The sequence below is a fragment of the Nocardia sp. NPDC051463 genome (assembly GCF_040681975.1).
Classification (GTDB): Bacteria; Actinomycetota; Actinomycetes; order Mycobacteriales; family Mycobacteriaceae; genus Nocardia.
On the sequence record NZ_JBFBAB010000043.1, the window covers coordinates 1,579 to 44,624 of the forward strand.

Sequence of the window (43,046 nt, forward strand, 5' to 3'; positions counted from 1 at the left end):
GGCAGACGCGATCAGATTGGAGTATTAGCAACACATTTCAAGAATTGGCACTTTCGGTCGACACGGACCGGAAGTGCCATTTTTTTTGAGACGGCGTAGTGTGACCCTGAAATGAGCACCCGGCGCCGGACCTTCAGCCCCGACAGCTACCGGACTCAGGTCCGAGGTTCCGACGCTGGGTGCGCTTCCAACCACACACAACGCGCCCAGGGGTACAGCCAATGCCCACAGAACTACAAGCCCTCTTATTCATAGTCGCCGCGGTCGCGGCCGTGCTGCTGCTCATCTTCTACGTCCTGCCACGAGCGCTCGCCAGCGATGCCGCCACTCCCGACGGCGCAGTGCCCTTCGCGCAGATCGCCGAGTGTGTCGCCGCCGAAGGATCTCTGCGTACCGACTCGTGGGATCTCGAACCATCCCACCGCGCACCCACTGATCCGTACACGCCCGAGCAGGCGCACATGGCGATGCAGCAGCATCGTGACTGCGCTACCGACCGCTGCGCCGCAAAGCATTCGGCGTTCTGGACGCTGGCCGACGAGAAGTGCATCGTTCCAGACGCGAGGGCCGTCCGGTGAGCACCACGCAAACGGAGAGCTCCGTCGACTGTCTCGAACACAACGAGGGGACCTGGACGCCCGCCGACCCGCATGGGGAGTACGCCCAGGCCGTCACCCGCCAGTTCGAGAACGATCCGGCGGTACTCGAAGCCGTCCTGGACGGCCTGACCAGTTTGATCTCCGAGGTCGACGAATGAGCGACCAACTACCCGCCGACTACGAGCGCATCATGGACCGCTGCGACGTCCCCCCAACCCAGATGGACATCGAACGCGCCCACGGCATCAAGGTGATCCACGTCGACAAAAAGGCGGTTCCCTGCACCCCCGCGGACTGCCCACGCCTGAAAGCCGCACTGGAGTTCATCAAGCTCGCGGGGGGCCTCCAATGACCGGGCGGGACTGCGACGTCGTACCCGAGTGGTGGAAGACACCGCGAGAAGAGATGCAGTCGGCGAACCTCGCCTTCGCCCGCGATCTGGTCGCACACCACAAAGCCCTCCACCCGCCGCATGTGTGTTCGCGACTAGCGGCCGCGGCCGCATTCATCGCTCTCGCCGACCGGCGCAGCGCGGAGGAGACCCCATGAACGTGCGAGTGGCACCAGACCGCGAACTCCGGTGGGTCCTGCGATCACTGGACTGCACCAGCATTCCGGCGTTCACGGACGGCCCTGACGAAGCGCGGGCGGTCCTCGCCGCCCACGGCACGCACACCCCCAGCTGCCAGCAGCGCGCCGCCGCCCTCACCTACGCGGACCGGTGAGGGAATCCGTATTCGAGAACTCCGACTACATGGGCCTGATCAGGCGCCCTGATGGGACGTTCTCGCTGCTCGGAAACGACGGCTTCGAAGAGGAGATCAACCTCGCCGCACTCCAAGAGCTGGGCATCGCAGACCTGGACGAGCTGTGCGACTACCAGGTCGTTGACGTCAACCCGCTGGATGTGCGCGACACCGAGCCACAACCGAACACCGAGACCTGAAAGGAGGTGAACACCATGGCAGATGTGCACGGAACACCGGGACCCGACGGCCCCGCCCTGACCGTCAACTGGACTGAGGACCCGTCCAGGGACGCGGCCGATACTCGACCCTGCTGGGGCGGCCATACGGCAGCCAGGACTGAGCACGTCAGTTAGACCATGGATTTACCCCCGAGGTACCCGGCTGGTGCAAGCAGCCGGGTACCGGTAATAAGCATCCCGCGCGTTGGGCCAGATGCCCACTGACAACCAACTCGAGCCGCGCGGGCAGGGGCCCGGAGCTGGGTTGTAGACCAGCTCCGGGAGCACGCCCCACACACGAAAGACGGCCCAACCTCCATATGAGGTTGGGCCGTTCGTCTCCCGATGGAGGATCCCATGAAGATCGCTATCAGAACCGCCCTTGCCGCTTGCGCTATCGGTGCAGCACTGGCCGGCGCAGCCCCGGCCGTGGCGCAACCGGTCACCCCCGCCGGGTGGTGCCCGTTCGGGCACGTCGACCCCAACAACTCCAACAGTGCGTGCAGGGGCAGTGACTCCGCGACATGGCCACGCGTGCCCGCGGACCCGCACGGCAACCCGCTGATGAAATGCAACGAGTTCCACGATGGGGAACACGTCAGCACCGTCGACAAGGACGGAACTTTGGCGAGATGGATCTGTCAACACGTGTCGCCCGTGTTCGATAGCCCATACTGGGAATGGACCGAGGTTGTCTACGAGTAGAAGGGCGGGACCGATGACCGAGCTACCGCTTACGCCGAGGTTGGTTCGACTGCTGGCCGCCGCCGAGGACATCGCCCGCCAGCGCGGCAAAGAGATCGTCGGCGTCGATCACCTACAGCTCGCGATCCTGGCGGACGCTGATGCGGTACCTACGCAAGTCATGGCGCGTTTGGGGTGGGAACCAGCCGAGCTCACCACAGCGCTCGAAGCGCTGATCGGCACGCCCAGCTACAGCGATCCGCCGTATCGGGCGAAGCGTCTGGATGGGCGAGTATTCACCGGCGACGCGCGCGCCAGCTAGCCCCCCGGCACGACAAAGAACGCCCCGATCCTGCGTGTTGCAGGGTCGGGGCGTTTGTCGGTGGTGACGGTGTTCAAGGTGCTCGAGGTCGATGGGGGACATCGTCACCGTGATGGCGGAGGGTGGCGCGCCGGGCCGGTACCCGTACAGCTACCGCGCTGAGCAGCTCCTCCTCGCCGCCGAATAAACACGCCGAGCAACTTCGTCCTAGCGTGTCGTGGTCGGACCGTGCACCATGATCGGCACGTGCGACGGCTCCTGTCGGGGGGAAGTCGCCCTACGGGCCGATCAATGGTCGCGCGCCCACCACATCATCAGGGGACTAAGCATGAGAAAACTCGCTGTTGGCATCGTATTCGCCGCGCTGGCTGTGACATTCGCGCCGTCGGCCAGTGCCGTCGACCCCAACAGTCCAGAAGGGGCCTTGCAGGGAATCCTCGAAGGATTCGGGGGCGCGTTCGGTAGTTCCAAACCCCGCGCGCCCCGCGCGCAAAGCTACATCTACCCCGATTTCCAGTCGTGCAATCGGGAAGCGAACCGGCTGCGCAGGCCCGGCGTCATTGCGGAATGCCAGCCGCTCGGCGGATATAGCGGCCAATACCAGCTGATCTACATGCCCTGACCCAGCTAGGACCTCAGCGGGAGCAACTCGCGTTGATCCGCCGCGATCCGTTGGGCCCGATCCTCATGGGCGACAACCACAGTCCGATCATCAGCGCGGATGAACTGTGTTCGCTCCCTTGGGGTGTCCGGTTCGGGGGCACCCACTATGTGGGCGATCGCCTGCAGGACAGCAGCGACGTTCAGCGCGGCTTGAGTATGTAGCGATCCGCTGAGTGTCGCCGTGAGGCCGACGGTTACTGGTGTCGTCACGTCGGCGTGAGCGGTTCGCACGGCGCCAGCGGTCAATGTTGCCGTGACCACCCGCGCACCGTTGACGGTCTTCACGCCGGCCGCCGTACGGACCGCGGCCGCAGCGCGGGCGATGGTGACGATGGTGGCGTTCGCAGCAGCGAATGCGCCCATGCCCGCGGTCAGTGTCGCGGTTACCGCTGTGGTGGCTTGCATTGGCCGTACAGCTATACCAGCGGCGGTCAAGGTCGCGGTAACGGGCGTCGAGGTGCCGACCGGCGTGACTCGCAGTGCCGACGCCGACAACGTCGCTGTCGCAGCGGTTGGCGCGGCGAGACTCGTGGATAGCGCCGCGGAGGCCGAGAGTGTGGCCGTCGCGGCAAGCGCTGCCGCGGCAGGCGTGTTGCGATCCGCCACTGCGGTCAGCGTCGCAGCCACTGCAGTAGGCGCCTGGATCGCCGCACCTGCGAAGCTGTCGACCGCAGTTGTTGCAGTGATGGTGGTGGATGCCGCGGCAGTGAGAGACAGTCCCGCGTCCGCGGTGAGTGTTGCAGTGGCAGTAGTGGAGGCTGCTGCCGTGGTGGCGACCGCGACCGTCGCAGTACTGGTTGCGGTCACAGTTGTCGCCACGGCCGCGTTCGCCCCGCGAACGGCCGCCGCAGTGAGAGTCGCGGTTGCGGTTGTCGACGCGTCCGCGGAAACGCCGCGCGTGGCTGCAGCTGTGAGCGTCGCGGTAACCGGGAGGGCGGCTTGGACTGTCAGCGCGGCGGGGCCGAGGGTGGGTGCGTATGCCGAGACCGGCCGCGACCTACCGATCCGGGGCATGGGTCACTCCTCGATTAGGACCCAACAGGTCATCCCGATCGCTACCGCGGTGGTGGCGCGGATACGCAGGATGTCGTTGGCGACGACACCACCTTCGCGGTCGAGGGGGTCCTGTGACTCATAGCTCTGCGCCAATTCGTTTCGGCCGGCGAGGAGGCGCGACGCGGTGACCGTGCCCTCCGCGGTGGAGGTGTAGCCGGATGCGCTGGTGCCCAAGCTGATTGCGCTCGCCGCGGTACCCGGATCGTCGTATTTGATGACATCACCACTGGCGAAAGCGGTTACGGTCGCCGCAACGGTGCCGGTGGTGATCAGCTCGACCTTCACCAGGCTCGTAGGTACAGCGTCGAACGAATAGCCCCATGCGATGACGGCGACGTTAGTCGTTGGTTTGACCTGAAGCATCGTTTTGATGCTGGTGCCTGTGGTTACCGGCGCGAGAGCAGCGGTCAATGCCGCCGTTGCGCCGTTGTAGAGCTTGTAACGCCTGCGCGCCATAGCGCCTCCTTAATAGGTGTTGGGCCGGTTGACGGCTTGCATCGACATCGGCACATTGATTGGCGCGTAGTCGCCGAAAACGCAGTCGCCGAAACCCATTACGCCGGTGCTGGATCCATCGCTGGCACGCTGCATGATCAAGGCGCCATAGCGGGCGGACTGGTTGGCCACTGCCCCGGAGTCGTTCCAGGAGTTGACGACTACGCCGTTGTAGGCGGCGTAGTAGACGTTGTTGATGACGAAGAACTCCACGCGCCCACCAACAGCCATGGCCGATCCGCCGTTGGCGTTGGCGTATGCGGATTGGGTGATGATCCCGGCCGCCGCCCATGAGGTCATCGTGGCGATGGAGATTTGCGCGTTCTTGATGAACGCGACCGGCACTGTGCCGGAAGTTGCGCTGTTCGGAGACCGTAGGACCAGGCATGACGGCGAGCCCCCAGACGTGCCAGGGTGCAGTTGGTCGATGGTGACAGCGATGTACTGATCCGGACCACTGGTAGGGCGGGCGATGAACTCGGCCGGGAAGAACCCCGAGGTGCTGTTTGTGGTGATCATCCCACTCGAGGTCAAGGGGTTCGTGCTGCCGTTGCGGCGCACCCACTGGCCACTCAGTGTGCTTGGGAAGCTGTCGTTCTCCCGCATCCACTCGAGCACGTCAGTTACCAGCAGCCTGCTCAGCCAGGGCCTGCATATCCGCGGCTATCGCCGGGATCAGGTCCGGCCACGCCGTGGCGATCGTCGCCACAAGCGCTGCGTGTTCGGCCTCGAGCCTCGCTATCTCGTCAGCGAGGAACGCTCTCCGCTCCAACATGGTTGCGGCTTGACGGAGGCGCGCCTGTACATAATCGGGATCTGGTGCGGTCACAACACATCCCGGTTACGCGGCCAGCGGAGCCAGGGAGAACCCCAGGCTGGTGAGGGTGAGGGTGTCGCCGTTAACGACAGCCTTGGATGCAGACAGGGTCGCCGACCACAGGAAGTTGCCGCTGGTCGAGGCGTCCCACACGCTGATGTGGGTGATCGTCTCGGTCGTGGTCATCGACCAGTTCGGGTTGGTGCCGGTGAGTGCGATCGCACCGGACGCCGCCGCGGCGAACGTCGCCTGCGAACGGGTGGTGACCGCGCCGGCGTTGGAGGTGCCCGCGCTACCCGGGTCACCGGTGTGGAGCTTGACGTAGGTCCCCGCAGGCTGAGTCCAGGCGGTACCGCCGCGCAAGTGGTCGAGGATCTTGTTAGCAAGATTCGCGGTGTGCAGTCCGACAGTGATGACAATCACCTTCTAACGTGTTGGCTGCCAATCGAATAGACGGCAGCGTGGGAATTTGCTATGCGAGTGTGCGCACGACGGCGAAGGAGACGACCCGTGCCGGTACATCACCGAAGCGGAAGATGCAAGTCCGCTCGGCGTCAAAAACCTTCAAAAACGTTCAAAACCCGTCAAAACCACACAAAAGACAGACGCCGATCAGTCCTCTGAGGTTGCGACTTCGGCGGTGTCGCTGGTTCCGTCCGCGTGGGTGATGGTCGCCTCGGCGACGAACTCGATCCCGAATGCTGCTGTCATGGGGTCACCTGTTCTGTACGTGAATGGACATGCGCCGGACATCGGTCCGCGAGGTGTTGGTGGTGATCGTGCAAGTCACGATGTAGGTGGTGCCTGCGGTGCCACCGGAGAGCCACACGATCACCGAGCGCCCCGCGTCGCCGACCAGATCGGAGTCCTTCGTCAGACCGGCCGTGACTGTGACGATGTGGGTTTGGATGGTTTCTCCGGGCTCGAGCCACGGCGCGGTGGCTTTGTCGGAGCCCCAATCGAACTTGAAGTCAAGTGCCGAGGCGGGATCTTTGGTCTTGATCGGGTACAGCATCAGTCGTCCTGCGGGCGCTGTGCGGCGACGGTGTAGCCGAGCATCATCAGCGCGAAAAGGTGCGCACCGTCAACGTATTCGGGCTGGCCGTCGTAGTCGGCGTGCAGCACGAAAGATCCAGCGCGGCGGATTACCGAGCCACCGACGGCCGCACCGGACTCGGTAGAAGCCACCACGACCGCCTCGGCGGCCTGGTACTGGCTCGCAGGACTGATCCAGATGCACACGTGCTCGTGCGCCTGCCCGCCGATCTGCGCCGGCGGGTCGAGGTGCCACACCCGCCCCGGGCCAGAATGTCCGCCGACCCGGTCACGCACGAATGTCGCTGAGCCCATTCAGGCCTCCTCGTTGAAGTATTCGATGACTGTCACGACGCCGTCGGCGCCGGCCGCGCCCGCACCACCACCGCCGCACGGGAATCCGCCAGCGCTGCCGGCGTTTCCGCCACCGCCGGACTGGTTCCATTGCCAGAAAATCGGGGAGCTGGTGTTGCCTGGGACGCGCCCTGATCCGCCGCCGGTCGATCCGGAGCCCGCACCACCACCGCCGGCAGCGAGTAGCCGCACCACCCCCGCGGTGACTGTTTGGCCTGGCTGCCCGGCGGTGCCGCCGTTACCACCGCGGGCGAAGGTGAGACCTCCTGCGCCGCCACCGGTTCCGCCGGTGCCGGGTGGTGCGGTGTAGATGGTGCCGAAGGACGATGCGCCACCGTTGCCGCCGCTGCTGCCGCCCGCTCCGACGATGATCGAGACGGAGTCTGGTAACTCGGCCGGCGACATGCGGCGCCCGGAATTGATCACCAGCGCCCCGCCACCACCGCCGACGGCGGAGCTGCCCGCCCCTCCTGCTGCGCGCACCAGGACGTCGAGCGCGCGCAGCCCAACAGGTTTGGTCCAGGTCGAGTTGCTGGTGTAGACGTGCATGACCGCACGGACCGGCATTACGCCATCCGCTCGATTACGAAGATGACACCGTCACCGCCATCGCCACCGAAGGTCGCGCCGCCGGTATCGCAAGCGCTGCCACCACCGCCGCCGGCAGGGAACGCGCCATCGCCGCCGCCCGCGTGACCCGAACCGCCACCACCCCCGCCGCCGCCACCTGTTGCGACAATCGCTGATGGGGCGCTACCGGGGTCACCTGGGCTGCCAGGTGATCCGCCGGGCGAGACACCTCCACCGCCGCCAGGGGATCCGCCGCCGCGTGATTGGCAGTAGCCGCGCCCACCACCGCCGCCGCCACCGTGGAGGTCGTATGCGCTGGTGGAATGTCCCGCGCCTGTACCGGCGCCGTCTGGGCCGATGCCAGCGTCACCGTTTCCGCCGGGGACCATGCCGATACCGCCCGTGGCGGTTGGTGGGTTGTTTCCCCAGGTGCCACCTTGCCCACCGCCTCCGAGGAGCCACGATGACCCGCCCGAACCGACCTCAGGGCCGAAGTGCGAGTGTCCGCCACCGGTGCCGCTGCCGGAGTCGGAAGCCGCACCGGCACCGCCAGCGCCGATGACGATCTGGATCGCTTTGAAAGAGCCGTCAACGTTCGTCGGCAGCAATGAGGCAGGGATGCTGACGTGCGTTTCGCCGCCACCGCCACCGCCGCCACCGCTGCGAGTGCCGCTGGTGAAGAAGTCGTAGCTTCCGCTTCCGCCGCCGCCGCCCGCGCCGATGATGATCACGTCCACTGACACGACGTTCTCGTTCGGTGTGTAGGTGTTGTTCGACTCGAACCTGATCGCCAGCCCCTGCAGGATCAGCTGTTCCACCGCCTGCCGCAGGTCCGTGATGGACTGGGTGTGGTCGTTGATGATCGGCATGGCGGCGATGTAATCGTTGTCAGCCAACCCGAAAATCGCGTCAGCGATGGTGGCGAACCCGCTGAGGATCCCGGCCAACGCGGCACCGATGAAGCTCAAGATCATCCCGATCAGGCCACCGCCGAGACCGCTGAACTGGTCGGACTGGAACTGGTTCTGCAACGTGTTGGTGACGCTGGACTGTGTATGGGTCGACTTCGCAGGAATTGATCCGTTGGCGGTGACACCCCACTGTCCGGGATTCAGACCAGATGGTCCCGCAGGATTAGTCATCGGCGCGTGAACGCTCTCAGATCGGTGCGGAGCTGCGCGAGGTTGAATCCTTCGGGACTCACTCCGGCAGTGAGGAACTCACTCGAGAAGTAGACGAGCGCCTCATCGCAGTAGCGCCGGTAGAACCCCGGAGTCATCTCCTGCACCTTTCCCCAGGTGATGACGCGAAAGTTGCCGTTCTTACCTCTGCCAGTCACGGCCACGTAATGGCCGCCTGCGATCTTCTGGATGCCGTGGCGCAACGCCCACGGCTTGCCCGCGGTGAATTCGTCCATGGCGTAGTCGGGGAACCGAAGGCCCACACCGACCGCGCCGAAGATGTAGGCGGCTGCGGCGAGTTGGTCGGGGTCGCCGACGGTCAATGCCACGTAGGCACCGACCTTGTGTCGGCGGCCGGTCGCGTCCAGTACGCCGATACGACGCCGATACGACGCCGCGGCCTGCATGTCGGTGCCCTGATCTGTACTGGGATCGTCAGGGTCGTAGCCGGTCGCCGCGGTGTAGTCCGACAGCACCGACCCCGCCGAAAAGGTTGCATCACTACCTGCTTCACGGCACCACAGCATCGTTTCGTGCGCAGCGCCCGCCCAAACACAATCGCCAACTTGATCGTTGGCGAGCATCCCGAAATCGGCGATCAGGTTCTCGTGCCCGAACTCGTCGGGGATCATCGGCAGCACTGCTGGCATGTCGAGGTAGGCGCCGAGCTTCATGTACACGGAGTTGATGCGCGCGGGCAGCTTTCCCAGCTTCACTCGACACTCCTCCCCGTCGCACTCATGAGCCACCACAGGCTGGGTCGGCAATTGGATTAGCCGCCCGTCGCTGATCGGCAGTAACGGCCCAAAGTCGATAGTCGAGAATCGCCTTTGTCGTTCGTTCCCGAGAGTCGGGTTGGGGGTTCGAAATAGAGTCGGCGACGACGCCCATCATCGCGTCGAGGTGTCGCTGGTTCTCCGTCGATATCGACGACCGAGCAACAAGGGACTCCCTGAACTCGCGGTTGCACTGCGCCTGCGCGACAGCCTGCATTCCGGCGTATGCCGTGCTCGCACAGGCCAATGCGCCGACGATCATCAGTACGTATGCCTGCTGCCGGTCGGTGCGTGGAAGCGTTGGGGCAGTGATGGTCTTCGCACCCAATCGGTATTCCCGCCATCCGGCGCAGAGCCCGGCAGCGAAGCCGATCCCTATGCACGCTGCCCCGAACAGCAACTGCAAAATCACGCTAGTCATTGGGATCCGCCTTCTTTTTAGGCTCCCTTTTACGTGATGCCACCTGGTATCGCATGGCGCCCAGGAGCCCGATCAGCGCGCCCATAATCCCATTGGCACCTGTATTACTTTGGTAAGACGTAAGAACTAGTGGCGCAACAATGTTCAGCGCCCAAACGGCTGTCACCACGTAAACCAGGACGGTTAATGTCCTCGTCGACACTCCATCCTCGGGATTCGCGGCCATACCCACCTCCTCGTAAGCACCACCCGGAAAGCCGAGCACTTTCCGGGCCAAATCCGAGTAGGTGCGCTACTCCTCCACTAGGTCGTCGCCCGGCCGCGGCCAAGGCGCGACCCGCTTCCGTGCCGCCTCCGCTGCGGGGATGCCGAGCACGGCCGCGACGATGCCGGTGATGATGTCCGCTCCGGACTCATCGACCACGCCGCGCGCGACGAGAACGCCGACAAGCACGGCGAGTAGCGGGTAAAGGATGGTGCGGATTGGCTCGCTCCGAAGAGCCGACAGGACCGCGTTCACTTCGCACCTTCGATCTGAGCGAGCGTCGCTTGCGCGCCCTCGTCGCCCTTTGCGGCCTCGCGCTTCACGAGATCGACCGCCCACGCGACGCCGTCCAGTGCGGCGTCTTCGACGTGCGCTTCGTGGATGCGAGCGTCGATGTTGAGGATGAACCCGGCGAGCGTGTCGACGTCGTTGTCGTTGTCGCGGTACTTCGACCGCGAGGGGAACCGCTTGCTGAGCTCGTCGTCCGCGAGGGACATGACCGCCTCCTTCATCGTGGTTGTCGAGTACTTGTCGACCGCGGCAGCGAAGCGTTCCCACGGGAACCCGTCGCCGACGTCGGTGTGTGTGCCGATCCCGAGCCCGGATGTGATCGCCCAGTGGTCGGCGATGCCGGACTCTCCGCGGCCGAGTTGCTCAGGGGTGATGACACGCGGCGGGATACCGTACTTGCGGCAGTCCTGCACAGCGAGATAGGCGGCGATATCGATCGCGCGCCCCATGTTCTGGAGCCACTGCGTCGACCCCCATGCCGCACGGGATCCTGCGAAGCACACGTTGATCGCCCTGTTGTTGGCTTCGAGCACAGACCATGAGGCGTCGTCGGTATCGACGACATCCACGACGTTCCCGTCGTTGTCGACGGTGTAGTGGTAGCTGACACCGTTGTTGGGGTTGTTCAGGTAGTTCGCCAGCGACTCGGCAGTGCCGTTGCCCTCCTGCGTGTGCAGCAGGAACCAGATCGGACGGGCACCGCCGCGACTGTTTGCCGACCTGCCTATGCGGTTGACCTCGTTGTATTCGGGTTTGTTCACAGTGCTCCCTGTGGCAGCCTTCGACCACTGCCCGTAGTCGGGTTTGAGTACGTCGTTGACATCGACTCCGATGCCGCCGACGCGGCGTTTGTCGATCTCGGATTGGTGCAGGTGCGCGGCAGGGTGAACAAACCCCTTTGGCGTGCCCCAGTTGTGCTGCCAAAACCATTGCGCGACATCGTCTTCCAGGGCCCAGTCGATGCACCTCGAGTTGCAGTAGACGCCTGTGCGTTCCAGCCCGACGACTGATGCCCACCCGCGCAGGAACGGTGCGACCAGCTGGTTCCACTCGCCGAGGGTCGGGTTGTCATCGACCGGTGCATACAGCGGCCGGTCCAGCGGCCCGCCGGCTTCGAGGTGGTAGCGCAACGCGATCTGAGCGTGGTGCACGCCAGCGTCCATGCCCCCGCGCCAGTCTGCGGTGACACCTTTGCCGTATTGATAGTTGGAGACGATCTCCAGCCCTGCGGCGCGTAGCTGGTCGCAGTAGGCGCGCCGCAACGGCTTCGCGCCGAAATCCGCGCCGGGACGCGACACGGAGAAGTAGCCGATGACACCGGCGTATCCAGCGTCCTTGATGGCTTGCGGGGCGAGCAGCGCGGCAGAGAAGTCCAGCAACTGCTTCACTTCGCTTCACCCTCAGCCTGCTTCTTGAGCTGAGCGAGACGTTCGAACGCAGCGGGGAGCTGTTCGCGCTGCATCTCCGCCGCAGCAGCCCGCTGCTCCGGAGTCATGTTGTTGATCCGGTCCAGCATTTTCGGGTCCAGCTTCCCGAGTAGCGCTTCCGCGGTGTCCCGCCACTTCTCGTTCGCGAGATCCGGATCGGCGTGGACCGCCGCCCACTGCTCGTACTGCTCCGCGTCAACGACCGCGGGAACGTTGAGGTAGCCGGCCTCGGGGTGATCGCCAGGGATCAGCCACTTCGTTTGCAGCTCAGGATCATGCCTGAAGCCGAAGTCCCACAGCAGCTGCGACATCAGCGGCCGCACCATCGGATGAATGGGCACGTCGCCCATCTGCTGATTCGGGGATGGAAATGAATTGAGCGCCCACGCGAAGTGCTGGCGGGGGTCGTTCATGTCCGCGGCTGATTGTTGCAACGGCGCTGCAAGGCCGGTCAATTCGCTGGCATCCATGTCGCCTCCTTTCGAGGTGTCAGGACAGGAGGTGTACGCCGATGTTCTGCAGCACCGACAGCGCGAAGGAGATCTGCCTGGTCTGACGTTCGGCGAGGGTCATAGCGGCTTGCGCGAGCCCGATTTGCGCCTTGTATTCGTGGGGCTGATCGGCGCCGTAATCCCAGCTGAGCGTCAGTTCTTCGACTTGATCGACGCGGATAGTGGACGTGGCCTGTTCGAACGTGCTCCCGATCCGGTCTCCCGGCATGAACATCAGCCCGGGCAGGAATCGACCGCCGGAGCCCATGGACATCACGTGCGCGGACTGTGACCTCGTGGCGAGGAACGCACCACGCAACGCGACGATCGCGCCGAGGGACCACGCGTTGTTCTCAGCCCCCTGGCCGAACACCTCCCAGAGGTGGACCCAGCCGAGATTGTGTGCGCGGGTGTGGTTTTGCCATTCCAGCCAAGCGAAAATGGTTCCGACGAGGAACGGCATCACGACGTCGGCGACGATCGATCCCAACCCGGAGAATCCGGCGAGGAGGAAGTACCCGATCAGGGCGCCGATGCTCTCGATGGTTAGTCGCGCGAGTTGGTCGACGAGAGGGTTGTCGCCGCCGACGATCGCCCGAACCGCGGTGGCGGGACCCCATGTCCATTCGGAGGTTTCGACGTTGCTGTATTTGCTGTCGCGGATGACTATCCACGTTCGGGTGGGGTCTCCCGGCCCGAGGTAGTCGGCGTCGAAATAGCTCGCGGGCCAAGATTCCGGGTCGCCGACGAGAGTCTGCACATCCTCGACAAAGCCGCTGGCGAAGGACTGCAGCGTCCGAGCGAATCCGCCCGCCAGGCCGCCGCCAGTGGCGGTGCCGTCCGGCGAGTAGTAGCCGCTGGTATCGACCACTTCGAGGACAAGTGCACCGTTGGCGACCTCGGGTACGCCTGGGACATCAGAAGTTTCGCCGTCGACGGTCAGGATTCGCCGGTAGCGCATGGTCAATTGGGCGTCGTCGAGAGCGTTCTGGATGACCTGGTCCATGCGGTTCATGCGGGTCGCGATGAGCGTCCACACGCTCGAGTCGTCCAGGTCGATGGGGTTGGCCTTGATCAGTACCTGCCAGGATCCCCAGTCGAATAGTCCACCCCACCCGCCGACCGCGAAGGGGTCATCCGGCAAGGTCCACAGGTTGCCCTCGACCCGGATGAGGTTCAGCAGAATCATCATGCTGATGCACCACTTGGCGGGCCCGAAAAGCGGTAGTACGCGGGGGAATTGGAAGACGGGGATCGGCAGGATCGGGTTTGGCGCCCCCAGCAGGAACTGCAGGTACTGCAGGTCGTCAACGAATGTGACGTCGAGGTACCAGAGGCCGTTCTTCTTGACGGCTTTGAAGAACTTCAACAGCCCTGACCAGCGGACTTTCCCGCCGTAGTGGTCGACGGTGATGACGACGTTCTTCTTGGCGTCGGGGTCATCGGGAATCGAGATGAGCCACTTCGCGAGGTAGTGATCGAGGCGTAGTCGCAGCGTGCCGGTGGTGCCGAACTGGTTGCGTTTGAACGGCCACTCGCCAGCGATGGAGTCCTTGGCAGACCCCATCAACACCAGGCCAGGTGATCCGTCCGGCTTATTAGTCCACAACCGCGGCAGCGGCCGGGCGCGGCGCATGGCGTCGATGGCGTCGCAACGTGCCTGCGCGCCGGCGTTTATCTCCTCATAGGTCAGAACTGTCACAGTGACGCTCCGACCGGTCGGGAGAACCAGCGGTCACACACGAGCGTTGCCGTTGCTCCCGCGGGTGCACCGGTCACCGATATCGGCACATCGGTCGGCGGGGTGTGCCGAGCCACCGGGTAGATGAGCTCACGTCCGTTAGAGCGCATCCATGGCCCGAACCCGCCGTCATGGGTGATCATGAACGGCTTGTCTTGGTTAGTGTCGAGCCGGACATCCTCGCCCGCAAGCAGCGGTGTCACCTTGTAGGTGCGGTTGGTGTCGGCGCCGGCCGGGCGCTGAAAGTCCAGTTCCTGACCCCACGACCCATCCCAGATCTCCCACTCCGTAGCGGGCGCGTTCAGCGTCCAGCGCGGGAAGATGGGGACGTCACCAGGGTTTCCGGGGTGTTCCATCGTCGGCGGATCGCCCACAGTCCACTCTGCAGTCACCGGGTCGGCGAACCAATGCGGCTGTTCGCACGCGGCCGACACCGACAAGGTGTTCGCTTCGTAGAGGTACCCGTCTTTGCCTTCCCACGCGCCCGCGGTGAACGGCTCCGGTGCTTCGAGCAGGCGCATCTCTAGACGTCGCGTGCCCCAGTCGCTTACGGCTTCGAAACACCAGGTGTCGTCGGGGTTGCCGAGGTCGGCGCGTACCTGGTCGGCGACATACATTGCCTCTTCGGGGCTGTTGCCGAACATCACGAGACCGAACAACGGGTCGCGGCGCTTGTAGCTGAACCCCTGGTATTTCTGCTGCGCCCCACCGGATTTGATCCAGTAGGTGAGCGCGGGGGTGTCGTAGAACTGTTTCGGCTTCGGGAGAAGCAGAACCCCCTGTGCGCCTTCGTTCGGGCCCGCGACATCCCACCGGCGGCCGGTCCTCCCGATAAGCGTCAGCGCGAGATAGTTGCTCATGGCAGCGCCGCGGAAAGGCCGATGGACTGCTTACTTTGATGCCGGTCTACCGCGTCGATGAAGTCCTGCGGGTTCATTACGTTGGTGTCTCCGTGGAAGTGCATCGAGTGGTCGCGAGTGCTGCGGACGTCACCTCCGCGGACACCGAAACCGGGGGGCAGTGTGGGGGTTTGCGGGGAGCCTGAGTTGATCGCTTGCAGCCAGTCGCTGTTGGCCGCGGCCGACGCCGCATTCACCACGAACTCCCCATGCGAAAGGCGGGCCGGGATCGAATCCGACGTACTGGATCCGGCGCCGAACACCCAACCGCCGGCGGCATACCCTGCGGTGGTCGGCCAGATCTTCGCTGCGCCGCCGTACCGCTTGTCGACGTAGTTCAACGCGGCAGCGATGTTCGGTTCCGGGTCCTTTTGTGTGCCGGGGAATCGAGCGTCGGCGTAGGCGTCGAAGGTCGGTTTGATCACCTGCAGCAAGCCGATACTGGGGGTGCCGTTGACGGCGTTGATGTCGGTGTTGTTGATCGCGTCGGGGTTGCCGCCGGATTCGATGCCGATTTGCGACAGCGTCCGGTCGGTCAATCCAGCGTCGCGGCCGGTGGCCTGCAGGACAGTCATAACCGTGCTGCGCCACTGTTCGGCGCCGCCACCGGGCACATAGGTGTGCTTGGTGGACGCCGGGGCCTCCGGGGTTGCGGGCGCAGCCGTTTCGGGCGCGACACCGGATTCCGGTGCCGCGGTGGTGTTCTCCTGGCCCTTTTTGCTGTAGTAGTCGATCGTGGTGGTCAGCGCCTTGTTGTAGACGTTGTTCGACGACAGCACCGAGTTCTGCATCCCGAAGAATCCGAGGACGCCGTCAGCGAGGATCGTTCCTGCCTTGCTGAAGATCCCCTGTAGCGAGTACTCCTGCGGCAGCCCGTCGTCGGACTGCAAGGCGTCCTTGCTGGTGTCGGCCGATGACGGGCCGACGTAGGTGCCGGTGGGACTATAGTTCGACGGGTCGGCCTGCGGGCTTGTCCCTCCTGGGGCGTTCGGCGCAGAGGGCGCTGTGATCGGCGCGCCGATCGCCCAATGCACGTGGTTGCGGTGCTGCCCCATCGTGGCCGCGCCGTAGGTGGACACCCCATCGCCGACGTCTTTGCCGTTCTTGATGTTGTGCCCGAACGGGGCGTGGATCAGCTCGAGCGACTGCGGGTAGTTCGAGGCGATGAACGACGCCAGGGCTTGCATCTCCGGGGTGTCGTCCGACCCGTTGCTGAAATCGGCAGCCTTGCCGACAGAGTGGTAACCGTTGTCGGTGTTGCGCAGACCTGAGGTGAGCTTCATTCCCGGGAACTTGCTGCCGACGACCGCGGCCATCGAATCGACGATGCCGCCGCTGGCGAACCCGGGCAGCTGGTTGTTGTTGATCGCCTCCAGTAGCGGCAGCGCGCGCGCAGTCGATGCGGCGTTGACGACGAATTCGCCGTTGGACAGGCGCGCCACGATCGAATCGGACGTGCCCGAACCTGCACCGGTGATCACACCGCCGTCGGCGTGGCCGGGCAGCCCGGGGATCAGGTCGAGCGCCTTATCGACTACCGCGCCCGCGATGCCGCCGAGTCCACCGGATTTGAAGACTTCTACGAGGCTCTTCCAGAGAGATTTGATCGCCTCGACGATTGTGGAGAATTTGTCTTTGAGCTGGTCGAGGCCGATCTTCATGCCATCCCATGCGCCCTTGATGTGCTCCCACGCCCAATCCATGGTTTCGGCCATGTTCTGGATGGCGGGGACCGCGAGCTGCACAACAAAGTTCACGAACGAGGTGAAGACCTTCAGCAGATCGACCAAATAGGGCGCGATCTGGACGAGGATCTCAGCGAGGATCGGCAGAATCTGCGCGCCGAGCTCAGCGAGAGGCGGCAGCAGCGGCGCCAACGCAATGGCCATGTCCGCCCACGCCTGGACCAACTCGGGCAGGACCGGCATGATCGCCGTCAGGGCCTGCCCCAATGCCTCACCAAGGATTTGCGCTACCTGAGCGAAAACGGGTGTGAGCTTCGCGAACGCATCGATCAGGATCGGAATGACCGGCTGCAGGCCGTTGGCGAGTTGGGTCACCACCGGCGCAAGCGCCTGCGCCAGGGCCGAAATGTTCTGCGCGATAGCGCCTGCGAGGATCCCCACTATCTGCGCCAGGGGTCCGACGAGCGGCGCGACCGCGGCGAGCACATCAGCGAAAGCCTTCGCGATCACCGGCAGGTAGGGAGCCAGAGCATTGACGGCATCAGCCAAGGCGTTGCCCACGATTGACGCGATCTGCGAGATCGGGGGAATCAATGGGATCAGGGCCCGCCCGATCGAGTCGAGCAGGCGACCGACAACAGGCAGCACCGGCGCGAGCCCAGTCGACAACGCGCTGATCAGTGCCGTCAGGGTTGGCATCAGGTTCGTGAGGGTGTCGAGGAACACGCCGCCGATCTGGCCAAGTGGGCCCGCGATCTTGTCGAGGGTGGTGCCCAGTGCGGCGAAGAACGGACCCAGATGCGGGCCGACGGCCGCACCGAGCTGGATGAACGCCGAGGTCAGCCCGGTGACGAACGGCGCCATACCCTGCATGGCTTGGTTGACTCCGTCGATGAACGCCTGCATGGTGCCGTTGTTCACCAAGCCCGTAAACAGCGCGTCCAAGCTGGACAAGGTGTCCTTGAACGCCCCGTTCATGCCGGTCGCGAGCTGGGACAGGCCGTTCTTCAGTTCGGGGAGTTGACTGTTCGCGAACTGGGTGACGCTGTCACCGAGACCAGCGAACAGGTTCTCCTGGACAGCGAGGCGCAGATCCTTCCACGCCGGCCCCAATGCCTGCATTTGCAGCACGAAATCGCGAGCCGACGGGGCGAGCTTCGCGAGAGCTTCCGCGAACTTGTCGGTTCCCCCGGCCGCGGCAAGACCCGACTTAGCGGCGTCTTCCTGCGCGCGTGCGAGATCCCGGACAGCTTGGGCCGTTTGGATCTGCGCCTGCGCAACCCCGTACTGGGCTTGCTCCAGTTGCCGCTTGGCTGCGACGACCTGATCGGAGCCTTCGATGCCTTTCGCGTTGGCTTCGTTGGCGTCTCGCCCGGTCTGGGCGTTGCGGACGCGGACGTTGGTGATGTTCTGCCCGGCCTGCTCTACCTCGAACTGCGCCGACTCGACATCCAACCCGCTCGCTTTGCCTTGGGCGGCTTGCCGTTTCACCTTTTGCAGGTTCACTACCGCGCGCCGGTAGGCGAGTTCGGCGCCCTTCTCCGACAGCTGCCCGTTCTTCACGGCCAGGTTCAGGTTGTCGACAGCGTCTTTCGCGTCCTCCCGGGCTTGGGTGAGGGACTTTTGTGCGTCCTCGACCCGTTGCAGCGAGTCCATCTCGTTGTGTTGGGCGTCGATAACCCGCTGCTGAGCGTCAGCGACCTGATCGAGGTCGCGTGCGTGATCCTGTGCGGCCTGCCCGGCCCCGGCGGTAGCGTCCTTCATCGCAGAGAAGGCACCGATGATCCCTGACCCGCCGATCGCGCCAACCCCGCCGAGCGCCCCGAACACCGCCAGCAGCCCACCTGCGGCGCCTGCCGCGCCGAGCAGGATCGGCACCAGCGCGGTGATACCCGCGGCGAGGCCGGTGAACTTCACCGCGGACATCGCCGTGAGGGAACGGTGGGCGCTGTCAGCTTGTCGACCGACACCGCCGAGTCCAGAGGTGTTCGCGCGGATATTCGCCGTCCGGTCCCGCGCCAACCGGTTCAGCAACTCCTCGACAGCAGCGAATGCCGACTGATCCAATGCTGGAACGATGTTCGCGAACACCGTAGGCCGATACGTGGCCAGCACCGCCTCAAACTCGCGGCGGTCGAAGTCCGGGCGGATGTTGACATCGATGGTCGCGTTGATGCGCTGCAACCCAGACTGGAGTTCGGCAGAGAATCCGGTGAGATCCGGGTTGATCTCGACGTCGAGTCGCGCGGTTACCCGCTGCAGTTCGCTGTCGAGCGCGCGAGAGAACCCGGAGATGTCCGGATTGATCTCGACACCCAGGTCCGCCTCGACCCGGTCGAGGTCCCGGCGTAGCTGGCGGACGAACCCATCGAAATTCGGTTTGATCTCGACAGAGGCGCTACCAGCGCGGTAATCAGGCATCGCCACCTCCTGAGATCAGTCGCATTTCGAGTGCGGTCGCTTTGCGGCGTTTGAGTTCTCGCCGCAAAGCCAGATGCGGCATTTCCGGGCGAGCGGCAGAGGGTGCCGCGGCCGCGTCGGCATGGGCGGTGACGAAGATCAACCGGTTCAGCAGATCCTCGATATTGGCCAGCCGCGCAATGAGCGGGTCGAAACCCTCGAGCGGGATGTCGGTGCTGGTGGGTTCGGGCAATTGCGCGAGCGCCTCGACAACTTCCGGTTCCCGCAGCTTCGCTGACCGGTACCTACTGCCTTGCGGCAGTATGTCTTTCAGGTCCCACAGGTCGCGCCAATCCCGCTCGCCACGGAACCAGTCGTTGAGGTCCATCCTGAGGTGGTGTTGAAGGTCCCAGCGGAGTTCTGTGGCGTAGCGGGCGACCTCGGTTACGAGGCCCCAGACCCCCCCTCCACATCGTCGGCCCCCTTGCCGGTGACGTGGTCGGTGAGCATGCGTGCGAACCCGATGAACAGGTCAGCCGAGTCCGGGTAGGCGTCGAACTCCGAGGTGATGCGCGCGTACTGGGCGTCGCCGAGCACTGCTCGCACCTGCCCGAAGGTGTCGCCCTGGCGGGCGGCGTAGTAGTACGCCTCCTGCTGCTTGAGCGACAGCGGCAGGTGCACGCGGATTTCCGGGTCGAACCCGTCGTTGGGCCCGAGGACGAAATCCTCGATCTGCGGGACGTCCTTGCGGGCGACCGCGGCGCGTTGCCGGAACTGGTCGAACATGCGCTCAGGCGCGACCTTCTTCTTGGGTGGCATCGTTTTCTCCTGGTTTCCTGGTGGCCTGGTGGTGAGCCGCCCCCGCGCTGCACCAGGAACAGCGGCGGGGACGGCGATCGAGGGGTTAGGAGACGGTCACCGCGGACGTATCGGTGAGAGCGCCGAGCGTGGCGGTGATGGTGGCCGCCGAACCGGTCGCGACCGCGGTGACACGGCCGGTCGCATCGACCGTTGCGCGCGCGGCGTTGGACGAGCCGTATGTGCATTCCGCGGTGCGGTCGAACCCGTTGTTGTCGATGACCAGCAACTGGACCTGCTCACCAACGGCCAGGGTCGCGGTCGCCGGGGTGACGCTGATCGAGGTTGCAGCACCAACAAATCCGGCGTCGGTGGCGATCGTGTCGAATCCGGCACCGGAGACACCGAAGTCGTAGAGGTAGCCGGCGTCTTCGAAGATCGTCAACGTCATCGGCAGGCCGAGCTCCGAGCCCTGCTGCCCGGACATCGCGCTGCGCTTGGTGACCGCGACCTTCGGGAACTTCCACCACGGGAAGATCTCGGCGGTCGGCATGCCGTCGTAGGCGACGACGATCGCCGAGTAGTACTGCAACGACAGCTGCGAGGTTTTGCGGGCGGTGAAACCCTTGCCCGGGGTGGCCGCGACCGTCGACATGTCGACGTTGTTCCACATCTCGAGGTTGGTTTTGCGCCATTCCTGCGCGTAGTAGTCGATCGTCATGTTCTCGCCGGTGACGATCGTGCGCCGCGGCCCCGACGACCCGTAGCCCTCGATAGGTGAGGTTTGGGTGTCCGGAGTCAGGTCAACGCCAGCCTTCTTCTGAATCTCACCAGCGGTGAACCAACCGGCGCCAAGGGTTTGCAGGACACCGGAGCTGTTGGCGAGGTCGGTGGGCATGTAGGAGGCGCCCGGGGACCACTTGTGCAGCAACACGAGATAGTCGAGCGCGGAAACGACGAGCGGATCGTTCTTGTCCTTCAACGCGAGGAACGTGGTGTTCGCCACGGGATTCTCCAATCTGGAGGGGTTCGCCCGAGAGGGCATGGCAAATTGCCGCGGCAACTCGGGCGAGTGCGCGGACGAATCGAAAAGGGGTTACAGCGGGAGCGATTCGCGGATGACCGCGTAGTCGGGCCGCTCACGCGGGTACCGGAAATCGACCCGCACAGTGAAAGGAACCAGCCGGTGATCCGGATTCAGCTCTGGCAGCTGCATCGGTCCCGCGATCTCCTCAATACAGGAGATCATGGTGATCGAGTTGTCTGCTCGGCGTACTGGTCCGCCATGGTCGAAGGACCGCAGGATCTGCCGCAGATACTCCGCAACCTCCCACGAATCCCGCCGCAACTTCGCAATGACCCCCACCTGGATCGCCGCCGGATCGAACAGTCCATCGGCCGCCATGCCGCCGCGGTAGACGCGAACGACAGGCACCCCGGATTCGACCAGTTGCGTGTGGTCGGCGGTCAACCACGCCACCGCCTTACCCTGCGGATTCAGCTTGTCCAGGTAGGTCTGAACGAGGTCCAGGACAACGAGCTCGGAGTCCGGGAATCCCCCTTCCCACCACGCGGGGAACGCGATCACGACTGCGCCAGCAGGTTGAGGACCTGATTCAGGTCGTTGGCTGCTTGCAGCCCTTGCGTGGTGCCGTATTCGTGAGAAGCCGCATACGGCGCGTCCACGACCAAACGGCCGGTCCAGCGGTCGTTGCGGCGGCCACCGATCAGGGTTTCCGCGTGAGCCGAACCGGCCAGGCGGCCGGTGCGTTTCGCGACGATCGACTGGTAGATGCCTTGCGCGCGTTCGGCGCTCTGCTGCATGAGATTGCGCATCTCATCCGATAGCAAGATCGCGCGGATTGCCGGGTTCGGCACCGGAATGTCATGGCGCATCCGACACTCCTCTCAGCATCGCGGTCATGCCCGGGCCCCAGCCCGTAAAGGGGCTACGGGAGCGCCAGGGGATGCCTTCGACGTCGTAGACGGCGCCATTGGGTAGCCGCACCTTGTCGCCCGCTCGAAGGTCAGCCCCTGTCGGGCACATCAATTCGATGCGAGTGAGGATGGTGTTGCGGCGGTCGTTTTCTGCCGCTGACCCTGTCTGATTGATCGCGCAGCCGTCGATGGAGTGCTCGCTGCTGCTGCCGTCGGTGTCGCCGAGGCGATCTCGCACGGCTGGCCGGATGACCGTGACGGTTTCACCGGCCGAAAACATCGACCCTCCACGGACTGGTTTGGATGGTGCCGAACTGCCTACGTTTCCCGCTGCCGCGCAGGGCGTCGAGCTCTTCCTCGGGGAAGAACAGAACTCCGGAATCGGCGCCCTTCGCACGGGAGACGCTGTAAATGCTGGCGGTTTCCTGGGTGGCGCCCGACGGGTTGCGGTAGACCCGCAGCACCGCATCGGACACCATCGCCTTCGCCCGCGACAGCCTCGCCGTATCGGTGGTGGTCGCCATCGACGGGATCAGCGAGACCAGCAGCGACTCCGCGTCACTGATTTTCGCGTCGAGCCAGTCGTCGCGGTTGTCGGGAATGACTCCCTCGAACCGTGCGCGGAGGTCGGCTCTTTCGGCGAACATCAGACCGGCACTCCGGCCTTCTCGCACGCGGCGATGATGTCCTCACGCTTCCAGGACTCCTTCACCGTCACGCCTTTCAAGGTGGCGTAGTCGGCCCACTTCTGCCTCGAAGCACCTGCACCGCCCTGCGGAGGCGGGCCATCGGACTTACCGCCGTCCGGGCCACCACCAGAGACGGTGGCATCGAGAGTGCCACCACCTCCGCCGGCGCCGATGACGACAGCGACGGTTTGGCTGTCCCACACGTTCGGGTTGGTGATCTTCTCGCGCGCCCAAGCGGGAACGTGATCGTCAGGCCCGTACGCATGCACACTGCCGCCATCGTCGGCGACATACACGTAGCAGACCAAGCGACTCATGCGATCACCGTGGACACCAGGATCTTGCGAGGATCAGCGATGACCGGCAGCGCGACCGCGTCGACGTAGGTGAACTTGCGGAACGGGATCCCGTCCTCACGGACGATCACACCGATCACGCCCGAAGCGGTTTCCAGCTGCACGTTGCGGGACTGCAGTTCCATCGCCGTGGTCGGGGTGCCCCACGCGGTGAAGCCGAGGTCGCCCATGTTTTCGGGCAGGAACAGCAGTTTGTTCTCTGGCAGCACCCGGGTGGAGGTGCCGTCGACATCGAAGTTGCTGTTGTACACCTCACCGAACGCCGGCAGTCCCTCGGAGCCGAGCAAGTCGTTCAGTTCGGCGAGAGTGACGCGAGTGCGACCGGCCGCGGCACCATGAACGGCGTTGATGATCTGAGTGTTGCGCTGCAGCAACCGCAGCACGGTACGCGAGGTGGCGAACCGGCCCTCGATGACACCATTGGTGGCTTCGTACACATCCGACCAGGCGATGAGGTCGGTGAGCGGTGTCGAAGCGGCAGTGTCCGACCACAGGGTCCCTGGGGCCACGATCTGGTTGGCCGGGATGCCGTAGTCGACTTCCTGATCGACACCGTTCTCCAGGATGGTGCACACACCGTCAGAGAGGACTCCACCCCAGGCGAGTTCGAGGCGGTTGAGGACCTGCGTGGTGAGGTTCTCGAGGTCGTTGTACACCGCACCGACCAGCTTCGACTGGATAGTGCCGCCGATGTTGGCGAACTCGATCTGACGACGCTCGTACTCGCCCATGGACAGCTGCGCCGACAGCGGCAGCATCTTGACCCGCTTCTCCGAGCCGGTGTCGCGCGCCGACACCCACACCGCACCGTCCCAGTTACGGAACTTCGCGGCACGGTTGGTCTTGGTGATGGTCGCAAAATCCACCGTGTCGGTGTCGAAGTCCCTGCGCGGGAACAGATTCGAGAACGCGAGGTTCGACGGAGTGGGGATGTTCTGAGTGAATGTTGCGGTCGCGTCCAAAGGGACGGGACCGTCGAGGAAAAGACCCATTGTCCAGCTCTCCCTTACGCCTCGAACCGAATGTTCTTCAGGTCAGTTCGGCCGTTGGCGTCGATCGACCCCGGCCCCGTCTGGAACGGCAGCTTGCTCGCCGACACGACGCCGAGGACCAGCGCACCGGTTCCGACCTTCGTAGCGGTGCTGCCGTTTTCGCGGATCACACGCACGGGGGCGAAGGTGATGCCGTAAGCCACCTCACGGCCATCGCTGGCACCGTCGTCGTAAGGGCCGAAACGACCGGTCGCGGTGACCTTCCCGATCACGCAACCGGACGGGATGTAGCCGTTGACGTAGTGGCCGACAACACCACCGGTCGCGGTGGCAACCGTGACGCCCGGCGAGCTACCACCGGTGAGACCTGCACCGCTGGCGGTCATCTGGGCGACGTTCTGCGACGCGAGAGCACCGGAGAAGGTGACCGTGTAAGGGCCGCCGGCGCTACCGCTCACCGACACATCCGAGGCACCGATGTTCGACAGCGCAATCAGCGCGGTCTGCACGACGCTCGCCGCGGCGTTGTAGGCGATGGTGCCGGTGGTCTGCCCGGCGTAGGTGAGGGTGAATGTGCCGCCGCCCGGGCTGCCGGTGATGGTCACAGTCTGCACCTCGGACGCGTTGGCGGCCGTGAACAGGCTGATATCCAGAGTCACGTTCGGGGTGTAGTCGGTGCCGTGGCGCGAGAGTAGCCACTGCTTGTTGTCCACCTGGTAGGTGAACGTCTGCAACGAAATGTCCGTGGACATACCGAAGCCTCCTTATAGATTGGTCTTGTTGGTGCCGAACCGCTTTGCGGCTTCGGCTTTGCCCATGGCGACGCCTGACGGCGCGGGCGGTGGGGTGCCGTGCTGGCCCCAGTTGAGGTGCTGCGGCAGACCGGCACCGAACTGGCGGGGCTGCCCGTAGATGGCCGTGAGGTGGCCCATCACCTTGTCTTCGTCGATCGTCCCGTCGTCCTTGGCGAACTTCTCGACCGCAGCGATCTCCATGAACGAGGCGAGCTGCTCTTTGTCGAGGATGGTTCCGGCGACCGCTTTCAGTTCCGAGGTCAACAGCCGCGGTTTCCAATCGGCCTCCGCCGCAGCGCGTGCAGCTTCAGCGGCCTCAGCTTTCGCTGTCTCGACCGCCTTTTCGGAGTCGGTCAACTTCTCGGTTTCCAAAGCTTTGATCCGGTCGGCCATTTCGGCGACCTGCTTCGGAGTGACCCCGTTGTACGCCTTCACTGCGCCCTCGTGCTTGCGTGCGTAGTGCTTGAAGTAGGCGGCCTGTTCTTCTGCGGTCATGTCCGCGACGGGGACGCCCTGCGGGAATCCCTTACCGGAAGCCGGGGTTTCGCCGGCGGGCGCATCATCAACAGGCGGATCGGCTGGAGGGTTGTCCTCCGAGCCACCGAGAATTGGCCAAATCGGGCCACGCTTGCCCATGCCGAGCGCACGCAGACCGGTGACGGGATGGATCAGGTCAGGCATCGGATCTCCCTGTCGGGAAGGTGGATTGCCCCATGTCGGGGCCGCCGCCATGGATGGCGGAACGTTTATGCGGGAACCAGCACGTCGGCGGGGAAGTACGGCACTGGCGAGCCTTTGACGGGCGTCAGCATCGGGCCGAGTTCAGCGTGGTCGACGATCTTGTATCGGGTGCGTTTCAGCTGCTTGCGCGTGCTGCCGCCAGCGGCCTCATACAAGGCGGCCAGGTCTTTGCTGTTGAGCTGATGCCCCGGGTCGTAGTCTTCGAACACCTCGAGCACCGCGCATTTGCACCGGAGATGGATCGCCTTCAACTCCGCGGTCTTATAGATGCGATCCGCGGCGACGACGCACATGCCGCACACGCCGCCCATAGAGAGCTCGGGGTGGATGATGCGCCGGTACCCGATGATCGGGCGGTCGAGGTCTACGGCTTGCTGCATCGACTGGAACTCGACGTGCGACCGAACGACCTGCATGTTGCCGTCGACCAGGGTTTCGATGCGCCGCTCCGCCGCCGTGTTGGCGGTGGCTTGATCGCTGCGGGAGCGTGTGTATCGAAAATTGTCTGCGACCCTGACGAACACTCGGTTCGTGTTCGACGATGCCTGCGTGACGTGCCGGTTTCCGTCCTCGTACTGGACCTCGGACCGTGGGCGCCGCACCAGCTTCCCGTCCGGGGCCGCGCTGCGCACGTTGTCGGGGACTCGGGGTGTGATCGTGACTCGAACACCCGACATTCGCAGTTGCTCGGTGCGGGCGGCCGCGGTCAGCCGGGCCACCACTTGTTGTGCAGGAATCATCTCCCGGCCGGCGGCGGCCGCGAACGCCGCGACGGCGCGGTCGTCGTAGGGGTTGGTGCGCTTCCACAACGCGAGGATCTTCTGCGTCACCGTCAGCTGCACCAACTGTGAGGCTTGCACCGTCGCCCGAGCGGTCGCGGCGATCGCGTCCAACGGTTCCGGTGCAGCCTTAGCAACCGCATAGAGAGCCGCGGCCTCGGCCAGAGCTTTCGTGTAATCGTTGCTCTGGGGCTGCGTCATGCCGAGACAGGTTGAGTGCTATTCGGCATGGGCTGAGTAGTGTTCGCGGGCGGCTGAGTAGCTGTGGTGGCCAAGGCGAGTAGTTGCTCGGCGGTCAACTCGGTGATGTTCTGTTCCGCCTCGGTGGGTGTCATCCCCCAGATGTTGACCAGGATGTTCCGCAGGGACAGGACACCGCGCGCCTGTGCTGTCGCTGAACCCTGATCGGCGAGGGAGTTGTCTTGCAGGCTGCCCCACTGGATTTGGATCTTGTTGCCGCGCCGCGGGTCGCCCGCGAGCGCGAACGCCATCCGCAGCAACAGTTTCACCCGCGGCTGTACTCGTTCGCGGCGGTCCCGCACCTTCGCGGTGTGCCCTTCCCGCATCAACGACGCGCCCTCAGCGGACTGGTTCGCGCTGTCGGGAGTGATCAGATGCAGTGGGGTGGAGGTGACGGCCGCGAATTCCTTCACGTCGTCGCGTTTCGCGTTGATGATCGGTCCGAGGTCGGCCTGCCCGGACTCCCAGAACTGGACACCGGCCGGTACCCGCCACATGGCACCAGGGTCGGCACGGAAGATGTCTTGGAATTCCTCCAGGGTCATCGGTTCGGCATCGTCGGAATCGTCATCGGTGTCGCCTTCGAGATCACCGATCACGCCGCGCTGCCGGAAACTTTGATACCAGGTCACCACGATCCGTTGGAGGGTGGTGTCGTTGATGCGATCCAGCAGATCGACGTGGCCTTCGAACTCGCCCATGCCGTACGCGTTGTCGAATCTGACGATGGGGATGCCGCCCAATTGGTCTATGCCCTCGACCTTTTCGGGTTCACCCTCCCATTCCCACTTCAGCATGTTCACCGAGTACGCGCTGGCCAGTGACCGAGCCGCGACACGCTTCCGACCAGGAAGGAACAGTATCGCTCGCTCGACCTTCATGATCGGGTCGCACGTACGCACCACCACGGCCCGGCAGATGGTGGGGTTGTCGGGGTCTGGGTCGCCGATGCAGTTGCGCGGATCCAATGCCGAAATCATCGGACGCGCATCGCTCCCCGGCTTCGCGGGGATAACCATGCCGTAGGACTCACCCATCACGAACAGGTACGCGAACAGGTCTTTCATCGTGGTCGGCAGATTCGACACCTCGGAAATCTCCGCGGCCAGATCATCGCCACCCACATCGTTGTCGGTCGCCGTAGACACCCCGGCTAGCGCCATCCGGTCCAGCATCGCGTTCACGGCCATGCCCGCGTAGTTGCAGCGCGCCTTACGCATCACCGCACGGAAGATCTCCGTGTACTCGACAGCCACCTGTGGCAAAGGAGCCCGGCCGACATGATAGGACCACAACCGCTCCAGTCGATCCCGGCGAGTCTCGTAAGCGGTCGGCTCCGGATCCATCCCCACAGGCCGCCACTGATCCGGCACGCGCGCATCGAATCCGGCCATCAGCTGCTCGAACCACCAGGCATCGGATCCGATCTGGTCTTTGCCTTCCACCGAGCCTCCTATCGGATCCTGGCGGCCCTACGGCCGCGCTTCTTCGCCGGCGGTTCGCCTTGAAAGTCCATCCGCGCCTGCCACGACAAGATGGCTGCCATGCAGGCGTCGAATTTGCGTGTAGGGTGCAGCTTCCCGAGGATCCACATCCGCTCGCCTCGCTCGTCGAGCAGATTGATCGGCTGCCTCCCCGCATTCCCGATATGCCGGGCCAAATCCGGGTCACCGTTGTGGGAGATGCGGCCGGTGTCGATGGCCTCGGTGAATGATCCGATCGCGGTGACCATCGGCCGGCGCCTGTTGGTCCACCACTCCTGCACCTTGTCCGGGTAGGTCACCGACCACTCGCCGACGGTGTTGTTCCAGTGCGGCGGATCGCAATACATCCGCATCACCCGAAACCGTTTCATCAACTCCGCGAGTTTCTCGGTGACCTCGTCCTCCGGGACTTCCCAGTCGTCGTCAGCGTCGTCCGGCCGCTCCCACAACCCGCACAGCTCCTGAAAGCCGGTGTCGATGTCAGTGGCAACGAACGCTGTCGCGTCCCGCATGCGGGCGCCGTCGAAACCGATCGTCACCCTCGACCGCGGCGGGATGCACTCCCCCATCAACTCCAGGGTGTTCCACTTCTTGACATCGAACGCCTGGGCCGCCATCTGCGTCCAGCGGTTGCACCACACCCGCTCGAGGTATGTCTTGTCCGCTTTCGGGCGATCCCACTGCGCCGCAATACCTTCGATGTCCGACCACTCCGCGACATCCGGCCCGGACGCCTCGGTGATGGCCTGCACGCGGTCATCGAACCGGGACATGTCGTAGCCGTCGGATGCCTGCCTGTGGAAGAAGAAGAACGTCGGCTTCTCCACGTGCCCGCGGAATATCGCCTCAGCCTCGAAGTACTCGTCCTCGGCGACCGAGTTCTGTCCCGGCTGCCCTGCGGTGGTGCAGGAGAACATCCATGGATCTTCGAGCGGACGTTTCGGCAGGTTCGCGATCATCGTCTCGATCGCGGCCTTATGGTTCGGCAGGTACAGGCGGTGCGGTTCGTCGATGCCCTGGAACGTGGTGCGCGCACCGTCTCGAGCGTTCGGGGCACCGGCGATCGGCACCGCCTTGCCATCTGCTTCCCCACCGGCGCCGAGGCGGATGATCCGATCCAGGCCGGTGTCGAACAGGTCCGCGTCGGGGCCTTCCTCGCAAATCACCATCAACGCGCCGTAAGCCAGTTCCTCGACCTGGTCCTTGGTGTTCGCCATCAGCGGCACGTACGGGTCTTTCACCGGACGACCCTGACGAAGGGTCCCATCAGGCTCGAACCCGTTGAACCGAACTGGCGCGTCGGGGTGCAGTTCACAGAACGCCACCCACGCCATCAGCTCGGTCTTCGCCGACCCCTTCCGAACCGACATCCCGCACCGGTTGAACACCCGCTTACCAGCGCGGTGATGCCTCTTCGGCCACACCTCATACGCCCGGTACAGCACGAACCGTTGATCCGAGTTCAGCTTCGCTGGCTGCCCTTTCAGGCTGCCAGGACCGTAGACACAGCGTTCCTCGATGAACGCGCACAGCTGGTCACCCAGTGTCGGGTTCGGCTCGCCCCCTATTGGGGGGACGGTCAGCTGCATCAGCCTGCGGCGTAAGCCTGGCGCGGATCCGGCGCCGCCTTCGGACGGGCCGCCGTCCGCCGCTGCGAAGTCCGCTCTGCGGCGGATTCCCCGCGCTCAATCTCCCACTGCAACGAACGCCTCGCCATCGGCGTAAGGCCACACTCGCGCAACAGGTGCCGCGCCTCCGTCGCCGAGGTCACGCGCGACGCCGGCGAGGTCTGCTCATCCCACACCTGCTGCATCAACCTCGCAGCCAGAAACAGGGTGTGTCGATCCGATTCGGTCCACTCCGGCGCCATCGGCGACGACCAGCAGTCGTCCCACCAGGACAGCACCGCCTCATGCCAATCGACATGACCAGGCAGATCAGGGATCTCAGGGTTTTCCACCGCCGACAACACCGCGCGGGTCGAGGTCTTGTTCCTGCGGGCCCGCACAGACGAGGGCTTCGATGCGGCCATGACGGCCTCCCTTCACCGGTGATCGCCATGCCGGCGAGAGCCTCCGGGTCGTACAGATCGGATTCTGCAGGCCGTTCCGATGCGTCCTGGGACCCCGGGAGGGGGGTCCCCGCCCCTGGGGGGTCAGCCGGCGCGGCGTCGGTCCTGGTTGGTCTTGGTGCGATGGCAATGCGGGGGTGTGCGGTCGTGGACTGCGGCCAGGTTGGCCATGGTGTGCGCGCCGCCTTGATAGACCGGCGTGACGTGGTCTGCGGTGTCAGCGCCAGGCCGGCCACACAGGTAGCAGATCCAGTTGTCTCGCTCGAGTACCGCTTGCCTGAGTCGCTCCCACCCTGGCGGCCGCTGCCATCCGCTCGGGGTAGCCCATGCGGTGGTGTGGTCTTCGCAGTAGGCGGAGTGCTTGATGAGGTTGGTGCAGCCCGGCGAGGGGCAACGGCGTGGAGCCTTGGGCATCAGCCGAACCGACGTTGGACTTCAGCGTGGCCAGCTTGGATGCCGGCGGTGTACCAGTGGTCGGCTACTTGCTGAGCCTGTGGTGTGCGTTCGTTGGTGATGCGGTCGCGTGTGGCTGCTTCACCTGGGTCGACGGTGATGATGCGCGCACCCTGTGCTCGGTAAGTGCCGAGCTGCTGCGGTGTGGGTGCTGTGTGGATCAGCCATGTTGGTGTGCGTGTGGAAGCTGCTGCCTCGATAGCCGCGGTGCGTGCCGCTTGTGCGACGGCAGCTATGGCGCGCGGATGGTTGTGGCCGTCGGGTGAACCAAGAGCGACAGCGAGCGCGTCCAGGTCTATGACGATGTCGCCGGGTTGGGCGTGGTCACGCACATATGTTGTTTTGCCTGATGCTGGCGGCCCGGTGATGACAGTCAGGACGTAGGTCACTGGTGCCCCTTGGCGCGTTCCTGCTTGGCGTGTGTGGCTGGCCAGATGCCCAGTGCGTCATGGTGGTACTCGGCGCACAGTCCCTTGGGGTCGCGAACATACTTGCCGAGATGGCGTACGCAGCGGTCGAAGTCGCCGCCGGTTCCCCACTTGATCTTGACTGCGCCTTCGCCGTGGACCCAGTACTCACGAAGCTTGGCTGCTGGTGCTGGATTGCCGGCCATCACATCATCCGCTGTCCGACGGATGAGGCTGCGTTCTGCGCTTCCCATTCGTGCACGTAGTCCACGGCGCAGGTGGCGCGGCAGAGGCAGTGGGTTTGGCCGTCGTGTGTTGCCCAGATGGCGGCCGGGTGATTCGGGTAGCTGGGGTGGTCCAGTTCGCCGGCGACGTCTGCGCCGCATCGTTCGCAGGTGTGCAGTTGTGGGATATGGACCGCGGGGCCTAATGGTACGGGGCGCCGCTTGAAGTCGTTGTGCTCCTTGGCGAGCAGGGCCACTGTCGCGCCGAGCATGCCGAGCACAAGGGTTGCGAAGATTGCTCCGATTACCGCGTTAGCCATTAGTCAGGCAGCTTCGGGCACTTCCACGCTGAGTGTGGACGGCCATCAGCTTGCCGATCCGGTGCTGATCACGCCCCACAGCAGGCGGGGCAGCATGAAGTCGTTGTAGCTGATGATGGTCCACAGCAGGGGAAGCAGGGCGGCCATTGGGTTCCAATCAGTCATATCGGGCGAAACATACCGGCTGATCGAGTGCGACCAGCGGAAACGTGAGCCTCAGCGGATGCCGAGGCGGGCCATGACGTACCAGACGAGGCGGAGCCACAGCACGTCGAGGCGGTCAATCATCAGTCGCCTCCGATGCGGCCTGCATTTTCTCCGCACCTTCCGGGATGATCTCGACGTCGTCGGCCAGGATCGTGAGCGTGACTCGGCGTACATCCCTGGGGTCGGTCAGCGGGCCGAAGGTGGGGCCCTCTTCACTAATCCACCACGGGAACTCGGCGCCGTCGATGTACAGCTTCTTCGCGGCCAGGTCGAGAGTTACGAGCTTGGCGATATCAGGCATCAGTTCCATCCTCGAATGAGCCGCTCCCGCACCACGTCCCGCGCGGTGTCGCATTGCGGGCACGCTGTTACCTCCCCTGCCGGGCAGACACCAGTAGGGAGCAGGGCGACCAGCCCGAACCGGTAGGTGGCGTGGTTACAGCGTGTGCAGGTGCCGGAAGGTTCGGGGCGACCGACCACGATGTGGGCGGCGATCGAGGCCATCAGTTCCACTCTCGGGATTCACGGCGCGCAGCTTCAGCGACCGCGCCCGCGATGGTCGCTGACATCGCAGCGACCGGCGATTCCGTCACTCGTGGCGGGGAAAGACGGTGAGCCAAGCGGATCAGGCGGCCTGCCAAGAACTTACGCATTGGTTGCCGCCGATGGGCAGGGCCATGGCTCGCCGCACTCGTTGCACTCGTTCATGCCGATACCGCCGAGCTGGACTCGGGCGCAGCAGAACCAGGACTTGATCGGGCGGTCACGATGGACGTCGCGGTGCCGGATATGCGGGTTTGATGTAGACGCGCTCACCACGACCACTCCGACATGGGCGCCATGTGCACGGCCTCCAGGCCATGGAGGGGTGCAGGAGTGCAAAGGGAGTGGATCCAAGCGGCGAAGCAGGGCATCAGGACTCCCGTGCGTTCGCGAAGTGGTCGTAGGCCAGCTGGATGTCCTCGGCCAGTGGGGCGAGGATCTTGTCGATAACGGCGTACAGGTCCATCAGGACTCCTCGATAGTCGGTTGTGTCCAGTCCGCCATCACCGCAAAGGCGTTCAGGTACATAGCGGCGTACTCCCCGAATTCGGCTGTGAGCTCAGCTGCCATGTCTTCCCAGAAAGAATCGGGCTGCTCTGGGATGCCGAGGTAGACGAAGATCGAGCGCAGGATGATCTCGGCGAGGTCGACTTCGGCTCGAACGTCGATCGCGGCGGGCATCATTGGCTCCTTGCCCGGTCAGGTTGGCCCCGTAGCGCGCTTAGCTCCCCGGATCAGGGTAGGGAGTGACAGCGAGGCGTCGGACCTCTGGACAGCGCGCTACGGGAGATTATGGGGCGGTGGGCGCGGCCGAGGTCGCCCGCGCTCGGACCGCCGAGATGTGCTCGGACAACTCCGGTGTCAGGTCGAACCATTCGTGATGCACCCGAATGTGAGCGAACTGCTTGTGTCGCTGTTGCTCGACGTAGAGCCCACCCGGCTCGGTCGCCAGCACCTCGTCGTGCGGGATGGCGATCAGCCGCTTTTCGAGGTTCTTGGTAGTGCCGATCTTCACACGGTCGCCGAATCGGATGTAGTAGACGACCTCGTCGTGCTCGGTCATCTTCCGCGCGCGCTGGTCGCACAGTTTCAAGAATTCGCTCTTACTGGCAGTGAAGCCACACCCTCCGTCGCGGCATTTCACATCACCCGACACGCGGTCGCGGATGAGGAACACGAAGTCGCATGACGGGCAGATGCCGAACGGCTTAGGGATGGCCTCGAATTGATCCGGCCGGGCCATCTCGCTTCGAGTCCGGATGAACTCGCCGATCTCTCGGTGCGCCTGGATGATATGGCGTTCACAAAGCGGGGTGCTGCGGCTCGCTATAACACTCGGCGCATCACAGTCTCTAGCGCAGCAGAACTCGGGAGTCAGACGGTAACGGGCATGTCCGCTGTCGATGGGCATACTTCTCCCTGGTGCGTGACGCTACGCGTCGCGTCGGCTCTTGTCACGTTGGCGCGCTTGACGTGCTCGCGCGCAATAGTCGATCACGTCCCGCAACCGGAACATCGGTGCGCGATTCTGTCCGAGATTCTCGATATGGCCACGCTCACCCCATTTCCTGACGGTACCCGGCATCACCGACAAGATTCCCGCGATCTGCTCCGGTGTCAGCAGCTCATCGAGGTCGGCGACGTCGGTCTCTATCGGCCTCACCCACGCCTGCCCCAGCTCCACGGCGCGTTCATCGAGTCGGCGGCAGTGCTCTGGATCGAGGGTCATCACCACGGAGCGGTAGGACTGCGTGATCCGCCGCGCCCGCTCAAGCTGAGTGTCCTCCGGGAACGGCCATGGATCTTTCACGCCGCGACGGTCTTTCGCTCGAAGTCCAGAACGTTGCTCAGCAACGCGAAGTGGCTTTTGTCCCAAACGATGCGGCAGCCTTTGCAAGTCACGCGCTCCTGATCCTTCGATACCGCGAGCGCTTTACGGGCGCAATGCGGGCACGGGTCCGAGAGAAAGGTGGTGGTCTCGACTACGCCCAGCAGCGCCTGCGCCCGGTGATGCAGCCTCGCCAAACGCAGGATGCCATCCACCCCGTCCAGGAGTGTCGTGGTGAAGCCATCGCCGCCGTCGGGATGTGGTGCCCAGATCGTGAATTGCCGCTCGGGCATATCGACGATCGTTCCGAGGTGCACACAGATCTTCGTCAGGCAGGCGTCAACCGAGTAGGGGTCGTCTCCTTGCAAACGGCGGGACCAGCGAGCGGCTTCCTCGTTGAACTCGGTGATGAGCGAGTCGATACCGAGCGGGATGGGGATGGGCAGTTCTGTGCTGCCTGACACTTTCGGGTCGGCGGTGGCGGAACGCTCTTCGCACATCGCGGCCGTAAGAGCGCTGTAGTCGGCGTTGAGTTGGCCGATCGCATCGAACGCGTACTCCTCGCATGGCCTGCACAGTGAGCGTGGTCGTTCTACGCCTGCCCCATGGAATGCGCCGGAAGTGTCGCGGATCCTGGCTTTGCAGCGGCGGCCCTGTCGGCATTGATGCTCTGGAGTGTCGGACACCGCAACCTCGCTTTGACCCGGGGAAATAGCCGAACTGTTGCCAGTCTAGTGGTTTTCGACTTTTATCTCGAGCCGCCGCGCACAGGTGTTCGAACACACACGCGCGAAGGTGGGGGCCTGCGGGAACAGGCACCCCACCACCCCTTGCTCGGCTGTGTCAATGCGATCTCAGGGGTAATACGCCGGAAGCGGGTGCAACGCTACAAGCTCCAGCGGGATGGGCGCGAGCTGTTGGACAGTCCACTGGACACGAAAGGCGGTGCTGGACACAACTAAGGCCACCCCGGCGAGGGATGGCCTTAGTTCACCGGCGGCGGTCCTTTTACCCTGCCGACGGAGCGGCAAGCGCGGTGGCGAGCAACTGGCGGATCGCAGCGGCGCGCGCGATGCCTTCACTTGCGGCATAGGTATCGACGCGACTAAGCAGGTCGGCCTCAAGGCGTACGTTGATCGGAGCGCCGACCTCGGGGCGGCCAGGGCCACGCTCCGGCTCTGCCACGCCAAAGAAATCAGCGACGTCCGTGTCGCGGCCGTTGATCAGCAGCCACTCCCGGGCGCGGTCGGGCGTCACGAATTTATAGGTCGTCTCCCTGCCCTGCCGATCCGAGTATCGCTGGATGACCCATCTCCCTTTGGCTGTGCGATACAGACGCTCATGCTCGAACGGGTTATCGGTCACGAGGGAGACGTTGTTGTTCCCGTCCCACCGGGTGCACTGAGGGAACTCGTCGGCCTTGTCCAGGTCGAACCAGCCTTCGAGAGTGCGCTCGCCGTTGAATTCGTCGGTGGCGTAGATGTTGATGCGGTTCATGATTGCTCCCCATTTTCGGTATCGCTTACGTTTCCGATACCGAGAACTGTAGCAGTCATCACACGATTAGACAATACCGCTTATTAGACCCAAACCCCCGGGTACCCGCCGGGCCGGGTGACGGTACCCGGTTATGGGGTAGAACTCGAGCCGCCGCGCAGCGCCACCAGTTCGGCCGGATCGTCCACGCGCACAGTCCAGCCAGCGCTTAGGATGTCTACGAACCCGGACGGATCGATGTAGCTCACCCTGCCGGTCGTCAATCCATGCTGCACGAGATCGCCTATCTTCCAACCAGTCTGCACGGGCGGCCCCGTGTGGCGCTCGACTTGGCCCAACTCCCATGCACATTTCGCGCACCACCGCTCGCCCACACTCACCAACCAGTGCCCACCACAGGCGGGGCAATCGATACACGCCAGGCCGGGCTCATCGTCCGGGAGCGACCACAACTGCTCTTTCGGGAGGTGCGCGATCAGGGCTCGCATCCGGGCACGTGATGCGGCACCCATCGGGTCACGTCGATCCTGGGCGCGGATGCACTTCTCGCACTCGGTCATGGTTCTATTCTCCTCCGGTCGGGGTAGAACTCGAGCCGCCGCCGAACATGAACTCGTACACGTCATCTCCGATGATCTGTCGCATCCTGTGCTCATGCTCGATCCGATAGAACCGCGCCTGTATGTCGATGTGCTCGCGCAACCCTTGGATCTGGGAGAGCGTCCAGCCCTGTTCACTCATGGGTTTGATCCCTCCTCCTCAACCTTCGCCAGGCGGTACACGCCCCAGTTGGGGCCTGGCCAATCCTCCTGCCACATCAGCAAGTCCTCGCGCGCCTCATCGAGGCTGGTCGTGCTGTCCACTGGCTCGTAGCCCGCAGAAACGAACTGTCCGTCAGCGACAAAGCCGACTACGTAACGGGTCTCGTCGCTCATGTGCCTGATCCTCCAGCCTCAGCGTAGAAGCCATCCAGCATCACGTTCACCTCGGCGAGGTCCGGGTGGTCGGCGAGTGCATCGTCGAACCCGGACTGATACGCGTTGGCGAAAGCCCTGAATGTTGCGGCTGTCTCGATCATCTGCGCCTGCAACCGCAGCCGTGCCGCATGAGCTTCGTGCATTTGGGCCAGCACTCGAATAAGTCGCGGCCGAAGATCCTCGCTCATGGGGTTGATCCTCCATCCTTCGGCGGTGGGACCGGTCCGCCGAGTGCGCGGCGGATAACCTCGTCGTAACCGTCGGTGCCCGTGATCGGATTCGGCAAGGACATGATGCGGTGCACTGCGTCGGCGATCTGGTCGACTGTGGGCCGCGTGGCGCTCATGGGTTTGATCCTCCCGCCTCGACCTTCGGGGCTCCCGCCTGCCTCAGCGTGGCCAATACCGCGTCTAGGGCAGCTATGACGATCGCGTCGCTGACCTCAGCCTGCTGCATGCCTGCCTGTCTGGCGGCCTGCCACCCGGCGAGAATGGCGGTCGTCTCCAGGCTCTGCCCGCCCGACTCCGCGCGGTCCAGCCAATGGCGGGGGATTACGTATGGCTGCTCGCTCATTGCGGTCCTCCTGCCTCGTCATCATCGAGCGCGACCACCAACCACTCACCGTCACCCGAGATTGTCACCTCAGCCCACCCTCTGTGGCGGAACTTGGCGCGCGCTTGATCAGCGGCTTCTTGAATGGTCTCGGCCTCGAAGTAGACGTAGTCCTGATCGTCTCCAGGGTCGTTAACCAAAAGCCCCGTCCATGTCTGGCTCATGGGTTCGCCCCTCCCGCCTCGCCGATGGTGACCTCCCAGTCCGGTGCGGGATCTCTGGACCACTCCAGCTCGATCCCAGGCGGGACAGGCGGCAGCGCGACACCGTAGTCGGCTGGGTCGTACTCGATCCGGTCACCGATCCAGAACCCGCTGTCGCTCATGGCGTCGAACCTCCGCACGTCCAGTCGTTCAACCACACTCGCTGGAACGGCAGCACGGTGAGCGCCTCATCCTCGAGGACTGCCGTGTCTTCGGTCCATGGCCGCAACCGCGCCTCCCGAATCTCCTCGCGCGTCCACTGGCGAGACTCGTCGAACACCTCGAGCCAACTCATGGTGTCTCCGTCTCGTCGGCAACAGGATTCGGGCAAGTGCCTTCGCCGCGCGGCGTGCCGCAATTCCAGCACCGCTGGTTCACCCGCTCGCCGCACGTATGGCAACGAATATCGCCCGCCTCGTTCCTCGGGCAGTCGCATTTCACGATACGCGTTTCGGTGTCGCTCACGGTGCCTCCGTCTCGTGGGCGTCCTCGGTGTAGATGGAGGCCAGGTCCGCGATGATCTCGTTGTGGGCGGCCATGATGGCGGTCACGACGATCTGCTCAACCGCGTCGACATCACCCGCCGCAGCGGACTCACGGAACAAATCGATCACCCGTTGCCGACGCGCGATCACCCGCCGTATCGCTTCCACGTACCGCAGGACACGGGCAGGGTCATGGCGGGCGATGTGTGGCCCATTTGGCGGATAGTGAACCTCGGCCCTGAGGGCTCCGTATTCGTTGGTGCTGGATATACGCCCTTCGGCGTACACCCAAGTGTGCTCGCCAGGCGGCTTATCTACACCTGTCGCCTGCGCAAGCTGTGCGTCGCGTTCCAGGCCAGCCGTCAGGCGGGACAGAGCATCAGCGGTCACGACGCCACCTCACCAGCGCGAACAGGCACACTGTCACCCCGATGGTCACGGCCGCAGTCCCAGATCGGCAGATTGCCTTCCGTGAACACCGTGCCCTCGTTGCGGCAGCGCTCACACCGGTAGGTGTAGTCCACCGCGATCACTACCTCACGCTGCTGCGAGAGGTCCGGGGTGTATGCACCGGACGGGTTGCCGCAATTCGGGTCCTCGACATCCCCGCTGCACTCCGGGTTGGTGCAGGCCGCCGCGTTAGGGGCGCTGAGCACTGTCCGCTCACGTTTGCGGACTTCGAGCATCTTTTCTCCGCAGGCGGTGCACTGCTCGGCGTCGTTGTTGATGCGCCGATGTTGGCAGCCGCGCGGGTCCGGGAGTTCTGTACCGCAATGGAAGCAGTGGAACCGCTCGCCGTCGGAGGTGGTCACGGTGCCGTGTTCACACGGCACGACACGGCGGTACTCCTCCTCGGCTGCGCGTAGCTGCTCCCTCGCCTCGGCGAGACGCGCCTCGGCTCCATCACGTTCGGTCATGGCTTTACGCCGCCTGTCGCGGTCGCTGGCTGTGTGGCCAGATCCATCACGGTCAAGTTGTGCCCGAACCGGTAGTCGGACCACTTGCCTGGCTGTAGACACCCCCCATGCTCACGCAGCCACTCCATGCCCGTACGCCACTGCTCCTCGTGTGACAGCTCATACCAGGCTTCCCTGTCAGGGTCGTTCTCTGGCGGCACCCATGTAGTTGCAGTGTCGTTCGGGAAGCCGTCGCACACGCTGTAGGACATGACCACAGGTTCGTCAGCACGGGACTCCAGCAGAGCGATCACGGACTCCCAGCCCATCCCGTCCCTGAACACCCCATCAGTACGCGCGCCGCGAACCAGCCCAGCGAGCCACACCCGATCCTCACCCTCGACGTAACCGTGGATCTCACACTGTGCATGAACCCTGGCAGCAAGACGCACACTGTCGTTGCCGAGCAAGATCAGAGTGTTGAGCAGCAACTCCCAATGGTCGACCCGTTCACCGTTGTGTAAGAACGCGGGCTCGCGATCGCCAAAGGTTCCGAGCGCGGTCGACAGCATCCGATAGCTGGTCCGAGCGGTGACCACCTCGTAGGCCATGCTGCTCGGGTGAAGCACCTTCTTGAGGCGAAACTCTCCCACGGCACCTAGCAGGAACCCGATGCTCGCCTCATGAGTAAAGAGCCCAAGGTGCGCCCGCTCACTGCCGAGCACCTCGACAGTCTCGCTAGGCGAGTGGAAATAGATGCGGCTCATGCTTCCTCCCGTATCCGGTATTGCGGGCACCGCCCGTGGGATTCCTCGGTACTGCCACACCAATGGCACGGACCTTGTTGGCCGCCATCGGATAGACCGCAGTACCCGGTCTCACCCCAACGCTCAGTGATGAACACCTCGACGGCAGGGCGGCCACAGGTGCAGTACTCACCCGGGGCAGCGGGACGGATGGTGCTGACGTCTTCAGCCACTGGTCTTTCCTCTCCTGATCCGGTCGAGGTGCTGCCGGGAGTAGCCCGTGCGGTCGACCAGCTTTGCCTGGATGCCGTGTGGGCCGAGGCGCAGGATCTTGCGAATCCACTCATGCTCATCGTGGAGCGCGTTCCGGTACTCCTTCTCGGCATTCTCGCGTTTCTCGCGTAGCCGGTCGAGCTTTGCCATGGCCTCCTCCAGGTCGTCCATGCGAGGGATGGTATCCCTCGGGTTACATTGCCTCCCCTAGGTTACTTCATGACACCCGAGGGTTGCAATTGCCTCCCTAGGGTGTCATACTTGAGTTATCAGCAGGAACGGCAAGGAGATACCGATGACCACCACCGACATCACCCGCGGCGACATCGTCCGTATTGGCAGGGGCCGGGCCGAATGGAAGGTGTGGGCAACCCCCAGGCCGAATGCCGACAATTACCTCCTCTACCTCGCAACCCAGACCCAGCGAGACTGCCCGGCGAAACTCATCGGCCCCGACGAGGTCTACAAGCTCACCTTGATCCGGCGCAGCCCCAAGGACTAGTCGTTTGCTTCGCGCCCACCCCGAGTGGGCGCGGGACTGACCACTAGAACCCAAACCCCGACAGGAGAATCCGATGAGCGCAAAGCCCACCCTGCGCCGCAGCGGCACGCGCATGTTCACTATCCGCGCGCGATTCGACTTCGACGTGAACGAACTCATCGACCGCATCGCCCACAGGACCATCGATTACGACGACGACCTGCCCGGCTCACGCGATGCCGCGTTGAAGCTGGCCCGCGACCACTGCGCAGAATACGGAAACTCAAAAGAAGTCTGGGGCGAAGATTTCGCCGACGAATGGGACGGCCATCGCGCGTCTGTTGCTGACCGCGTGCGCCTGGTCTTCCCCGAATTGTCCGGAGAGATCAAATGAGCGAGCCGGACGGAAAGCAGCGGTTCGGAATTCGGGTGAAATACAAGTTCCGAGTCGGCGACCGCGTCCACCTGGACAACACCCCTACGGTTTGGACGGTCGCCGTCCTCTATGGCGACTGCTACAAGCTGACCACCGCCGCAGGCGGTGTGCGCTACGCCAGCGTCGGCCGCGCATCCCGGATGACGCGGGCGATCGACGACTAGACCTGCTTCCGGGGCCAGCCACAACGACGTGTGCGAGTGGGGACCAACGCTGTTCCCCGCGCCCAGCCCAAAGGCGTAGGGCCGCAACCATCCGGAAAGGTTGCGGCCCTCACGCCCTACCCGTGCTCACTCGGACTCCGCCGGTTCCCGCCACGGCCCGACGAACCTCGTGCGCCGCAACAACCCCCGACCGATGTAGCGACCCTCCACCCCGGTCGGCAGCAGCCCAGCCGCAGCGAGAGCATCAGCGTCTATCCCTGCCTGTACTCGGTGACGACGACGAGGGTCGAAGGCGCCGACCTGCAACACCGTTATGCCGCCTTGCTTGTACGGCTCCCCCGGTTCGTCATCCCAAGGCGGCATGTTCATCGGGTAGTTCATCGCAACACGTGTGCGTTCGTAGCGGGACCGCGCCAAGGTCTCGACGTACGCGGCCCTGATCTCCTCTGGGGTCACAGCTGCACCTCCCGGATCTCAGCGATGACAGCCCAAACGGTGCGCTGCTCCGCCCGGGCGAGCCTTTCGAGCACCCCCAAAACGTTGTGCTCGTTCAGCCCGTGCGGCACGCCGATACGGACATCGCCCTTCGTCCACAGCGTCCCGACTGGTCCCGGATTACCGGGAAGCCACTGATGAGCGGTGAGGTAGCGCTGGAAATCCGCCAGCGCGGGCGCACCTCCGTTCCCAAGTGGGGGACGCTGCGCCGCCTCCAGTTCTGCATTGGCCCGGTCGATCCACCGCTTGTCCTCGGCAAGAGTGATCTCGGCGTTGGTCTTCCACGCCTCCAACTCGTCGATACTCGCCTGGGCAATAGCGAGATCGTCCTTGCGGTCCCGGGCCAGAGACCGCCAGGTCTCCAACTCGTCGAGCAAGCCGGGCAGGTTGTTGCGCATCCACACGATCAGCTCGGCGTCCGGATAGCTGTACCCCGCCTGTTCACACCGCTCCTGATCACGGCCATCGGGCACCGGAAAGTCGTCACACGACAGCATGTTCGTCGTCTGCGTGACCGTCGCGTCATCGTGGCAGCACAGGCAGCGACAGCCCTTCTCGCGATGGGCGTGAGGATCAACATCCCACGGGCCAGGCGTTGCCGCAGCGAGGAGCCTCCGCCCCTTGGCAATCAGGTCGGTCATCTCTGCGTACCTCCTCGATGCTCTTTCGCGAAACGGCGCATCTGTATCTCGCAGCCGCTGGACATCGCCAAACCGTTAGCGACCAGCGAGTGCGTACTCCACTGGCCGCAACCGCAGAAGCAGCGCCGGCGATGCCACCAGCGCACATGCGCATTGATCGGCAGCACGTCAACGATGTGGTCGTCTACTGAGCCGATGCGACCGTATGCGGTCTGCCCAGCCGCGGTCGCGCGGGTGCGTGCCCGCTGCCAGATCTCGGCGGTCTCATCAACGTAGGTGCGCTTGCACAGCTGGCATGTTCGTGATGGGCCATTCTGCGCGGATGGTGCACGGCGCTTCTGTGTCACTGCTCCCCCTCCTCGGGGAGCGGGATAACCGACCACGCGATGACGTGCTCGACAGCTTCCGATGCAGCCCATACGCCACCTGCCGAGCGCGAATCCGCAGCCTGCTCAATGGCACTCGCCCGCGACCGGGCCAGCCGCACATTCGCTGAGGGTCCACGACGCCACCCGTACTCGGTGCCGACGATCTCCGAACGCGGGACAACCAGGGCCAATGAATCCAGCGCCGCCACAAGGTCGGGCAGGCCATGTTGCCAATCGATGACGATCTGCCCGTCGAACTCGGGATTGATGCCCGCGCTGGTCTCGGCTGCGATAGCAACCGCTTCGGTGATGAGCTGGGCCAGCACTTCTCGGGTCTCGCTCATTCGGTGCCCTTCCCTGCCCCGATCGGCGGCGTGATACTGGCCCCGGCGGATTCGACCGCAGCCCGAATCAAGCGCCCGGCGAGCAACGGTGTCGGCGTGACTCGCTCATCGTGAGCGATGCCAGCGGAATCCAGATGTTTATCCCACGCTGCCGCGAACGATCGACCGATCGCGAGGTCGCAGTCGGCGCGTGCAGTGAGGTCGCGGCGAAACAGTACGAGTTGCTTGGAAGCCTCCTGTCCGCTGGCTTTCAAGGCTTCGTTCACGAGGTCGATCGCAGCGATCAGCTCGTCACTGGTGTTCTCAGGCATCGGTGCCCGCCTTCTCGGTCGGCAGTTCGCCTACGCCAGCACAGCAGTAGGAGCGGTAGTAGTGGCCCGAAGGGATCGGTCCGCCGTGGTGACGCAGAGTCCCGTCCTTCTTCA

Annotated in this window: 69 protein-coding genes; 12 read left to right on the forward strand and 57 right to left on the reverse strand. The window is 64.3% G+C overall.

The genetic code is table 11. The features are described 5' to 3' along the window. Positions 1-221: 221 nt before the first annotated feature. The 9 genes from AB0M74_RS32950 to AB0M74_RS32990 all read left to right on the forward strand — a co-directional run bounded on the left by AB0M74_RS32950 (position 222) and on the right by AB0M74_RS32990 (position 3,194). Positions 222-578 (forward strand): hypothetical protein, encoded by a 357-nt coding sequence (locus AB0M74_RS32950; protein ID WP_366530216.1) that lies wholly within the window; start codon positions 222-224, stop codon positions 576-578. Further along, entirely contained in the window at positions 575-757 is a 183-nt protein-coding gene (locus AB0M74_RS32955; RefSeq protein ID WP_366530217.1) for a hypothetical protein, read from the forward strand. The genes AB0M74_RS32950 and AB0M74_RS32955 overlap by 4 nt, the downstream gene beginning before the upstream one ends. After that, on the forward strand, positions 754-951 hold the full coding sequence (locus AB0M74_RS32960; RefSeq protein WP_366530218.1) for a hypothetical protein: 198 nt from the start codon (positions 754-756) through the stop codon (positions 949-951). Before AB0M74_RS32955 ends, AB0M74_RS32960 begins: the two co-directional genes overlap by 4 nt. Continuing rightward, on the forward strand, positions 948-1,148 hold the full coding sequence (locus AB0M74_RS32965) for a hypothetical protein (protein WP_366530219.1): 201 nt from the start codon (positions 948-950) through the stop codon (positions 1,146-1,148). Before AB0M74_RS32960 ends, AB0M74_RS32965 begins: the two co-directional genes overlap by 4 nt. After that, a complete protein-coding gene (locus AB0M74_RS32970) occupies positions 1,145-1,324 on the forward strand; it encodes a hypothetical protein (RefSeq protein WP_366530220.1) in 180 nt (59 codons plus the stop codon). The genes AB0M74_RS32965 and AB0M74_RS32970 overlap by 4 nt, the downstream gene beginning before the upstream one ends. Then, the gene (locus AB0M74_RS32975) at positions 1,321-1,545 is read left to right on the forward strand and encodes a hypothetical protein (RefSeq protein WP_366530221.1); all 225 of its coding nucleotides are present in this window, start codon (positions 1,321-1,323) and stop codon (positions 1,543-1,545) included. The genes AB0M74_RS32970 and AB0M74_RS32975 overlap by 4 nt, the downstream gene beginning before the upstream one ends. A 378-nt stretch (positions 1,546-1,923) precedes the next feature. Beyond that, positions 1,924-2,271, forward strand: coding sequence for a hypothetical protein (locus AB0M74_RS32980; protein WP_366530222.1), 348 nt, complete (start codon positions 1,924-1,926; stop codon positions 2,269-2,271). Positions 2,272-2,284: 13 nt separating this feature from the next. Next, positions 2,285-2,572, forward strand: coding sequence for a Clp protease N-terminal domain-containing protein (locus AB0M74_RS32985; protein ID WP_366530223.1), 288 nt, complete (start codon positions 2,285-2,287; stop codon positions 2,570-2,572). Between the two features lie 328 nt (positions 2,573-2,900). After that, positions 2,901-3,194, forward strand: coding sequence for a hypothetical protein (locus AB0M74_RS32990; protein WP_366530224.1), 294 nt, complete (start codon positions 2,901-2,903; stop codon positions 3,192-3,194). 5 nt (positions 3,195-3,199) lie between these two features. On the opposite strand, the gene AB0M74_RS32995 is transcribed toward AB0M74_RS32990, so the two are convergent. From AB0M74_RS32995 to AB0M74_RS33250, 52 genes are all read right to left on the reverse strand, one after another. Further along, on the reverse strand, positions 3,200-4,249 hold the full coding sequence (locus tag AB0M74_RS32995) for a hypothetical protein (protein ID WP_366530225.1): 1,050 nt from the start codon (positions 4,247-4,249) through the stop codon (positions 3,200-3,202). Positions 4,250-4,252: 3 nt separating this feature from the next. After that, the gene (locus AB0M74_RS33000; protein WP_366530226.1) at positions 4,253-4,747 is read right to left on the reverse strand and encodes a hypothetical protein; all 495 of its coding nucleotides are present in this window, start codon (positions 4,745-4,747) and stop codon (positions 4,253-4,255) included. 9 nt (positions 4,748-4,756) lie between these two features. Then, entirely contained in the window at positions 4,757-5,305 is a 549-nt protein-coding gene (locus AB0M74_RS33005; protein WP_366530227.1) for a hypothetical protein, read from the reverse strand. 322 nt (positions 5,306-5,627) lie between these two features. After that, positions 5,628-6,026: a hypothetical protein gene (locus tag AB0M74_RS33010; RefSeq protein ID WP_366530228.1), complete on the reverse strand. Its 399-nt coding sequence runs from the start codon at positions 6,024-6,026 to the stop codon at positions 5,628-5,630. Positions 6,027-6,318: 292 nt separating this feature from the next. After that, positions 6,319-6,618 (reverse strand): hypothetical protein, encoded by a 300-nt coding sequence (locus tag AB0M74_RS33015; RefSeq protein WP_366530229.1) that lies wholly within the window; start codon positions 6,616-6,618, stop codon positions 6,319-6,321. After that, positions 6,618-6,953, reverse strand: coding sequence for a hypothetical protein (locus AB0M74_RS33020; RefSeq protein WP_366530230.1), 336 nt, complete (start codon positions 6,951-6,953; stop codon positions 6,618-6,620). The genes AB0M74_RS33015 and AB0M74_RS33020 overlap by 1 nt, the downstream gene beginning before the upstream one ends. Then, complete coding sequence (locus AB0M74_RS33025) at positions 6,954-7,559, reverse strand: hypothetical protein (RefSeq protein ID WP_366530231.1); 606 nt, start codon at positions 7,557-7,559, stop codon at positions 6,954-6,956. Beyond that, a complete protein-coding gene (locus AB0M74_RS33030) occupies positions 7,559-8,704 on the reverse strand; it encodes a hypothetical protein (protein WP_366530232.1) in 1,146 nt (381 codons plus the stop codon). The genes AB0M74_RS33025 and AB0M74_RS33030 overlap by 1 nt, the downstream gene beginning before the upstream one ends. After that, positions 8,701-9,459 carry a hypothetical protein gene (locus tag AB0M74_RS33035; protein WP_366530233.1) on the reverse strand — a complete coding sequence of 253 codons (759 nt, stop codon included), beginning with the start codon at positions 9,457-9,459 and terminating at the stop codon, positions 8,701-8,703. Before AB0M74_RS33035 ends, AB0M74_RS33030 begins: the two co-directional genes overlap by 4 nt. 773 nt (positions 9,460-10,232) lie before the next feature. Then, positions 10,233-10,460, reverse strand: coding sequence for a hypothetical protein (locus AB0M74_RS33040; protein ID WP_366530234.1), 228 nt, complete (start codon positions 10,458-10,460; stop codon positions 10,233-10,235). Next, a complete protein-coding gene (locus AB0M74_RS33045; protein WP_366530235.1) occupies positions 10,457-11,884 on the reverse strand; it encodes a glycoside hydrolase domain-containing protein in 1,428 nt (475 codons plus the stop codon). The genes AB0M74_RS33040 and AB0M74_RS33045 overlap by 4 nt, the downstream gene beginning before the upstream one ends. Beyond that, a complete protein-coding gene (locus AB0M74_RS33050; protein WP_366530236.1) occupies positions 11,881-12,393 on the reverse strand; it encodes a hypothetical protein in 513 nt (170 codons plus the stop codon). Before AB0M74_RS33050 ends, AB0M74_RS33045 begins: the two co-directional genes overlap by 4 nt. 19 nt (positions 12,394-12,412) lie before the next feature. Next, positions 12,413-14,116: a hypothetical protein gene (locus tag AB0M74_RS33055; RefSeq protein ID WP_366530237.1), complete on the reverse strand. Its 1,704-nt coding sequence runs from the start codon at positions 14,114-14,116 to the stop codon at positions 12,413-12,415. After that, on the reverse strand, positions 14,113-15,015 hold the full coding sequence (locus tag AB0M74_RS33060) for a hypothetical protein (protein ID WP_366530238.1): 903 nt from the start codon (positions 15,013-15,015) through the stop codon (positions 14,113-14,115). Before AB0M74_RS33060 ends, AB0M74_RS33055 begins: the two co-directional genes overlap by 4 nt. Continuing rightward, positions 15,012-19,160, reverse strand: a complete 4,149-nt coding sequence (locus AB0M74_RS33065) for a transglycosylase SLT domain-containing protein (protein ID WP_366530239.1) — start codon at positions 19,158-19,160, stop codon at positions 15,012-15,014. Before AB0M74_RS33065 ends, AB0M74_RS33060 begins: the two co-directional genes overlap by 4 nt. After that, on the reverse strand, positions 19,153-19,527 hold the full coding sequence (locus AB0M74_RS33070; protein ID WP_366530240.1) for a hypothetical protein: 375 nt from the start codon (positions 19,525-19,527) through the stop codon (positions 19,153-19,155). The genes AB0M74_RS33065 and AB0M74_RS33070 overlap by 8 nt, the downstream gene beginning before the upstream one ends. Before the next feature lie 56 nt (positions 19,528-19,583). Then, complete coding sequence (locus AB0M74_RS33075) at positions 19,584-19,958, reverse strand: hypothetical protein (RefSeq protein WP_366530241.1); 375 nt, start codon at positions 19,956-19,958, stop codon at positions 19,584-19,586. Positions 19,959-20,043: 85 nt separating this feature from the next. After that, positions 20,044-20,943: an Ig-like domain-containing protein gene (locus AB0M74_RS33080; protein WP_366530242.1), complete on the reverse strand. Its 900-nt coding sequence runs from the start codon at positions 20,941-20,943 to the stop codon at positions 20,044-20,046. Positions 20,944-21,033: 90 nt separating this feature from the next. After that, on the reverse strand, positions 21,034-21,525 hold the full coding sequence (locus tag AB0M74_RS33085; protein WP_366530243.1) for a hypothetical protein: 492 nt from the start codon (positions 21,523-21,525) through the stop codon (positions 21,034-21,036). Then, entirely contained in the window at positions 21,522-21,815 is a 294-nt protein-coding gene (locus tag AB0M74_RS33090) for a hypothetical protein (protein WP_366530244.1), read from the reverse strand. Before AB0M74_RS33090 ends, AB0M74_RS33085 begins: the two co-directional genes overlap by 4 nt. 7 nt (positions 21,816-21,822) lie before the next feature. After that, entirely contained in the window at positions 21,823-22,155 is a 333-nt protein-coding gene (locus tag AB0M74_RS33095) for a hypothetical protein (RefSeq protein WP_366530245.1), read from the reverse strand. Beyond that, the gene (locus AB0M74_RS33100; protein WP_366530246.1) at positions 22,139-22,522 is read right to left on the reverse strand and encodes a hypothetical protein; all 384 of its coding nucleotides are present in this window, start codon (positions 22,520-22,522) and stop codon (positions 22,139-22,141) included. The genes AB0M74_RS33095 and AB0M74_RS33100 overlap by 17 nt, the downstream gene beginning before the upstream one ends. Continuing rightward, positions 22,522-22,881 carry a hypothetical protein gene (locus AB0M74_RS33105; protein WP_366530247.1) on the reverse strand — a complete coding sequence of 120 codons (360 nt, stop codon included), beginning with the start codon at positions 22,879-22,881 and terminating at the stop codon, positions 22,522-22,524. Before AB0M74_RS33105 ends, AB0M74_RS33100 begins: the two co-directional genes overlap by 1 nt. After that, a complete protein-coding gene (locus AB0M74_RS33110) occupies positions 22,878-23,912 on the reverse strand; it encodes a major capsid protein (protein WP_366530248.1) in 1,035 nt (344 codons plus the stop codon). Before AB0M74_RS33110 ends, AB0M74_RS33105 begins: the two co-directional genes overlap by 4 nt. Before the next feature lie 14 nt (positions 23,913-23,926). After that, a complete protein-coding gene (locus AB0M74_RS33115) occupies positions 23,927-24,664 on the reverse strand; it encodes a head decoration protein (RefSeq protein WP_366530249.1) in 738 nt (245 codons plus the stop codon). Positions 24,665-24,676: 12 nt separating this feature from the next. Continuing rightward, on the reverse strand, positions 24,677-25,438 hold the full coding sequence (locus AB0M74_RS33120; protein ID WP_366530250.1) for a hypothetical protein: 762 nt from the start codon (positions 25,436-25,438) through the stop codon (positions 24,677-24,679). A gap of 14 nt (positions 25,439-25,452) precedes the next feature. Further along, positions 25,453-26,427 (reverse strand): hypothetical protein, encoded by a 975-nt coding sequence (locus tag AB0M74_RS33125; protein WP_366530251.1) that lies wholly within the window; start codon positions 26,425-26,427, stop codon positions 25,453-25,455. Continuing rightward, a complete protein-coding gene (locus tag AB0M74_RS33130; protein WP_366530252.1) occupies positions 26,424-27,911 on the reverse strand; it encodes a phage portal protein in 1,488 nt (495 codons plus the stop codon). Before AB0M74_RS33130 ends, AB0M74_RS33125 begins: the two co-directional genes overlap by 4 nt. Before the next feature lie 8 nt (positions 27,912-27,919). Further along, positions 27,920-29,191: a terminase gene (locus AB0M74_RS33135; protein WP_366530253.1), complete on the reverse strand. Its 1,272-nt coding sequence runs from the start codon at positions 29,189-29,191 to the stop codon at positions 27,920-27,922. A 347-nt stretch (positions 29,192-29,538) separates the two neighbouring features. Further along, positions 29,539-29,982 carry a hypothetical protein gene (locus AB0M74_RS33140; protein ID WP_366530254.1) on the reverse strand — a complete coding sequence of 148 codons (444 nt, stop codon included), beginning with the start codon at positions 29,980-29,982 and terminating at the stop codon, positions 29,539-29,541. Between the two features lie 123 nt (positions 29,983-30,105). Further along, complete coding sequence (locus tag AB0M74_RS33145; RefSeq protein ID WP_366530255.1) at positions 30,106-30,435, reverse strand: HNH endonuclease signature motif containing protein; 330 nt, start codon at positions 30,433-30,435, stop codon at positions 30,106-30,108. Beyond that, the gene (locus tag AB0M74_RS33150) at positions 30,435-30,863 is read right to left on the reverse strand and encodes an AAA family ATPase (protein ID WP_366530256.1); all 429 of its coding nucleotides are present in this window, start codon (positions 30,861-30,863) and stop codon (positions 30,435-30,437) included. The genes AB0M74_RS33145 and AB0M74_RS33150 overlap by 1 nt, the downstream gene beginning before the upstream one ends. Next, positions 30,860-31,087 (reverse strand): hypothetical protein, encoded by a 228-nt coding sequence (locus AB0M74_RS33155; RefSeq protein WP_366530257.1) that lies wholly within the window; start codon positions 31,085-31,087, stop codon positions 30,860-30,862. Before AB0M74_RS33155 ends, AB0M74_RS33150 begins: the two co-directional genes overlap by 4 nt. After that, positions 31,087-31,425 (reverse strand): hypothetical protein, encoded by a 339-nt coding sequence (locus AB0M74_RS33160; protein WP_366530258.1) that lies wholly within the window; start codon positions 31,423-31,425, stop codon positions 31,087-31,089. Before AB0M74_RS33160 ends, AB0M74_RS33155 begins: the two co-directional genes overlap by 1 nt. A 280-nt stretch (positions 31,426-31,705) precedes the next feature. Beyond that, a complete protein-coding gene (locus tag AB0M74_RS33165) occupies positions 31,706-31,933 on the reverse strand; it encodes a hypothetical protein (RefSeq protein WP_366530259.1) in 228 nt (75 codons plus the stop codon). A gap of 707 nt (positions 31,934-32,640) precedes the next feature. Continuing rightward, on the reverse strand, positions 32,641-32,859 hold the full coding sequence (locus tag AB0M74_RS33170; protein WP_366530260.1) for a hypothetical protein: 219 nt from the start codon (positions 32,857-32,859) through the stop codon (positions 32,641-32,643). Positions 32,860-32,965: 106 nt separating this feature from the next. Next, on the reverse strand, positions 32,966-33,268 hold the full coding sequence (locus AB0M74_RS33175; protein WP_366530261.1) for a GIY-YIG nuclease family protein: 303 nt from the start codon (positions 33,266-33,268) through the stop codon (positions 32,966-32,968). A 339-nt stretch (positions 33,269-33,607) separates the two neighbouring features. Then, positions 33,608-33,985, reverse strand: coding sequence for a hypothetical protein (locus tag AB0M74_RS33180; RefSeq protein WP_366530262.1), 378 nt, complete (start codon positions 33,983-33,985; stop codon positions 33,608-33,610). After that, positions 33,982-34,503, reverse strand: a complete 522-nt coding sequence (locus tag AB0M74_RS33185; protein WP_366530263.1) for a hypothetical protein — start codon at positions 34,501-34,503, stop codon at positions 33,982-33,984. Before AB0M74_RS33185 ends, AB0M74_RS33180 begins: the two co-directional genes overlap by 4 nt. A gap of 508 nt (positions 34,504-35,011) precedes the next feature. After that, on the reverse strand, positions 35,012-35,500 hold the full coding sequence (locus AB0M74_RS33190; RefSeq protein ID WP_366530264.1) for a hypothetical protein: 489 nt from the start codon (positions 35,498-35,500) through the stop codon (positions 35,012-35,014). A gap of 564 nt (positions 35,501-36,064) precedes the next feature. Then, positions 36,065-36,241 carry a hypothetical protein gene (locus AB0M74_RS33195; protein ID WP_366530265.1) on the reverse strand — a complete coding sequence of 59 codons (177 nt, stop codon included), beginning with the start codon at positions 36,239-36,241 and terminating at the stop codon, positions 36,065-36,067. Then, on the reverse strand, positions 36,238-36,435 hold the full coding sequence (locus AB0M74_RS33200) for a hypothetical protein (RefSeq protein WP_366530266.1): 198 nt from the start codon (positions 36,433-36,435) through the stop codon (positions 36,238-36,240). Before AB0M74_RS33200 ends, AB0M74_RS33195 begins: the two co-directional genes overlap by 4 nt. Continuing rightward, complete coding sequence (locus AB0M74_RS33205) at positions 36,432-36,665, reverse strand: hypothetical protein (protein WP_366530267.1); 234 nt, start codon at positions 36,663-36,665, stop codon at positions 36,432-36,434. The genes AB0M74_RS33200 and AB0M74_RS33205 overlap by 4 nt, the downstream gene beginning before the upstream one ends. Then, positions 36,662-36,823, reverse strand: coding sequence for a hypothetical protein (locus tag AB0M74_RS33210; RefSeq protein WP_366530268.1), 162 nt, complete (start codon positions 36,821-36,823; stop codon positions 36,662-36,664). The genes AB0M74_RS33205 and AB0M74_RS33210 overlap by 4 nt, the downstream gene beginning before the upstream one ends. After that, positions 36,820-37,050 (reverse strand): hypothetical protein, encoded by a 231-nt coding sequence (locus AB0M74_RS33215; RefSeq protein WP_366530269.1) that lies wholly within the window; start codon positions 37,048-37,050, stop codon positions 36,820-36,822. Before AB0M74_RS33215 ends, AB0M74_RS33210 begins: the two co-directional genes overlap by 4 nt. Next, entirely contained in the window at positions 37,047-37,253 is a 207-nt protein-coding gene (locus tag AB0M74_RS33220; protein WP_366530270.1) for a hypothetical protein, read from the reverse strand. Before AB0M74_RS33220 ends, AB0M74_RS33215 begins: the two co-directional genes overlap by 4 nt. Continuing rightward, positions 37,250-37,414 (reverse strand): hypothetical protein, encoded by a 165-nt coding sequence (locus tag AB0M74_RS33225; protein WP_366530271.1) that lies wholly within the window; start codon positions 37,412-37,414, stop codon positions 37,250-37,252. Before AB0M74_RS33225 ends, AB0M74_RS33220 begins: the two co-directional genes overlap by 4 nt. Next, a complete protein-coding gene (locus AB0M74_RS33230) occupies positions 37,411-37,587 on the reverse strand; it encodes a hypothetical protein (protein ID WP_366530272.1) in 177 nt (58 codons plus the stop codon). The genes AB0M74_RS33225 and AB0M74_RS33230 overlap by 4 nt, the downstream gene beginning before the upstream one ends. A 166-nt stretch (positions 37,588-37,753) precedes the next feature. Continuing rightward, positions 37,754-38,167: a DUF6221 family protein gene (locus AB0M74_RS33235; protein ID WP_366530273.1), complete on the reverse strand. Its 414-nt coding sequence runs from the start codon at positions 38,165-38,167 to the stop codon at positions 37,754-37,756. Then, on the reverse strand, positions 38,164-38,694 hold the full coding sequence (locus tag AB0M74_RS33240) for a hypothetical protein (protein ID WP_366530274.1): 531 nt from the start codon (positions 38,692-38,694) through the stop codon (positions 38,164-38,166). The genes AB0M74_RS33235 and AB0M74_RS33240 overlap by 4 nt, the downstream gene beginning before the upstream one ends. Further along, positions 38,691-39,440 (reverse strand): hypothetical protein, encoded by a 750-nt coding sequence (locus AB0M74_RS33245; protein ID WP_366530275.1) that lies wholly within the window; start codon positions 39,438-39,440, stop codon positions 38,691-38,693. The genes AB0M74_RS33240 and AB0M74_RS33245 overlap by 4 nt, the downstream gene beginning before the upstream one ends. Positions 39,441-39,644: 204 nt before the next feature. Beyond that, complete coding sequence (locus AB0M74_RS33250; RefSeq protein ID WP_366530276.1) at positions 39,645-39,863, reverse strand: hypothetical protein; 219 nt, start codon at positions 39,861-39,863, stop codon at positions 39,645-39,647. A gap of 124 nt (positions 39,864-39,987) precedes the next feature. Between AB0M74_RS33250 and AB0M74_RS33255 the strand changes: the two genes are divergently transcribed. From AB0M74_RS33255 to AB0M74_RS33265, 3 genes are all read left to right on the forward strand, one after another. Beyond that, positions 39,988-40,194 carry a hypothetical protein gene (locus AB0M74_RS33255; RefSeq protein WP_366530277.1) on the forward strand — a complete coding sequence of 69 codons (207 nt, stop codon included), beginning with the start codon at positions 39,988-39,990 and terminating at the stop codon, positions 40,192-40,194. A 73-nt stretch (positions 40,195-40,267) separates the two neighbouring features. Next, on the forward strand, positions 40,268-40,567 hold the full coding sequence (locus AB0M74_RS33260; RefSeq protein ID WP_366530278.1) for a hypothetical protein: 300 nt from the start codon (positions 40,268-40,270) through the stop codon (positions 40,565-40,567). Further along, entirely contained in the window at positions 40,564-40,773 is a 210-nt protein-coding gene (locus AB0M74_RS33265; RefSeq protein ID WP_366530279.1) for a hypothetical protein, read from the forward strand. The genes AB0M74_RS33260 and AB0M74_RS33265 overlap by 4 nt, the downstream gene beginning before the upstream one ends. A gap of 126 nt (positions 40,774-40,899) precedes the next feature. Here AB0M74_RS33265 and AB0M74_RS33270 read toward each other — a convergent pair whose 3' ends face one another. Genes AB0M74_RS33270 through AB0M74_RS33290 form a run of 5 tightly spaced genes read right to left on the reverse strand, consistent with a single transcriptional unit; the run spans position 40,900 to position 42,932 of the window. Next, positions 40,900-41,229 carry a hypothetical protein gene (locus AB0M74_RS33270; RefSeq protein WP_366530280.1) on the reverse strand — a complete coding sequence of 110 codons (330 nt, stop codon included), beginning with the start codon at positions 41,227-41,229 and terminating at the stop codon, positions 40,900-40,902. Continuing rightward, a complete protein-coding gene (locus AB0M74_RS33275) occupies positions 41,226-41,909 on the reverse strand; it encodes a hypothetical protein (RefSeq protein ID WP_366530281.1) in 684 nt (227 codons plus the stop codon). Before AB0M74_RS33275 ends, AB0M74_RS33270 begins: the two co-directional genes overlap by 4 nt. Beyond that, entirely contained in the window at positions 41,906-42,256 is a 351-nt protein-coding gene (locus tag AB0M74_RS33280) for a hypothetical protein (protein WP_366530282.1), read from the reverse strand. Before AB0M74_RS33280 ends, AB0M74_RS33275 begins: the two co-directional genes overlap by 4 nt. Then, entirely contained in the window at positions 42,253-42,621 is a 369-nt protein-coding gene (locus tag AB0M74_RS33285; protein WP_366530283.1) for a hypothetical protein, read from the reverse strand. Before AB0M74_RS33285 ends, AB0M74_RS33280 begins: the two co-directional genes overlap by 4 nt. Continuing rightward, positions 42,618-42,932, reverse strand: coding sequence for a hypothetical protein (locus AB0M74_RS33290; RefSeq protein ID WP_366530284.1), 315 nt, complete (start codon positions 42,930-42,932; stop codon positions 42,618-42,620). Before AB0M74_RS33290 ends, AB0M74_RS33285 begins: the two co-directional genes overlap by 4 nt. Between the last annotated feature and the right edge of the window lie 114 nt (positions 42,933-43,046).

What these genes read in the sequence shown, in the direction of transcription:
- AB0M74_RS33265 (WP_366530279.1), top strand. Translation starts at nt 40,564, where the DNA reads ATGAGCGAGCCGGACGGAAAGCAGCGGTTCGGAATTCGGGTGAAATAC.
- AB0M74_RS33260 (WP_366530278.1), top strand. Translation starts at nt 40,268, where the DNA reads ATGAGCGCAAAGCCCACCCTGCGCCGCAGCGGCACGCGCATGTTCACT.
- AB0M74_RS33160 (WP_366530258.1), bottom strand. Translation starts at nt 31,425, where the DNA reads ATGGCTAACGCGGTAATCGGAGCAATCTTCGCAACCCTTGTGCTCGGC.
- AB0M74_RS33205 (WP_366530267.1), bottom strand. Translation starts at nt 36,665, where the DNA reads ATGAGCGAGGATCTTCGGCCGCGACTTATTCGAGTGCTGGCCCAAATG.
- AB0M74_RS33095 (WP_366530245.1), bottom strand. Translation starts at nt 22,155, where the DNA reads ATGTTTTCGGCCGGTGAAACCGTCACGGTCATCCGGCCAGCCGTGCGA.
- AB0M74_RS33075 (WP_366530241.1), bottom strand. Translation starts at nt 19,958, where the DNA reads ATGCCACCCAAGAAGAAGGTCGCGCCTGAGCGCATGTTCGACCAGTTC.
- AB0M74_RS33020 (WP_366530230.1), bottom strand. Translation starts at nt 6,953, where the DNA reads ATGGGCTCAGCGACATTCGTGCGTGACCGGGTCGGCGGACATTCTGGC.
- AB0M74_RS32950 (WP_366530216.1), top strand. Translation starts at nt 222, where the DNA reads ATGCCCACAGAACTACAAGCCCTCTTATTCATAGTCGCCGCGGTCGCG.
- AB0M74_RS33025 (WP_366530231.1), bottom strand. Translation starts at nt 7,559, where the DNA reads ATGCCGGTCCGTGCGGTCATGCACGTCTACACCAGCAACTCGACCTGG.
- AB0M74_RS32980 (WP_366530222.1), top strand. Translation starts at nt 1,924, where the DNA reads ATGAAGATCGCTATCAGAACCGCCCTTGCCGCTTGCGCTATCGGTGCA.
- AB0M74_RS33250 (WP_366530276.1), bottom strand. Translation starts at nt 39,863, where the DNA reads ATGGACGACCTGGAGGAGGCCATGGCAAAGCTCGACCGGCTACGCGAG.
- AB0M74_RS32985 (WP_366530223.1), top strand. Translation starts at nt 2,285, where the DNA reads ATGACCGAGCTACCGCTTACGCCGAGGTTGGTTCGACTGCTGGCCGCC.
- AB0M74_RS33120 (WP_366530250.1), bottom strand. Translation starts at nt 25,438, where the DNA reads ATGGCGGCGGCCCCGACATGGGGCAATCCACCTTCCCGACAGGGAGAT.
- AB0M74_RS33050 (WP_366530236.1), bottom strand. Translation starts at nt 12,393, where the DNA reads ATGGATGCCAGCGAATTGACCGGCCTTGCAGCGCCGTTGCAACAATCA.
- AB0M74_RS33230 (WP_366530272.1), bottom strand. Translation starts at nt 37,587, where the DNA reads ATGAGTTGGCTCGAGGTGTTCGACGAGTCTCGCCAGTGGACGCGCGAG.
- AB0M74_RS33195 (WP_366530265.1), bottom strand. Translation starts at nt 36,241, where the DNA reads ATGAGTGAACAGGGCTGGACGCTCTCCCAGATCCAAGGGTTGCGCGAG.
- AB0M74_RS33290 (WP_366530284.1), bottom strand. Translation starts at nt 42,932, where the DNA reads ATGCCTGAGAACACCAGTGACGAGCTGATCGCTGCGATCGACCTCGTG.
- AB0M74_RS33165 (WP_366530259.1), bottom strand. Translation starts at nt 31,933, where the DNA reads ATGCCTGATATCGCCAAGCTCGTAACTCTCGACCTGGCCGCGAAGAAG.
- AB0M74_RS33060 (WP_366530238.1), bottom strand. Translation starts at nt 15,015, where the DNA reads ATGAGCAACTATCTCGCGCTGACGCTTATCGGGAGGACCGGCCGCCGG.
- AB0M74_RS33110 (WP_366530248.1), bottom strand. Translation starts at nt 23,912, where the DNA reads ATGGGTCTTTTCCTCGACGGTCCCGTCCCTTTGGACGCGACCGCAACA.
- AB0M74_RS32960 (WP_366530218.1), top strand. Translation starts at nt 754, where the DNA reads ATGAGCGACCAACTACCCGCCGACTACGAGCGCATCATGGACCGCTGC.
- AB0M74_RS33240 (WP_366530274.1), bottom strand. Translation starts at nt 38,694, where the DNA reads ATGACCGAACGTGATGGAGCCGAGGCGCGTCTCGCCGAGGCGAGGGAG.
- AB0M74_RS33140 (WP_366530254.1), bottom strand. Translation starts at nt 29,982, where the DNA reads ATGGCCGCATCGAAGCCCTCGTCTGTGCGGGCCCGCAGGAACAAGACC.
- AB0M74_RS33105 (WP_366530247.1), bottom strand. Translation starts at nt 22,881, where the DNA reads ATGAGTCGCTTGGTCTGCTACGTGTATGTCGCCGACGATGGCGGCAGT.
- AB0M74_RS33115 (WP_366530249.1), bottom strand. Translation starts at nt 24,664, where the DNA reads ATGTCCACGGACATTTCGTTGCAGACGTTCACCTACCAGGTGGACAAC.
- AB0M74_RS33065 (WP_366530239.1), bottom strand. Translation starts at nt 19,160, where the DNA reads ATGCCTGATTACCGCGCTGGTAGCGCCTCTGTCGAGATCAAACCGAAT.
- AB0M74_RS33145 (WP_366530255.1), bottom strand. Translation starts at nt 30,435, where the DNA reads ATGCCCAAGGCTCCACGCCGTTGCCCCTCGCCGGGCTGCACCAACCTC.
- AB0M74_RS33245 (WP_366530275.1), bottom strand. Translation starts at nt 39,440, where the DNA reads ATGAGCCGCATCTATTTCCACTCGCCTAGCGAGACTGTCGAGGTGCTC.
- AB0M74_RS33155 (WP_366530257.1), bottom strand. Translation starts at nt 31,087, where the DNA reads ATGGCCGGCAATCCAGCACCAGCAGCCAAGCTTCGTGAGTACTGGGTC.
- AB0M74_RS33210 (WP_366530268.1), bottom strand. Translation starts at nt 36,823, where the DNA reads ATGAGCGCCACGCGGCCCACAGTCGACCAGATCGCCGACGCAGTGCAC.
- AB0M74_RS33030 (WP_366530232.1), bottom strand. Translation starts at nt 8,704, where the DNA reads ATGACTAATCCTGCGGGACCATCTGGTCTGAATCCCGGACAGTGGGGT.
- AB0M74_RS32970 (WP_366530220.1), top strand. Translation starts at nt 1,145, where the DNA reads ATGAACGTGCGAGTGGCACCAGACCGCGAACTCCGGTGGGTCCTGCGA.
- AB0M74_RS33100 (WP_366530246.1), bottom strand. Translation starts at nt 22,522, where the DNA reads ATGTTCGCCGAAAGAGCCGACCTCCGCGCACGGTTCGAGGGAGTCATT.
- AB0M74_RS33190 (WP_366530264.1), bottom strand. Translation starts at nt 35,500, where the DNA reads ATGAACCGCATCAACATCTACGCCACCGACGAATTCAACGGCGAGCGC.
- AB0M74_RS32995 (WP_366530225.1), bottom strand. Translation starts at nt 4,249, where the DNA reads ATGCCCCGGATCGGTAGGTCGCGGCCGGTCTCGGCATACGCACCCACC.
- AB0M74_RS33015 (WP_366530229.1), bottom strand. Translation starts at nt 6,618, where the DNA reads ATGCTGTACCCGATCAAGACCAAAGATCCCGCCTCGGCACTTGACTTC.
- AB0M74_RS32990 (WP_366530224.1), top strand. Translation starts at nt 2,901, where the DNA reads ATGAGAAAACTCGCTGTTGGCATCGTATTCGCCGCGCTGGCTGTGACA.
- AB0M74_RS33275 (WP_366530281.1), bottom strand. Translation starts at nt 41,909, where the DNA reads ATGACCGACCTGATTGCCAAGGGGCGGAGGCTCCTCGCTGCGGCAACG.
- AB0M74_RS33125 (WP_366530251.1), bottom strand. Translation starts at nt 26,427, where the DNA reads ATGACGCAGCCCCAGAGCAACGATTACACGAAAGCTCTGGCCGAGGCC.
- AB0M74_RS32965 (WP_366530219.1), top strand. Translation starts at nt 948, where the DNA reads ATGACCGGGCGGGACTGCGACGTCGTACCCGAGTGGTGGAAGACACCG.
- AB0M74_RS33220 (WP_366530270.1), bottom strand. Translation starts at nt 37,253, where the DNA reads ATGAGCCAGACATGGACGGGGCTTTTGGTTAACGACCCTGGAGACGAT.
- AB0M74_RS33255 (WP_366530277.1), top strand. Translation starts at nt 39,988, where the DNA reads ATGACCACCACCGACATCACCCGCGGCGACATCGTCCGTATTGGCAGG.
- AB0M74_RS33225 (WP_366530271.1), bottom strand. Translation starts at nt 37,414, where the DNA reads ATGAGCGACAGCGGGTTCTGGATCGGTGACCGGATCGAGTACGACCCA.
- AB0M74_RS33070 (WP_366530240.1), bottom strand. Translation starts at nt 19,527, where the DNA reads ATGGACCTCAACGACTGGTTCCGTGGCGAGCGGGATTGGCGCGACCTG.
- AB0M74_RS33005 (WP_366530227.1), bottom strand. Translation starts at nt 5,305, where the DNA reads ATGATCACCACAAACAGCACCTCGGGGTTCTTCCCGGCCGAGTTCATC.
- AB0M74_RS33170 (WP_366530260.1), bottom strand. Translation starts at nt 32,859, where the DNA reads ATGATGCCCGCCGCGATCGACGTTCGAGCCGAAGTCGACCTCGCCGAG.
- AB0M74_RS33000 (WP_366530226.1), bottom strand. Translation starts at nt 4,747, where the DNA reads ATGGCGCGCAGGCGTTACAAGCTCTACAACGGCGCAACGGCGGCATTG.
- AB0M74_RS33285 (WP_366530283.1), bottom strand. Translation starts at nt 42,621, where the DNA reads ATGAGCGAGACCCGAGAAGTGCTGGCCCAGCTCATCACCGAAGCGGTT.
- AB0M74_RS33185 (WP_366530263.1), bottom strand. Translation starts at nt 34,503, where the DNA reads ATGTGCGAAGAGCGTTCCGCCACCGCCGACCCGAAAGTGTCAGGCAGC.
- AB0M74_RS33200 (WP_366530266.1), bottom strand. Translation starts at nt 36,435, where the DNA reads ATGAGCGACGAGACCCGTTACGTAGTCGGCTTTGTCGCTGACGGACAG.
- AB0M74_RS33215 (WP_366530269.1), bottom strand. Translation starts at nt 37,050, where the DNA reads ATGAGCGAGCAGCCATACGTAATCCCCCGCCATTGGCTGGACCGCGCG.